Origin of the sequence: Xenococcus sp. PCC 7305 (assembly GCF_000332055.1) — a bacterium.
Classification (GTDB): Bacteria; Cyanobacteriota; Cyanobacteriia; order Cyanobacteriales; family Xenococcaceae; genus Xenococcus.
On sequence record NZ_ALVZ01000196.1, the window covers coordinates 1 to 50,032 of the forward strand.

45 protein-coding genes and 1 rRNA gene are annotated in these 50,032 nt (G+C 39.9%); 27 read left to right on the top strand and 19 right to left on the bottom strand.

Annotated features, from left to right (window positions below):
* Window positions 1-59 precede the first annotated feature (59 nt).
* Window positions 60-177: ribosomal RNA gene (gene rrf, locus XEN7305_RS16160) — 5S ribosomal RNA — on the top strand.
* A gap of 71 nt (window positions 178-248) precedes the next feature.
* On the opposite strand, the gene XEN7305_RS16165 is transcribed toward rrf, so the two are convergent.
* Window positions 249-1,313 (bottom strand): TrkA family potassium uptake protein, encoded by a 1,065-nt coding sequence (locus tag XEN7305_RS16165; RefSeq protein ID WP_006510541.1) that lies wholly within the window; start codon window positions 1,311-1,313, stop codon window positions 249-251.
* A gap of 170 nt (window positions 1,314-1,483) precedes the next feature.
* Here XEN7305_RS16165 and XEN7305_RS16170 point away from each other — a divergent pair, with 170 nt between their 5' ends.
* The 3 genes from XEN7305_RS16170 (at window position 1,484) to tsaE (ending at window position 4,611) form a co-directional block, all read left to right on the top strand.
* Window positions 1,484-2,764, top strand: a complete 1,281-nt coding sequence (locus XEN7305_RS16170) for an aspartate aminotransferase family protein (RefSeq protein WP_006510542.1) — start codon at window positions 1,484-1,486, stop codon at window positions 2,762-2,764.
* Between the two features lie 179 nt (window positions 2,765-2,943).
* Complete coding sequence (locus XEN7305_RS16175; RefSeq protein ID WP_006510543.1) at window positions 2,944-4,110, top strand: pyridoxal phosphate-dependent aminotransferase; 1,167 nt, start codon at window positions 2,944-2,946, stop codon at window positions 4,108-4,110.
* Between the two features lie 27 nt (window positions 4,111-4,137).
* A complete protein-coding gene (tsaE, locus tag XEN7305_RS16180; protein WP_040898273.1) occupies window positions 4,138-4,611 on the top strand; it encodes a tRNA (adenosine(37)-N6)-threonylcarbamoyltransferase complex ATPase subunit type 1 TsaE in 474 nt (157 codons plus the stop codon).
* On the opposite strand, the gene petG is transcribed toward tsaE, so the two are convergent.
* Window positions 4,600-4,713: a cytochrome b6-f complex subunit V gene (petG, locus tag XEN7305_RS16185; protein ID WP_006510545.1), complete on the bottom strand. Its 114-nt coding sequence runs from the start codon at window positions 4,711-4,713 to the stop codon at window positions 4,600-4,602. The two genes, tsaE and petG, sit on opposite strands and share 12 nt — an antisense overlap.
* 145 nt (window positions 4,714-4,858) lie before the next feature.
* Between petG and XEN7305_RS16190 the strand changes: the two genes are divergently transcribed.
* From XEN7305_RS16190 to XEN7305_RS16215, 6 genes are all read left to right on the top strand, one after another.
* Window positions 4,859-6,061 (top strand): argininosuccinate synthase, encoded by a 1,203-nt coding sequence (locus XEN7305_RS16190; protein ID WP_006510546.1) that lies wholly within the window; start codon window positions 4,859-4,861, stop codon window positions 6,059-6,061.
* 284 nt (window positions 6,062-6,345) lie between these two features.
* On the top strand, window positions 6,346-7,089 hold the full coding sequence (locus XEN7305_RS16195) for a phycobilisome rod-core linker polypeptide (protein ID WP_006510547.1): 744 nt from the start codon (window positions 6,346-6,348) through the stop codon (window positions 7,087-7,089).
* 365 nt (window positions 7,090-7,454) lie between these two features.
* Window positions 7,455-7,973 carry a phycocyanin subunit beta gene (locus tag XEN7305_RS16200; protein ID WP_006510549.1) on the top strand — a complete coding sequence of 173 codons (519 nt, stop codon included), beginning with the start codon at window positions 7,455-7,457 and terminating at the stop codon, window positions 7,971-7,973.
* Between the two features lie 79 nt (window positions 7,974-8,052).
* Window positions 8,053-8,541: a phycocyanin subunit alpha gene (cpcA, locus tag XEN7305_RS16205; RefSeq protein ID WP_006510550.1), complete on the top strand. Its 489-nt coding sequence runs from the start codon at window positions 8,053-8,055 to the stop codon at window positions 8,539-8,541.
* A 153-nt stretch (window positions 8,542-8,694) separates the two neighbouring features.
* Window positions 8,695-9,510, top strand: a complete 816-nt coding sequence (locus XEN7305_RS16210; protein WP_006510551.1) for a HEAT repeat domain-containing protein — start codon at window positions 8,695-8,697, stop codon at window positions 9,508-9,510.
* A 51-nt stretch (window positions 9,511-9,561) separates the two neighbouring features.
* A complete protein-coding gene (locus tag XEN7305_RS16215; protein ID WP_006510552.1) occupies window positions 9,562-10,182 on the top strand; it encodes a HEAT repeat domain-containing protein in 621 nt (206 codons plus the stop codon).
* Here the strand turns inward: XEN7305_RS16215 and XEN7305_RS16220 are convergent.
* Window positions 10,179-10,487, bottom strand: coding sequence for a hypothetical protein (locus tag XEN7305_RS16220; protein WP_006510553.1), 309 nt, complete (start codon window positions 10,485-10,487; stop codon window positions 10,179-10,181). The two genes, XEN7305_RS16215 and XEN7305_RS16220, sit on opposite strands and share 4 nt — an antisense overlap.
* A 44-nt stretch (window positions 10,488-10,531) precedes the next feature.
* Between XEN7305_RS16220 and XEN7305_RS16225 the strand changes: the two genes are divergently transcribed.
* Window positions 10,532-11,356, top strand: coding sequence for a class I SAM-dependent methyltransferase (locus XEN7305_RS16225; RefSeq protein ID WP_006510554.1), 825 nt, complete (start codon window positions 10,532-10,534; stop codon window positions 11,354-11,356).
* Here the strand turns inward: XEN7305_RS16225 and XEN7305_RS16230 are convergent.
* Both XEN7305_RS16230 and XEN7305_RS16235 read right to left on the bottom strand, forming a co-directional pair.
* Window positions 11,353-11,538: an NblA/ycf18 family protein gene (locus XEN7305_RS16230; protein WP_006510555.1), complete on the bottom strand. Its 186-nt coding sequence runs from the start codon at window positions 11,536-11,538 to the stop codon at window positions 11,353-11,355. The two genes, XEN7305_RS16225 and XEN7305_RS16230, sit on opposite strands and share 4 nt — an antisense overlap.
* A 490-nt stretch (window positions 11,539-12,028) precedes the next feature.
* Window positions 12,029-13,186, bottom strand: coding sequence for an FAD-dependent oxidoreductase (locus tag XEN7305_RS16235; RefSeq protein WP_006510556.1), 1,158 nt, complete (start codon window positions 13,184-13,186; stop codon window positions 12,029-12,031).
* Between the two features lie 164 nt (window positions 13,187-13,350).
* Between XEN7305_RS16235 and XEN7305_RS16240 the strand changes: the two genes are divergently transcribed.
* The 6 genes from XEN7305_RS16240 to XEN7305_RS16265 all read left to right on the top strand — a co-directional run bounded on the left by XEN7305_RS16240 (window position 13,351) and on the right by XEN7305_RS16265 (window position 18,845).
* Window positions 13,351-13,566: a hypothetical protein gene (locus tag XEN7305_RS16240; RefSeq protein WP_006510557.1), complete on the top strand. Its 216-nt coding sequence runs from the start codon at window positions 13,351-13,353 to the stop codon at window positions 13,564-13,566.
* Between the two features lie 325 nt (window positions 13,567-13,891).
* Window positions 13,892-14,734 carry a type I methionyl aminopeptidase gene (gene map / locus XEN7305_RS16245; protein ID WP_006510558.1) on the top strand — a complete coding sequence of 281 codons (843 nt, stop codon included), beginning with the start codon at window positions 13,892-13,894 and terminating at the stop codon, window positions 14,732-14,734.
* Window positions 14,735-14,776: 42 nt separating this feature from the next.
* On the top strand, window positions 14,777-15,769 hold the full coding sequence (moaA, locus tag XEN7305_RS16250) for a GTP 3',8-cyclase MoaA (protein ID WP_144053292.1): 993 nt from the start codon (window positions 14,777-14,779) through the stop codon (window positions 15,767-15,769).
* A gap of 180 nt (window positions 15,770-15,949) precedes the next feature.
* On the top strand, window positions 15,950-16,459 hold the full coding sequence (locus XEN7305_RS16255) for a hypothetical protein (RefSeq protein ID WP_006510560.1): 510 nt from the start codon (window positions 15,950-15,952) through the stop codon (window positions 16,457-16,459).
* Window positions 16,460-16,738: 279 nt separating this feature from the next.
* On the top strand, window positions 16,739-17,926 hold the full coding sequence (locus XEN7305_RS16260; RefSeq protein WP_006510561.1) for a site-2 protease family protein: 1,188 nt from the start codon (window positions 16,739-16,741) through the stop codon (window positions 17,924-17,926).
* A 28-nt stretch (window positions 17,927-17,954) separates the two neighbouring features.
* Window positions 17,955-18,845 (top strand): bestrophin family protein, encoded by an 891-nt coding sequence (locus XEN7305_RS16265; protein WP_006510562.1) that lies wholly within the window; start codon window positions 17,955-17,957, stop codon window positions 18,843-18,845.
* 61 nt (window positions 18,846-18,906) lie between these two features.
* On the opposite strand, the gene XEN7305_RS16270 is transcribed toward XEN7305_RS16265, so the two are convergent.
* The 4 genes from XEN7305_RS16270 to XEN7305_RS29350 form a co-directional block, all read right to left on the bottom strand.
* Window positions 18,907-19,839 (bottom strand): SUMF1/EgtB/PvdO family nonheme iron enzyme, encoded by a 933-nt coding sequence (locus XEN7305_RS16270; protein ID WP_006510564.1) that lies wholly within the window; start codon window positions 19,837-19,839, stop codon window positions 18,907-18,909.
* Window positions 19,827-20,594 (bottom strand): hypothetical protein, encoded by a 768-nt coding sequence (locus XEN7305_RS16275; protein ID WP_006510565.1) that lies wholly within the window; start codon window positions 20,592-20,594, stop codon window positions 19,827-19,829. Before XEN7305_RS16275 ends, XEN7305_RS16270 begins: the two co-directional genes overlap by 13 nt.
* A 119-nt stretch (window positions 20,595-20,713) precedes the next feature.
* Entirely contained in the window at window positions 20,714-20,905 is a 192-nt protein-coding gene (locus tag XEN7305_RS16280; RefSeq protein ID WP_006510566.1) for a hypothetical protein, read from the bottom strand.
* A gap of 83 nt (window positions 20,906-20,988) precedes the next feature.
* Entirely contained in the window at window positions 20,989-21,141 is a 153-nt protein-coding gene (locus XEN7305_RS29350; RefSeq protein WP_006510567.1) for a hypothetical protein, read from the bottom strand.
* Window positions 21,142-21,704: 563 nt separating this feature from the next.
* On the opposite strand from XEN7305_RS29350, the gene XEN7305_RS16285 reads away from it, so the two are divergent.
* On the top strand, window positions 21,705-21,872 hold the full coding sequence (locus XEN7305_RS16285; RefSeq protein WP_006510568.1) for an NblA/ycf18 family protein: 168 nt from the start codon (window positions 21,705-21,707) through the stop codon (window positions 21,870-21,872).
* A gap of 240 nt (window positions 21,873-22,112) precedes the next feature.
* The gene (locus XEN7305_RS16295; RefSeq protein WP_006510569.1) at window positions 22,113-23,738 is read left to right on the top strand and encodes an iron uptake porin; all 1,626 of its coding nucleotides are present in this window, start codon (window positions 22,113-22,115) and stop codon (window positions 23,736-23,738) included.
* A 163-nt stretch (window positions 23,739-23,901) separates the two neighbouring features.
* Here the strand turns inward: XEN7305_RS16295 and XEN7305_RS16300 are convergent, their stop codons facing one another.
* Window positions 23,902-25,113, bottom strand: coding sequence for a glycosyltransferase (locus XEN7305_RS16300; RefSeq protein WP_006510570.1), 1,212 nt, complete (start codon window positions 25,111-25,113; stop codon window positions 23,902-23,904).
* 178 nt (window positions 25,114-25,291) lie between these two features.
* Window positions 25,292-26,236, bottom strand: a complete 945-nt coding sequence (locus XEN7305_RS16305; RefSeq protein WP_006510571.1) for a carbohydrate kinase family protein — start codon at window positions 26,234-26,236, stop codon at window positions 25,292-25,294.
* A gap of 77 nt (window positions 26,237-26,313) precedes the next feature.
* On the opposite strand from XEN7305_RS16305, the gene XEN7305_RS16310 reads away from it, so the two are divergent.
* Entirely contained in the window at window positions 26,314-27,549 is a 1,236-nt protein-coding gene (locus tag XEN7305_RS16310) for a threonine ammonia-lyase (protein WP_006510572.1), read from the top strand.
* 11 nt (window positions 27,550-27,560) lie between these two features.
* Here the strand turns inward: XEN7305_RS16310 and pstA are convergent, their stop codons facing one another.
* Complete coding sequence (gene pstA / locus XEN7305_RS16315; protein ID WP_006510573.1) at window positions 27,561-28,445, bottom strand: phosphate ABC transporter permease PstA; 885 nt, start codon at window positions 28,443-28,445, stop codon at window positions 27,561-27,563.
* Window positions 28,446-28,577: 132 nt separating this feature from the next.
* Window positions 28,578-29,474, bottom strand: coding sequence for a phosphate ABC transporter permease subunit PstC (gene pstC, locus XEN7305_RS16320; protein WP_006510574.1), 897 nt, complete (start codon window positions 29,472-29,474; stop codon window positions 28,578-28,580).
* A 344-nt stretch (window positions 29,475-29,818) separates the two neighbouring features.
* Between pstC and ppsA the strand changes: the two genes are divergently transcribed.
* Entirely contained in the window at window positions 29,819-32,332 is a 2,514-nt protein-coding gene (ppsA, locus tag XEN7305_RS16325; protein ID WP_006510575.1) for a phosphoenolpyruvate synthase, read from the top strand.
* A gap of 38 nt (window positions 32,333-32,370) precedes the next feature.
* Here ppsA and XEN7305_RS16330 read toward each other — a convergent pair whose 3' ends face one another.
* A complete protein-coding gene (locus tag XEN7305_RS16330; protein ID WP_006510576.1) occupies window positions 32,371-32,757 on the bottom strand; it encodes a hypothetical protein in 387 nt (128 codons plus the stop codon).
* Between the two features lie 213 nt (window positions 32,758-32,970).
* Window positions 32,971-33,945, bottom strand: a complete 975-nt coding sequence (locus tag XEN7305_RS16335; protein ID WP_006510577.1) for a LysR family transcriptional regulator — start codon at window positions 33,943-33,945, stop codon at window positions 32,971-32,973.
* Window positions 33,946-34,243: 298 nt separating this feature from the next.
* On the opposite strand from XEN7305_RS16335, the gene XEN7305_RS16340 reads away from it, so the two are divergent.
* Window positions 34,244-35,044: a metallophosphoesterase gene (locus XEN7305_RS16340; protein ID WP_006510578.1), complete on the top strand. Its 801-nt coding sequence runs from the start codon at window positions 34,244-34,246 to the stop codon at window positions 35,042-35,044.
* A 1-nt stretch (window position 35,045) separates the two neighbouring features.
* Here XEN7305_RS16340 and carB read toward each other — a convergent pair whose 3' ends face one another.
* From carB to XEN7305_RS16355, 3 genes are all read right to left on the bottom strand, one after another.
* Window positions 35,046-38,282, bottom strand: a complete 3,237-nt coding sequence (gene carB, locus XEN7305_RS16345; protein ID WP_006510579.1) for a carbamoyl-phosphate synthase large subunit — start codon at window positions 38,280-38,282, stop codon at window positions 35,046-35,048.
* 134 nt (window positions 38,283-38,416) lie between these two features.
* A complete protein-coding gene (locus tag XEN7305_RS16350; protein ID WP_006510580.1) occupies window positions 38,417-38,971 on the bottom strand; it encodes a GspH/FimT family pseudopilin in 555 nt (184 codons plus the stop codon).
* Window positions 38,972-39,214: 243 nt separating this feature from the next.
* Entirely contained in the window at window positions 39,215-39,610 is a 396-nt protein-coding gene (locus tag XEN7305_RS16355; RefSeq protein WP_006510581.1) for a DUF2780 domain-containing protein, read from the bottom strand.
* Between the two features lie 218 nt (window positions 39,611-39,828).
* On the opposite strand from XEN7305_RS16355, the gene XEN7305_RS16360 reads away from it, so the two are divergent.
* Window positions 39,829-41,355, top strand: coding sequence for an anthranilate synthase component I family protein (locus tag XEN7305_RS16360; protein ID WP_006510582.1), 1,527 nt, complete (start codon window positions 39,829-39,831; stop codon window positions 41,353-41,355).
* Between the two features lie 224 nt (window positions 41,356-41,579).
* Here the strand turns inward: XEN7305_RS16360 and XEN7305_RS16365 are convergent, their stop codons facing one another.
* Window positions 41,580-42,092: a COP23 domain-containing protein gene (locus XEN7305_RS16365; RefSeq protein ID WP_071591364.1), complete on the bottom strand. Its 513-nt coding sequence runs from the start codon at window positions 42,090-42,092 to the stop codon at window positions 41,580-41,582.
* Window positions 42,093-42,415: 323 nt separating this feature from the next.
* Between XEN7305_RS16365 and XEN7305_RS16370 the strand changes: the two genes are divergently transcribed.
* The 4 genes from XEN7305_RS16370 (at window position 42,416) to XEN7305_RS16385 (ending at window position 49,905) form a co-directional block, all read left to right on the top strand.
* Window positions 42,416-46,813: a 3'-5' exonuclease gene (locus XEN7305_RS16370; protein WP_006510584.1), complete on the top strand. Its 4,398-nt coding sequence runs from the start codon at window positions 42,416-42,418 to the stop codon at window positions 46,811-46,813.
* 590 nt (window positions 46,814-47,403) lie between these two features.
* Complete coding sequence (locus XEN7305_RS16375) at window positions 47,404-47,769, top strand: Mo-dependent nitrogenase C-terminal domain-containing protein (protein ID WP_006510585.1); 366 nt, start codon at window positions 47,404-47,406, stop codon at window positions 47,767-47,769.
* A 56-nt stretch (window positions 47,770-47,825) separates the two neighbouring features.
* A complete protein-coding gene (locus XEN7305_RS16380; protein ID WP_006510586.1) occupies window positions 47,826-48,593 on the top strand; it encodes a hypothetical protein in 768 nt (255 codons plus the stop codon).
* Window positions 48,594-48,759: 166 nt separating this feature from the next.
* A complete protein-coding gene (locus tag XEN7305_RS16385; RefSeq protein ID WP_006510587.1) occupies window positions 48,760-49,905 on the top strand; it encodes an ABC transporter ATP-binding protein in 1,146 nt (381 codons plus the stop codon).
* Window positions 49,906-50,032: the final 127 nt, after the last annotated feature.

Genomic DNA, 50,032 nt, shown 5'->3' on the forward strand with positions numbered 1-50,032 from the left:
AGTATCGAGTATTTATGCAGTCTTGAGGGTTCAAGGTCAATAGGAGCCCAAAAAGCTTTCCTGGTGCTAGTAGCGCAATGGCCCCACTTCGACTCCATCCCGAACTCGAAAGTGAAACGTTGCAGCGGCGAAGATACTTGGGGGGTAGCCCCCCGGAAAAATAGCTCAGTGCCAGGTTTATCATTCCATCAAAAAAACAACAAGAAGCTCTCTTTTTTTATCAAAGAGGGCTTTTTGCTTTAGTTATGCTACTGATTCTTTGGTAGTCTTAAGGATTTAGAGCTAATGGGGCCTAGAATCCGATTGAGTTTTCGCAGCTGTTCTGCTGTTCCCATGCAGATCAAAGCATCCCCTTCCAGTATTCTGGTATCCCCTGTTGGCCCAGCGATTAAATTCCCGTCAAAACGACGAATAGCTAGGACTAGAGCTCCAGATTGGGTACGAAGTTTCGCTTCTCTAAGACTTTGTTCTACATAGGGACATACTCCAGCATCGATTAAGAATTCTTCTAGATAATAAGAACGATTTGCTCCAGTGATAATACCATCTACGAAATCCATAACTTGGGGTCTCAAGGCTGCTGCAGCAAGTCTTTTTCCCCCTGTAATGTAAGGAGATATCACAGCATCAGCACCTGCCCTTTGCAACTTTAGAACTGCTTCTTCATTACTGGCTCTGGCGATCGCTCTTATGTTGGGATTAAGAGTTTTGGCAGATAATATAGTGTAAAGATTTTCGGCATCAGAAGGTAAAGCCGTAACTAAACAGGTTGCCCGATCGATTTTAGCTTTGAGTAAGGTCTCATCGAGAGTGGCATCTCCTGAAATTACTGTATAGCCTAACATCTTAATTTCTGCTACTTCTTCTAGATCATCATCCAAAATTACAAAGGGAATCCCCTCAGCAGCAAATTCTCGCACGACATAACGACCGGTACGCCCGAAACCGCATACAATATAGTGTTCCTCCAGCGCATCAATGGCAAGTTGCTCTTGTCTCATTTTTAATCCTTCTTGAAAATATCCCTTGATTAACGCCTCGGCAAAACGATTTGCAATGTAAGCAATCGTAATTACCCCCATCAATATTAAACAAATCGTAAATAGCCTGCCTCGATCGCCTAATGTATTGATCTCAGAAAACCCTACTGTAGAAAGGGTAATAATTGTCATGTAGGCAGAATCTGAGAGGGACCATTTCTCTACTATGTGATACCAGAGAGTCCCAATCAAGACTAATCCCACTAAGGCAATCGCTCCTGCAACTAACTCTTGGCGTAAACGTTTATATTTTTCATCAAAACGATAGGGCATGAACGATTTTTGTCTTATGGATGCTTGTATTTATAGTCTAATTATTGTTAGCTTAGATTAATTAAGAATTAATTTGGGAATCAACTTTAGCCAGATAGCGATAGCATAAGTAAGATTACTAGTTTAATTACAGTTTCCCATAGCAAAGGAATTTTCACCAGGAGTTATTTGTGAGCCAATCAACTGTAGTAGATAATTTCTCTAACCAATCCGTTACTCAGCAATCTTTTGATCGTGGTGCTTTCGATGATAGTGTCATGAAAACCTATGGACGTTTTCCGATCGCTCTAGAGCGCGGCTCAGGTTGTCATGTTTGGGATAGTGACGGTCGAGAATATCTAGATTTTGTCGCTGGAATCGCTACTTGTACTCTGGGACATGCTCATCCTGCATTGATTGATAGCGTTACTCGACAAATCAAAAAACTCCATCATGTTTCCAATCTCTATTACATACCCGAACAAGGGGAATTGGCAACTTGGTTAGTTAACCATTCTTGTGCGGATAAGGTCTTTTTCTGTAATTCTGGGGCAGAGGCTAACGAAGCTGCGATTAAATTAATCAGGAAATATGCCCATACTGTCTTAGACTTTCTTGAGCAACCTGTGATTTTAACTGCGAAGGCTAGTTTCCACGGACGGACTTTAGCGACCATCACCGCTACAGGTCAAGCTAAGTATCAAAAAGATTTTGAACCTCTAGTAGATGGTTTTGCTTATGTTCCTTATAATGATATCGTAGCCATTGAAAATGCGATCGCAGATATAGACGAGGGAAATCGTCGCGTAGCAGCAATTATGCTCGAACCTTTACAGGGAGAAGGCGGAGTTCGGCCTGGAGATCGGGAATATTTTGCCAAGTTACGGCAAATTTGTGACGAAAATAATATTTTGCTAGTATTCGATGAAGTGCAGGTGGGTGTTGGTCGGACAGGAAAGCTTTGGGGTTATGAAAACCTGGGAGTTGAACCTGATATTTTCACTAGTGCTAAGGGTCTAGCAGGCGGAATCCCCATCGGAGCAATGCTCTGCAAAGATTTTTGTGCGGCTTTTGAACCGGGTAATCATGCTAGTACTTTTGGCGGTAATCCCTTTGCTTGTGCTGCTGCTTTGTCGGTGTTGCAAACCATTGAACAAGAGCAGTTGCTTGATAATGTTATTGCCCGGGGCAAACAGTTGCGGGACAGATTGAATGCGATGGCGAGCTCTTATCCCCAGATGTTCACGGAAGTTAGAGGTTGGGGACTAATTAATGGTCTGGAACTGCAAGCTGATATTGACTTAACTTCGATTGATTTGGTCAAATCGGCTATGGATGAAGGCTTGTTACTCGCTCCTGCTGGACCTAAGGTTTTGCGCTTTGTCCCGCCTCTGATTGTCTCTGCGGACGAAATCACTCGCGGTTGCGACATCTTAGAAAAAGTTTGTCAAACAGCTAGCTCTAAGCTCTAAGAGGCTTGGCGTCCCAAATCTAGTTTTTAACTATTTGTTTTCTGCTTGCTGCTTTTCTCGGTCTCATGGGAAAAAATGTAACAAAATTGTACGAGATCTAAAGTAATCACAAAATAGTTTGAGAAACTAGAGTTTAATGTTAAAAATCTATATTGAGAACTTTTCGGCATAACAATCGCATGAAACTAGCAGCAAGAGTAAATGAGGTGTCTCCTTCTCTAACCCTGGTGATCACCGCTAAGGCAAAAGCAATGAAGGCAAAAGGGATTGACGTATGTAGCTTTAGTGCAGGAGAGCCGGATTTTCCAACGCCGCAGCATATTTGTGAAGCTGCTCAAAGGGCAATAGATGATGGGAAGACTCGATACGGTGCTGTTACTGGCGAATTGAAATTACGAGAGGCGATCGCTAAAAGATTACAAACTAAGAATAAATTGTCTTATAGTCCTGACAATATAATTGTGACCAATGGAGGCAAACATTCTCTCTATGGTTTGATTCAAGCTTTAATCGAAGCTGGGGATGAGGTGATTATTCCTGCCCCCTATTGGGTTAGTTATCCCGAAATGGTTAAACTCGCTGGGGGTACGCCAATTTTGATTGAAACGAGCGCTGCGAACAATTATCGAATCACGACGGAGCAGCTAAGGGAAGCAATTACAGACAAAACTAAGTTATTGGTGCTCAATTCTCCTTCAAATCCTACTGGGACTGTTTATCCTCCAGCTGAAATACGCGCGATCGCGGACATTGTTGTGGAACAAGATATCTTGGTGGTTTCTGATGAGATTTACGAAAATATTCTTTATGACGATGCGGAGCATCTGAGCATTGGGGCGGTTAATCCCGAAATATTTGCTCGGACAATTACGAGTAATGGTTTTGCCAAGAGTTATTCGATGACAGGTTGGCGTGTCGGCTATGCAGCGGGGCCATTGGAAATTATTCAAGCTATGGCAAAAATTCAGGGTCATAGTACTTCTAATATCTGTAGTTTTGCTCAATATGGTGCGATCGCAGCTTTAGAAAATTCTCAAGATTGTGTTCAAGAAATGTTGAATGCTTTTGCTGAGAGACGAGAGTTTATTTACCAAGCAATCAATGGTATTCCTGCTTTGTCTTGCCCTAAACCTGATGGGGCATTTTATGTGTTTGTAGATATTAGTAAAACTGGGTTAAAGTCCTTAGAATTTTGTAATTCTTTATTGGATTCCTATCAAGTAGCGACAATTCCCGGAATTGCCTTTGGTGCGGATAATTGTATTCGTATTTCCTATGCAACAAGTCTAGATACGATTAAGCAAGGAATAGAAAGATTAAGTAATTTTGTTAATTCTTTGACTTAAATTTGATTACTAATGAGTGCTAATATTCTGCAAATACCACTCCCCAATCATCAAGCGACGGAGAATCTAGGTTATCTTCTAGGCAGACATTTACCTGCTTGCAGCACGATCTTATTAAAAGGGGATCTTGGTGCAGGGAAAACAACTTTAGTCCAAGGGATAGGAAGAGGGTTGGACATAACAGAATCGATTGTCAGTCCAACTTTTACTCTTGTGAGCGAATATCTAGAAGGTCGGATACCTTTATATCATTTGGATTTATATCGTTTGTCGACCGAGCAGGTGACAACTATTTATCCTGAAATTTATTGGGAAGGTATCGAAGTAGATCCTGGCATTACAGCTATTGAATGGTCGGAACGTTTGTCTTGCTATCCTCGCGATCGCATAGAAATAAGCTTAATTTATGACGAAAAAAAAGGCCGTCAAGCAACCCTGACATTATTCGGTAGTAACGACCTGAATTTAAGTTTTTTAAATGATTTAACTTTAAAGTCCTAATTGATTACCACGTTTGTATTGCATGTAAGCAGCGAAAAACAAACCAGCCAAAGTAATAGTAATTAGACCCAATACAATACCTAAAAGTAAAGGTTCGATCACAGAAATATCTCCTTATTTATAAATTTCTTATGTCTTAACATTCTACATTTTCCTGGATCACTTATCATTCTTCTTTACTGGTTCCTTGTTCCCTGACTATCCGTTACAATGACCTTCTGGTCTTTTTATCAACTAAATTACTAATATGGGACGTGCAAAAAAGGTTGTTTTGGCATATTCAGGTGGAGTCGACACTTCAGTATGTATTCCTTACTTAATGAACGAATGGGGAGTGGAAGAAGTTATTACTCTCGCGGCAGATTTGGGGCAAGGAGAAGAATTAAAACCGATTCAAGAGAAAGCTTTAAGATGTGGCGCAGTCGAATCTTTGGTCGAAGATGCTACCGAAACTTTCGTTAAAGATTATGCTTTTCGTGCTATCTGTGCCAATACTTTATACGAAAATCGCTATCCTCTTTCTACCGCTTTAGCACGCCCTCTCATCGCAAAATTATTAGTCGATGCTGCCGAAAAATATGGCGCGGATGCTGTGGCTCATGGCTGTACAGGCAAAGGTAATGACCAAGTCCGTTTTGATGTCGGAATTATGGCCTTAAACCCTAATCTCAAAGTTTTAGCTCCGGCTAGAGAATGGGGTATGAGCCGCGAAGAAGCTATTTCCTATGGAGAAAAATTTGGCATTGAGTCTCCTGTAAAAAAATCTTCTCCTTATAGTATTGATAAAAATTTGCTTGGTCGAAGTGTGGAAGCTGGTCCCCTCGAAGATCCGATGACGGAGCCCCCCGAAGAAGTCTACGAAATGACTAGAGCGATCTCGGATACGCCAGATGAACCAGAATATGTAGAAATTGGTTTTGAACAGGGTATCCCTGTTAGTCTCAATGGCGATCTCCTAGGCCCTGTAGATTTAATTTCCCAATTAAATGGACTTGTTGGCAAACATGGTATTGGGCGCATTGATATGATCGAAAATCGTGTCGTCGGTATTAAATCACGGGAAATCTACGAAACTCCTGCATTACTCGTGCTTATTCAAGCTCACCGCGATCTAGAAAGTTTGACCCTTACTGCCGATATCACCCAATACAAGCGGGGAATTGAGCAAACCTATGGTCAATTGATCTATCAAGGTTTATGGTACAGCCCCCTCAGACAAGCTCTAGATGCTTTTATTACTCAAACTCAAGAACGAGTAACCGGAATGATACGCATTAAATTGTTTAAAGGCAATGCTGTAATTGTTGGTCGTCGTTCTGACAATTCCATTTATACCCCTGACTTGGCAACTTATGGGGCAGATGATCAATTCGATCATAAAGCAGCCGAAGGCTTTATCTATATATGGGGTTTACCAACAAGAGTTTGGTCTAAATCAGTTAACAGTTAAGAGTCCCATTAGGCGAAATAATAATAACCAGTTATAAATTGTTTCGCCATTGTTTATTTTCCATGAATTCTATAAGTATAGTTACTTAGATTATTGATAAATGTTAAGAAAATATTTATATATATTACAGAATTGCACAATAGTCAGTATAACGATTCCTTAATCCTCTAATCTCAATGGGAGTAGAGTTTTGTTTTCTCAATCAAAACTAGACTGCTAGGGAATTTTATGGTTCTGCAAGGTTCCGACTTTGCTCCTAGCATCCAAAACAATGGAGGGTTAAAATGTCCATTCCTTTGCTCTCTTATCCTCTTTCGACACAAAATCAGCGTGTTGCTGGTTACGAAGTTCCTGGAGAAGAGCAACCCAAAATTTACTCAACGGAAAATATTCTTTCCGATTCGGAGCAGAATGATCTTGTTTGGTCAGCTTATCGGCAGATTTTTAACGAGCAGCAACTGCTTACGAGTAATCGTCAACTAGCTTTAGAATCTCAGCTCAAGGCTAACCAAATTACAGTCCGCGAGTTCGTTCGGGGATTAGTACTCTCTCCTAACTTTCGTGAACGCAATTATGAGCCTAACAATAACTATCGTTTTGCTCAAATGTGTGTGCAAAGGGTTTTAGGCAGAGATGTTTACGACGAGAAAGAAAAATTGGCTTGGTCAATTGTTCTGGCAACCAAAGGTATCGAAGGCTTTGTTGATGCGCTACTAAATAGTGACGAATATCTCAGTAATTTTGGTGATGATATTGTTCCCTATCAAAGAAGGCGGATTATAGCTCAGAGAACTGAAGGTGATTTGCCCTTTGCTAGAATGCCTCGCTATGGAGCGGATTACCGCGCTAAACTAGAAGAACTAGGATATTTTCAGGGTAAGGCTGGGGATTTATGGACTGGAATTCCTTACTATCCACCCCAAACTGCCCTATTGGTAGCTAGATTTTTGGCTATTTTTGGAGCTGTTTTTCTTGGCTTTTTGTTTTTGGCGAGCGCATTAGCTGCCTTCGGCTTGATTAGCTTATAGCTTTAAACCTATAGTTCTAATCGAAAAACTCAACAGGCTCTGTTAAAAATTAACAAGTTGTAACAAATAATGGTTCGGCGCCATTGTATAAAAGTTACCTGAGGGGTAAATGCCAGTCGGTAAAACCAAAAACGGTCTTTCAACTGTTCAAAGAACGTTTTTTCAGGTTGACTCGCTGAGTGTAAAGTTTTCTATAAAAGCTTAACAAATATTACTTTAAGCAAGGAAAATAATAAAAGCTCCCAAGAGGTTGGATATCCACCTCGGAAGAACCTTTCCACTCTAAGTAGTTGGTTACGGTTTTTGTCACAATTTCTTTTTGAATTTCAAATAAACTCATTTACATCGAGTAGGAGATAAATTAAATGTTCGACGCATTTACTAGAGTAGTATCCCAAGCAGATGCTCGTGGTGAATTCCTCTCCACTGCCCAAATCGACGCTCTAGGAGCCATGGTTGCTGAAAGCAACAAACGCATGGACGCTGTTAACCGTATTACTAGCAATGCTTCTGCAATTGTTACTAATGCAGCTCGCGCTTTATTTGCCGAGCAACCTCAACTCATTGCACCTGGTGGTAATGCTTACACTAGCCGTCGTAATGCAGCTTGCTTGCGTGATATGGAAATCATCTTGCGTTATATTAGCTATTCTATTTTCACTGGTGATGCTAGTGTATTGGAAGATCGTTGCCTTAATGGTTTGCGTGAAACTTATCTTGCTCTAGGTACTCCTGGCGTATCTGTTGCTAACGGTGTTCAGAAAATGAAGGATGCGGCACTTGCTATTGTGAACGACAGTAACGGTATCACTAATGGTGATTGTACTGCTTTAGCATCTGAAATTTCTGGATACTTTGACCGTGCGGCTGCCGCAGTTGCCTAAATTAAATAATTCAGTTTCAGATTTCTATTATTTAGAGTCAAACAAATAAAATTAGTAAAGTAAACGAGAACTCACAATCATGAAAACTCCTTTAACCGAAGCGGTATCTTCTGCTGACTCTCAGGGTCGTTTTTTGAGTAGTACTGAAATTCAAACTGCTTTTGGTCGTTTCCGCCAAGCAAGTGCGAGTTTGGAGGCTGCTAAAACCTTAACTTCTAATGCTTCTAGCTTAATTAACGGTGCTGCTAACGCTGTCTACTCAAAATTCCCCTACACCAATAGCACTCCTGGCCCCAGTTACGCTTCCACTCCAGAAGGTAAAGCAAAATGTTCTCGTGACATTGGCTACTATCTACGCATGGTTACTTATTGTCTGATTTCTGGTGGCACTGGTCCTATGGATGAGTATTTGATAGCTGGTTTAGATGAAATTAACCGTGCTTATGAGCTTTCTCCTAGCTGGTATATTGAGGCTCTTAAGTATATCAAAGCTAATCATGGTTTGACAGGTGATTCTGCTGTTGAAGCGAACAGCTATTTCGACTATGCAATTAATACTCTTAGCTAGTAGGTAATTCAGTTGCAATAAGTAACTTCTGATTAATAGCTTATCTTGGTTGCTAATTAGAGTGTCCAGAAGAGTATGCGAATACTGTGCGTCAGGCTAGTGTTTGTTTACTTTTCTGGGCATTGTTATGTTTGAAGTGATGAAGGATGAACGATGAGGGATGAGGAAGGAATTAGAGAAGCTGAGCAGTTGACGTTGGATCAGGCTCTGGAAAATCTCAGGCAAAAAGAAGATTTGGGTTTACGTTACTATGCTGCTTGGTGGTTGGGTAAATTTAGGGTTCAAGAACCAGAAGCTGTTGATCTTTTACTAGTGGCATTAGAGGATGAATCGGATCGCGCTCCTGATGGAGGATATCCTTTGCGACGTAATGCTGCTAGAGCTTTGGGTAAGTTGGGCAATAAAAAAGCGGTTCCTGCATTGATTCGATGTTTGGAATTTCCCGATTTTTATGTGCGGGAAGCTGCAGCTCAAGCTTTAGAGAATTTAGACGATCACCGTTGCGTTCCTTCTCTTGTTAAATTATTAGAAGGCGGCGTGGCTAAAGCAGAATTTGTGACCGGAAAACCCCATTTAGTGGAACCTTGTGAAGCGGTGATCGAAGCTTTGGGAACGTTAAACGCCACAGAAGCGATCACATTTATTAAACCTTTTCTGGGGCATTCGGTGGCGAAGGTTAAATATGCAGCAGCTAGGGCAATGTATCAGTTGACTCGGGAAAATCAATATGGAGAAATTTTGATTCAAGCTCTATCGGTTGATGATTTGCAATTACGCCGTTCTGCTCTTATGGATTTGGCTGCGGTGGGTTATTTGCCAGCAGGGGCTGCGATCGCAGATACTTTAGCAGAGAACAGCATGAAGTTAATTGCGCTTAAGGGCTTATTGGAAAAAAACCTCGATGCAAATTCTACCAAACTAACCCCAGAAAGTATCCAAATCATGGATTATATGGATTCTCTTTTATAACTATCAGGGAAATTTACCTGTTCCCTGTTCCCTATTCCCTATTGCCTTAAAATGATTAGTATTGAAAAACTTATTGAACATGTAAATAAAGCAGATTCTGCCGATGCCTTATTAGACGCGGTGGAAAATCTCGCCGATGCCAAATCAGAACTTGCCATTCCGACTTTAATTGAAGTTCTCGGTTTTAATAATCCAGGGGCTGCTGTCGCTGCGGTAGAAGGTTTAATTAAAATTGGCGAATCTGCTGTTCCTCAGTTATTAGAAAATCTTGATACCTACAACTATGGAGCCAGAGCCTGGATGATTAGAGCTTTTGCGGGGATTGGCGATCCTGCGGCTTTAGATTTATTGCTGAAAGCTGCGGTCACGGATTTCTCCCAAAGCGTTCGTCGAGCAGCGGCTAGAGGTTTAGGCATCATCAATTGGTCAAAAGTTGCCCCTGAAAAAGTTGCTATTGCACAAGAACAAGCTCTGCAAACTTTATTTTTGGCAACGGAGGATGGAGAATGGATTGTTCGTTATGCTGCGATCACAGGTTTGCATTCTTTAGGCAATGAAACTCCCGAAAAGTTTCTGACTGCGATCGCAAATAAACTGCGAGAAATATTGACCCAAGAGCCCGAAATAGTAGTCAAAGCAAGAATTCAATTGGCTCTAGAGCAATTAGGTTAATTGGGTTTTTCTGGGCTAGATGAGGTTGCAGCCAACTCCAATAATCCGGCAAATCCTACGAAAAAAGTATATAGGCCATAGCGTAACGGTGGTTTGTCTTGGCGCCGAGCCTGAAAAGCTGCGATCGCGCCTTCAATCAAATGAGCCAGCAAAGCAAGACTTCCTAACCATAATATGGGGTAAAGCTTATTGGGCAATAGACCATCTGTAAATCTCAAATACAGGTACCAAATTTCTAGACCCAAAGCAGAAGTGATTAAAATAGTAGATGCAATCTTAATTAGGTATAATAATTTCTGTCTCATTTTATAATACTTATTTGGAAATACTTTATTTATTGGAACATATTGTGACAATTTACGATAATCCGGTCATATCGTCTTTTTTAAGTTTAATTGTCGGTCTATTTATCGGAAAAGATAACCTCAGATTACATGATGTGCTTGATTGGGAACAAGCTGGCGATCGCTTTAAAGTTGGAGAACTTGAGTATCCTGAATATTATCTTCACCAAAATTTCCACGGAATCCCCCAAGGTTATCTCAATAAGATAGCCCCTGTAACCTATGATGCCGTAACCAGGTTCGCCGCACCACCCCATGAAATCAAGTTACGACAACAAGCCATTTCCAAGATTAAAGGTAAACCACAAAGAATTCTCGATCTAGGCTGTGGAACTGGAAGTTCAACTTTAATGTTAAAACAAGCTTTTCCCGAGGCTGAAGTTGTCGGCTTGGATTTATCACCACAGATGCTGTTGATGGCAGAACACAAAGGGAGTAAAAATAAGTTAGCAATTAAATGGCAACAGGGACTAGCCGAAGCGACAAGTTTCCCTGACGAGAATTTTGATCTGATATCCGTTGCTTTTTTGTTTCACGAAACTCCAGTACATATTTCCCAAGCAATCTTGCGAGAATGTTTGCGATTACTCACTTTAGGGGGACAAATAGTGATTCTGGATGGTAATCAGCAGAGACTGCGCCATACCAATTGGTTAATTAGACTTTTTCATGAGCCTTATTCCCAAGCTTATGCCGCGGAAAACATTGATAATTGGATGCAAAGTTTAGGATATAAAGAAGTCGAAACCAATTATATAGGTTGGATTTCCCAGCTGACTACTGGCTTTAAAATCCTGACAGAAAGTCGTATTTTGAATGAAAACTCTTAAAGATAACAGCTTTTGAATAAATCTCGGCACAAATTATCTTTAACCATCATTTGACGAAAAGCCTCAAATAAATATTCTTTAGCTTGTTCTAAGGACATGTTCTCTATATCCTTTCTTAATACTTCTAACTGGAACTGTTGCTCTAGAGAAAGTTGACCTATGTTCTTATCATTGTTATTCATGATGTGGCTCCTTTATTTATCGTAGATATTGTTGTAGCTGTAACATCAACGATTCTCAATTTTAGGAGCTGACAATAATTTCTGTGCTTAGAAAATCGTGATACCCATTAGAGAGAATCTAGACGTTAATAGCCATCTTTGGTTCCAAGTTTTCATGATGAACTATCTATTGTTTAAATCGAGTTGTTACTGGATAGTGATCGAGAAGTTCTATATTAGAAATCCGCTCTAATAGAAAACTTGCTTGTTTGATGTCATAATGCTTATTTAATTGTTGCCCAACAAACAAGAACGTTATTTTGATACCTAGTGATATTATAGCAATTTTTTGATTTTCGATAATTATTAGGTCTTCAATTTATTAATTAAAGGTGTGGCTATCCGCATTAATAAGCAATTTTTTGCACAAAAAACTACCTGAAGAGGGGAATAATGGAAGATGAAAAGATAAAAACAGAGATATTGATGTGGATTTCCAGTTTATTTCCTATTATTTATTTTGAAAAAGATTCATGAATTTACGGTCTATATAGTCTTTCCCAAGCCAGAGCCAAGAGGATTGCCAACCCCAAAATCCCCAAGATGCGATCGCTTTTTTATCTCCAGTTCCAATGAGAGCTAAATATCTTTTTTGGGGGGCATAAGAGATTAAAGCTTGTCCTGTAATCAGATTTTGCCAATTTTTAAAAAGTGGTGGGCCTTGTCGTACGGCAAACACTCCAGCTTTGGGACGAGTATGGTTTTGCATCGTCGCGATATCGCCCGTAGCAAATACATGGGGATGGGAAATAGAGCATAAACTATCTTTTACTAAGATAAAACCTTGGCTATCTGTGGCTAATTGAGATTGTTTGATCCATTGGGGAGCTGAGGCTTGAGTTACCCAAAAGAGGTAATCATAATCAATATTCTCATCATGATCACAAATAACATGAGATGAAGTAACTTCAGTAACTTGAGTTTTTAAATGTAATCTAACTTCTGCTTTGACCAAAATCTTTTGTAAATGTTGACTCACCCAAGGATTATGTCCAGATAATAATTTATCTCCTCGATGAATTAAAGATATTTGTAATTTATCGGCATAATTTTTCCCCATTTCCCCAAGCAAACGCGATCGCATATTTAAAGCTAGCTCAACCCCTCCTGCTCCACCTCCGACAATTATTAGCTTGATGGCAGATTGGGGCTTATCTTTGGCTTTTTCTAGTAAATTTTCCCAGGCATCTAGGAATTGCGGCACGGGTTTAGCAGGTATTGCATGGTCAGAGGCCCCAGGAACCGTCATTCTATTGGGAGTGCTACCAATATCAATAGATAGGTAGTCAAAACTTATGGGTTGATGATTTTGACAAATAACTTGATTATGAGCCAAATTTAGGGCGATCGCGCGATCGATGATTAGATCTGCCCCAACTCTTTGACAAAGGTTAAGCAAGTCAATATGAGTTTCTTCGTAGCTATAGAAGCCAGCAACATGACCAGGTAGCATTCCTGAATAGGGAGTTTGCTGCACATCACTAATTAGGGTTATTTTGACGTATGGTAGTGGTTTAGCGATCCAGAGATTGAGTGCGATCGCATGAGAATGACCTCCGCCTATTAGAACGAGATGGGGAAATTGGTGCGTAGAGTAGGATTGTTCCATTCTGGTGAAAAATAGATGGGGCTTTAGGGATTTAGGGAATTGAGGTGATTTATTAACTGGTGTTGCTGAATCCAGAAATGATTTGGCATAAATTGTATGATTGAGTTGTCTTAGCAAAAGCAAAAAAGCCTAGAAGTGCTGGTGATTATACAGGAAACAAAGAAATGAGTTCAGAAACAAAATCTTATGAAGCACAAATGCTGGGACAGCTCATTAAAAATGCAGAATCAATTGCTGTTGTGAAGGAAAAACTTAGTGTAGTCGAAGAAAAACTTACCAAGGTTGAAGCTACGGCAAATCGAGCTGAATGGTGGTTGAGGTTTATTGCTGGGGCGGTAGTTTTGTCTTTTTTTAAGGAACAATTGATAAGCTTTTTTTGAAGTTTGTGGCAACAGATGGCGAATATAAGATTTAAGTTCGCATAGTCATTGGGGTTTGTTAAGATGAAGGGTGAGATTAAAAATTTGATGTAGTGGGAGAGATTAAGGTGCGGGATGATATTCTACAAAAAATCAAAGAAGCAAAAGAAAACCAACTAGAAGAACTCGATTTAAGCAATTAAAGAATATTTCGAGCAATTGGAGGAGGGACAAGATTATATTTATGAAGCTAAATTGCTCATCGTTGGGGAAGGCGGAGCAGGCAAAACAACCCTCTTCCCCAGAATTGCTATATTAACTAAAAGCTATAACTTGCGTCTGCTACATGAATTTTCTGACTAATCTGCTATCACCCAAAACTAAATCCCCAGCCAAATCAACAGGACTTCCTCCCTTAAAAAGAGATCCTCGGGGAATACATATTAAGTCAGCTCCCGAAATTGAAAAGATGCGTCATTCAGGAAAGATTGTCGCCACCGTACTTAGGGAAATCGCATCATTCGCTAAACCTGGTATGACTACAGCTGAACTCGATGAATATGCCGAGGCCAGGATTCGGGAATTGGGAGCAACTCCTAGCTTTAAAGGTTATTATGGCTTTCCCGGCTCTATTTGCGCTTGTCTCAATCATGAAGTGGTTCATGGCATTCCTAGTGCGAAGAAAGTTATTCGCCAAGGAGATCTGCTAAAAGTAGATACAGGAGCCTATTGCGATGGGTTTCACGGTGATTCCTGTATCACGATCGCTGTGGGAAAAGTTTCCAAATCCGCAGCCAAGTTAACGAAAATTGCTGAAGAATGTTTATATAAAGGAATTGAACAGGTCAAAGCTGGTAACTATTTAATGGATATTGCTGGGGCGATCGAAGATCATGCTCAAGCCCATGGTTATACTATTGTAGAAAACTATACTGGTCACGGAGTAGGCAAAAATCTCCACGAACCGCCTTCGGTGTTCAACTTCCGCACTCGCGAACTAGAAAATGTCAAACTAAAAGCAGGCATGACCTTAGCGATCGAACCAATTGTTAATGCTGGCTCTAAGCATACTAAGACTTTGCGCGATCGCTGGATGGTCGTCACTGTTGATAATAATCTCTCGGCACAGTTTGAGCATACTGTGTTAGTAACTAATGATGGTTATGAAATTCTTACTGATCGTAATTAATGAGGGCAGAGGGCAGATGGCAGAGGGCAGATGGCAGATGGCATGATGAATAAGATTGATTATTTGCGCATTAGCTTAATCGATAAATGCAACTTTCGTTGTCAATACTGTATGCCAGAAGGTTCTGAGCTCGATTATCTTCTGCAACAGGAACTATTAACCAATCGAGAAATTATTACCCTAATTCAAGAATTATTTATTCCTTTAGGATTTACCAAATTTCGTTTGACTGGTGGTGAGCCTTTGCTGCGCCCCGGACTGGCTGAATTAGTCCGAGAAATTGCTAACTTGCCCCAAACAAGGGATTTGGCCATGACCACTAATGGTTTTTTGTTGGCCAAGATGGCGCGATCGCTTTACGATGCCGGTCTAAGAAGAATCAATATTAGTCTAGATTCTCTCAACCCCGAAACTTTTGATCGCATTATTGGCAATCGGGGACGTAGCCGCTGGCAGCAAACTTGGGAAGGCATTACCGCAGCCCATCAAGTAGGATTTGACCCTTTAAAACTCAATATAGTAATTATTCCTGGAGTCAATGACAGCGAAATCCTAGATTTAGCCGCTTTAACCATAGAGCGCAATTGGCATGTGCGGTTTATCGAATTTATGCCCATTGGGAATTCCGAACTATTTAGCGAACGAGCTTGGATTCCCTCGGAAGATCTGCGATCGCAGATTCGCGATCGCTGGGGTTTGTCAGAGTCTCAAGTAACAGGCAATGGCCCGGCTGATATCTTTCAAATTCCAGATGCGAAGGGCACTTTAGGTTTTATCTCTCAGATGTCCGAGTGTTTTTGCGACCGCTGTAATCGGGTTAGACTATCTGCTGATGGTTGGTTGCGTCCTTGTCTACTCAACGAAACAGGACAAATCGACCTTAAAACAGCTTTGCGTCAGGGAACAAGCCTAGACAAATTACAAGAACAAGTTCGACAACTAATTTTGCTCAAACCAGAAATCAATTTCAAGCAGAGAGAATCTGGTACAAACACGGGGACTTATACTCGCACAATGTCTCAAATTGGTGGTTAATGACTTAGAGAACATCAGCAATAAAACCTGAATCGGCTAAAAGACTCAGTACTTTACCAGAATTTGATGATTTAGAGCTCAAAGTTCATGGGAAATAAACATGAATTGAATTCGAGCAGGTAATAATTAATTAAGTGAATCAACCCAATAGTTATTTATAAAAAGAATTTTTTTATTATTATGTCTATTTCTAATTTTCTTAAAGTTTTCTCTGTTAGTTGTTTAGCTATTGCCAATTGCTCAGTCAGTTCCATTGCCCAAGCAGCTGATGCAAATGTGATCGAGCTTACTTATTCTGCGGCACAATTTCAATGTGGTGAAGGCAATGAACTAGTTGATATTCAAGTCAATGTCTATCGTAATAGTCAATTTGTCCAAACATTATCAGTAGAGGATAGTGTTTATTTACCAATTAATTCTTTTGATGATTTAACTTTTCAATATAATTTCATTGATGCCGAATGTGCTCCCATCGACAACCCAGAAGAAATGGTCTTAGCTCCTGAAGATCCGGTTCCTGATTTAGCAGGTGTCTATGAGCAAGATTCTCTCCAAGAGATACTAGACGGACTTAATGAGTACGAAGAACTTTTTATCGTGGAACTCGGTACTAGTGATTCTGAGAGTTCTGCTTATGATTTTCAAGATGTGGTGATGCTCATCAATAATAAACCGGCATTTTCCGATTAAATCACTGTCTTAAAAATACACAAAACCATATTTAGCGATCGCAGAGTTCTGGCTTAAAGGCGATCGCTAATTCTGTAGTGAGGAAACCACCACTTTAATTTTTGTTAAGTAAAAAACTAATAATAGAAATAGATTGAGAAGTAAGTTCTGCAACAATAGGGAAAAAGCTTAAAGCAAATCTAGGCTAATCAATTGCTAATATTCAGAGCTTAGAACTTATGGCCCACAGCTATTGCTCGCAAAGCGATTTTAATTCTGTCCACTAAGGAGGACAATCTTTTGAATAATAACAGTAATAATCTTCGTATCGGAAATTTATTTGGTATTCCCTTTTTTATCAATCCATCTTGGTTTTTTGTCTTAGGGCTAATCACTCTGCAATTAGGAACTGATTTTGCTCGTTATCCCCAGCTAACTGGCGTTTTACCCTGGCTGGTCGGCTTATTGGGAGCTTTGTTACTATTTGCTTCGGTTTTAGCCCATGAACTAGGTCATAGCTTCGCGGCTATCTCTCAAGGAATTCAAGTCAAGTCTATTACCCTGTTTATCTTTGGCGGATTAGCCACTTTAGAAAAAGAGTCGGAAACACCTCTTCAATCATTACTGGTTGCGATCGCAGGGCCTTTAGTAAGTGTTCTCTTATTCATCGTCTTTACAATTATTGGAGTCAATCTTCAGCTAGATGCTTCCTTAACAGCCTTAATCTATCTTTTGGCTCAAATCAATCTAGTCTTAGCATTGTTTAACATGATTCCTGGTTTACCTTTAGATGGTGGGAATGTCCTGAAGGCGATCGTTTGGAAAATTACTGGTAACCCTAACAAAGGAATTATTTTTGCAGGCAGAGTTGGTCAGTTTTTTGGTTGGGTTGCAGTAGGATTTGGGGTCCTCGGAGTTTTAGGCATTAGCCAAGTTGGTAGTTTTTGGACATTATTAATCGGTTGGTTTTTATTACAAAATGCTGGCATGGCAGCCCAATCTGCCACAGTTCAAGATAAGCTAGATCACTATACAGCAGAAGATGCAGTAATTACCGATAGTCCCATTATCTCAGGAAATCTAAGTTTACGAGAGTTTGTTAATAATTTTGTGATTGGCAAAAAACAATGGAAAAAATTTCTAGTTGTTAATGAAAATAACCAACTACAGGGTAATATTTCTCTAGACGATCTCAAACAGATTTCGACATCTCAGTGGAATGATGTGTTGGTCGGAGAATTAGTTAGACCAATAGAACAGACTATGACAATTGCCAATAACACCTCTTTACTCGAAGTAGTCAAGCTCATCGAAACACAACAGGTTAAGGAAGAAATTGTTGTCGTCAACGAAGAGCAAATGGTCATTGGCTTACTAGATAAGATTTCTATATTCAACCTTCTACAAAAAGAAGCTCTCGAAAAAGCCAATAAGGCCCAGAAAAATGAAGAAAATAAACCAGAACAAGTTGATTTCCTTCTAAAATAGAGCCAAGTTATTGCGGATTAATAATTTGATGTCAAAGTTCGATCAAAAGTTTCCCTGGTTAGGTATCATCTTTCACCTCCAAGAATCTGTAGTTCCTGTGATTTGGCACAGGGTCTTGGGGATCATGGTTTTTGCTATTATCATCACCTTGGCATATCACCAGGATCTGCCTGTTAGTTATAACTTTACCTATAATTTGATACCTAGTATTGTTTTAGGCTTATTATTGGTATTTCGAACTAATACTGCCTATGCTCGGTTTTGGGAGGGATGTCGAGCCTGGGGAACACTGAAAATATCAAGTCGAATTTTGGCTAGAAATATCAGCACGATGATCCTTGTTGATGACCCAGAATTGCAAAGGGAAAAAATCTATTTTATTAAATTGGTTCCTGTGCTGATGTCTAGTGTGAAAGCTCATTTGCGTAATGAATCTATTGAGCAACGAGGGCAACTTGTTTTAGGACTAGAACATGTAGAGGAGCTAGCAACAGTTCAACATCGGCCTTTGCGAATTATCAACTGGTTTTCTAGCTATTTTTACCGTAATTATCGAGAAGGCATAATTAGCGATAAATTATTTACTGAATTAAGCGGGTTACTGGATGCTATTGTGGGTGCATTGAGCAGCTGTGAAAGAATTTTAAATACTCCAATGCCCAAAGCCTACAGCATACATCTAAAACATTTATTACTGATTTATTGTGCCGGTCTGCCAATTCAATTTGTTGCTCAATTAGATTGGTGGGTTGTCTTGGTTACAGGAGTCACCAGTTTTGCCTTATTGGGAATCGAAGCAATTGGGCTAGAAATCGAAGATCCTTTTGGCTACGATCCTAATGATTTACCTTTAGATTTATATTGCCAGAAAATCTATGGAGAAGTAGATGAGTTATTACAATATGAAACCAACTTTTGAGGTTGACACGGTAACGCCGTGGCGCCAAGAGTTATTGAAACTGAAGTATATTGAGTTCGCCTTACTCAGTATCTTGAATGATTTTTACTAAACGAAAACCAAATAAAATGTGACGAGATTCAATGGGGCGGGTATGGCGATAAGCAGCACGACAAAACCCTGGCAAATCGTCCCAAGAACATCCTTTCATTACGGCAATGGAGTTTTGCTGTCTAAGGGTTGAAGTGTATTCAAAGACATTTCCCGCCATATCTTCTATACCATAGACACTGCGACTGAGGGTAAAGCTCCCAATATCGCTAGTATAATTTAATCCGCTACCTCCTGTATTAGTCGCTTCTTGGCGCCAATTATTGCCCCAAGGAAAATATCTGCCATCAACTCCTCTCGCTGCTTTTTCCCATTCTTTTGCCCTGGGCAAGCGATAGATTTGTCCTGTTTGTGCTGATTTCCAATTGGCATAGGCTATAGCATCTTCATAGGATACGAGAACTACTGGATGTTGAGCAGTGTCAGCCGGATAGGTTCTGTTTTTCCATAAAAAAGCTTGCACTGTTGAGTAGGGATGGAATAAGAAACCTTGTTTTTGATATTCTGTTTCATTAATTCCAGGAGATCGATAATTGCTGGCTTGAATAAACTCTTGATATTCTTGATTAGTCACTAGATTGCGACTGATGCAAAAGCTAGGCAGAAATGAAGTTTGACGGGGAGCTTCTCTCTCAAACCAAGCTTTTTGACGCAATCTTTGTTCCGCTTGCATAATGCCTTGAGTGGTAGAAGCAATTGCCTCGGCGGAAATCTTATAGGCAAAATCCCGTTCTTGGCGATCGCTACCAGAAATGAATTCTCCAGGAGGAATAAATACAAAGGCGCGATCGCGTTCACATTCTTCTTGAGACCTGGAAGTGAGCGAATCACTCAATAGGGAACCCTTGCCACCGAAAATGATGGTCAAGATTGTGATCAAAAATATGAATCTTACAATAACCATTCTAAATTTAGTCCCAGCCGTTGATCTTGTTCCTGAGGCAAGTTTTGTAATTCAAATTCTGTTGCTAAGCGAAGATTAGAAGTAATGCCATAACCAACAGAAACCGAAAAAATTCCCACTTCTTGGTCATTGCCAGGAGAAAAAAAACTTTGAGATAAAGATATGTCGGCTGCACCTGTGCGCGATAATGCCAGCATCAATCTTATTCCTAAATTAATGCCATCGTTATCATAATTGTCGTTTTCGAGATAACGATAACCTACCATCGGCGCAAAATTAATATAACTTCCCAGGGGCAGGAGAAAATAATGTAAATCTGCACCCAAAGAACTGCGATCGCTATTGAAATCCGTATAATAATCAGCACTGATTGTTAACCCAGTGCGATTGATAAATAAATCATCTAAGGCAATATTCATTCCGAACCCATCATCAGAGTCGGGAAAAAAAGAAAAGCCACCACGCAAACGAGTCGCAAAACTCGGATCATGGCGAATGTCTTCTAGTATATTGGGAGTCTGTTCTAACCATTTTTGTAATGTGGGGCTATTGTTGATTACTTCGGGGGGAATCTTGAGACATTCCTCAGGAATATTTGATGTTGAACTATTTTCTTCCTGATGATTGTCTTTAAGGCATTGATAATCAGTTTGAGGCGTTGTTTCTTGTGCGATCGCGGGTAGAGCAAAGAATATAGTGGAGGTAACAGCGATCGCAGTAGGCAAATCAGTAGCATACTTGATAATTTTTTCCATACATCCAACTTTTTTCAATATCAAGTATTTGCTCAAAACAAATACCCCTAAAAAAGTATATTCTCTTTAGAGGCATTTAATTGATAAATATTATTTTTGGTGCAATTAGGATTCATTCTCTATTGACCAAGGCTACTCCACATGGAAGCTTGATGGGGAGTAATAGATTCAACTGGTGCGCTTTGAGAAGTGGACTGAGTTAATAAGACACGAGAAGCAGTGTATCCAACAACAAACATAGAAAATGCTGCTAGGGAAATTCCTAAAACTCGGTCTAAGTTTGATGTTTGAGTGGAGTTGTGAAATTGCATAATGACACCTGAGGTTTCAGAATTCTTAACCCCATAATTATGTCAGACACAACGGTATCTAATAATACATTTTCAATAAAACTTTACTCGGATATTGAATTGTGTGAAGTCAAAGTAGGAAACACCTGTTCTGTCAGAGACAATGGCAGATCTAGATAATGAGAAGTAATTCCGTGTCCAATACCTGAGACGAGACCAATAACAGCAGGTAATAGTAGAGAAGCGAAATTATTCATAAATTGTTGTTTATTAAAACTATATTTTTCGTCCGTTACCGAAACATAGTCTCATTAGAAAAAAGTTGATTCTGTAACAATCATAACTTTTTCTTCATAAAATAAGACCTTTTTGTAAAATATTTTACAGTTTGCCAAAAACTAGATTTTGGCCTTTAGACGGGGCAAAACGATTTCAAGCTATCGCTTTTTGATTATTATCTAGTTTGTTCTTCCACGGAGATTATTGGCTATACACAACAAAAAACACATATTAACGTAAACTTATAAGTATTATTCATAATATGCATAATAATTTTTTAATAATTGCATATTTAGGCCCAGGTGAAACGATAAAAACCTCATTTCACAAGGATTTCCCGGGACCTTCTGTCCGATAAATGTTTCTGTTTGTAACGAAAATTTTTACTTTTTTTGTATAAAACTTGACAAGATTCTTTTTTTAGTATCTAAATACACTTTTGGACGAAAATAGTGTGTTAGATTTAGTGTAATTAGAGTCAAACTAACGTATTAAGTATCACGACTCAAATTGGTCTAACTAAAAACTAAGGAGTGAGCAGATGAACGGACAACCCCAACTCAGCATGGAGCAACAATTCAAGCTACAGGTGCTTAGTAAACAGGTTCAAAATCTCAGCCAAGAAGAAGCCCAAGAATATCTTTTAGAGATGTTTCGTCAAATGATGGTCAAGGACAACTTATTTAAGCACCTTCTCAAACATGCTTAATCAACGGTTTCGCTGAATAGATTGTTTCGGGAAAACACAATTCTTTTCTTTAATCGCATTGAAACGATTATTTTTTTGCATTGAAAAGTTGAAAAATGCAGTGATTGATACAAACTGGCTAGATGCTAGGATGATATTTTTTTCGAGATCATACCTTTTCAATAAATCAGAAGGTATACTTTGAAAATCAAGGAGTTGCTCCACAGCAACTTCTAAATTTAGGTGTGAGGAAACGTAAAAATGAAATCTCAATTAAAGGCTTCTCTGCTGGGTAGTTCAGCAGTGCTCAGCATGGCTTTGCTTGCTTCAGGTACAACTGTATTAGCACAAGATCTTGATAATTCGTCTTCTTTGGGAGATAGTTTAGAATATGTTGATCCTATCTATGGTGACAATATAGAAGTCAATAATGCAGATGCGATCGACGATTCGATGAGTCAGGTGACTAACGTCAATCAGTTAAGGGACGTTTCTCCTGCGGATTGGGCTTTTGAAGCGCTTCGCTCTTTGGTAGATCGTTACGGTTGTATTGTTGGTTATCCTGATCAAACCTATAGAGGAAATAACTCTTTATCTCGTTATGAGTTTGCTGCGGGCTTGAATAGTTGTTTGAATCAAATTGAGCGACTTATCGCTTCATCTGAGGCCGTCCTAAGGGAAGATATTGAAACTATAAATAGACTGATTCAAGAATTTGAAGCCGAACTTGCTACGATCGCAGGAAGAGTAGACTCCTTAGAAGGTCGAGTTGCTTTTCTCGAAGACAATCAATTCTCTACTACGACTAAACTAGTTGGGGAAGTTGCTTTTACGCTAGCTGATGCCTTTAGTGATGATTCTGATGCTCAGACTGTGTTTAATGATAAAGTTAGACTTCAATTTGTCAGCAGTTTTACTGGGAAAGACAAATTGTTTACTCGCTTAACTGCGGGGAATATTGCTAATTCTTTCCAGGATGAAATTGGTACCAGAGAAGGTCGTTTTGCCTATGATGGACCAGCAAATAACAATATTGTAATTGACCGCTTACATTATGTATTCAACCTGGGCGAAAACCTGAAGGTTACCACAATGGCATCCTTGGCGGCTCACCATTTCTATTCCGACACCTTCAATGCTGGTTTGGATGTTGGTGGTGGGGCAAATGGGCCTCTAGGACGCTTTTCGGAACGGAATCCCATCTACCGTCATTCGATAGCCCGTTCTTCAACTGGGATTGGTTTTAAATATAAGTTTGGCTCCAAGCTGGAAGCTAGTGCTGGTTACATTGCACCTAACGGTAGTGACCCCAGCGATGGCAATGGTCTATTTAATGGCACTTATTCAGCTTTGGGTCAGTTAGTGATTAAGCCTACTGACAGTTTCAAGTTTGGTGTTGCTTATCTTAGAGGTTATGAAGCTAATGGTGGTAGTACTCTCTGGGGTGGAACAGGAACTAACCTAGCTAGTGGTTCTGAGTTAAATGGTGAAGCTCTTTCCCACGATACTGTTGGTGGACAATTCCAATGGGATATCAGCTCTAAAATCAGTCTTCGTGGCTGGTTTGGCTATTCTGATGCCACAACTCGCGATACTGACACTGACCAAGAAACTATCACCTATGCTGGTGTCTTAGCTTTTCCTGATTTAGGAAAAGAAGGTAATTTGGGAGGACTTGTTGTCGGAGCGGAACCTTATGTTACCCAGGTTGATGGTGACGATCCTAGTAATGATGATGTGCCTCTTCATGTAGAAGCATTTTATCGATATCAGCTTAACGATAATATTTCCATTACTCCTGGTCTAATCTATTTAAATAACCCCAACCAAGATAGTGGCAATGATGATGTCTTTATTGGTGCTTTGAGAACTACTTTTAAATTCTAGTTTTTCTCTAATGTTTTAAACAGAATCACTCTAGCTTATTAAGTTGGGGTGATTTTTTTTGCAAAGTAGACGGCAAAAAATTCCTAAAATCTTTTCCCTTTCCTCAAGCAGCTGGGAAAAATATAGTTTTTAAACTAGGTGCGGTTCACCTAAAACCTAAAACCTAAAACCTTTTCTTTTGCGAGTCAACAACGTCGGTGATCGCAAAATCTAATTCTTTGAAAACTTCTTGCCAAGTATATTTAGAGCCAGCCAAGGAGCGAGAAGCATTTTTGAGCTGATTCCAATAATCATTATCTGTTAGTAGTCTTGATACGCGGCTGGTAAATTCTGCTGGCTCATTGCCGATCGCGATCTGCACTCCATCTTCTACTTCTAGTCCTTCAATGCCAATATCAGTTGTGACGGTGGGAATTCCTCGATACATAGCATTTAAAACTTTAACTTTCATGCCACTACCAAAACGCAGCGGAGCGATAAAAACCCGAGCTTGGGTTAGGTATTCTTCTGGATCTTTAATGAAACCAGGTATTGCGATCGCGGAATCCTTCTCCGCCCATTTTAATAATCTTTGGTCAGGAGATTTGCCTCCGATGACCAACTTAACATCTGGATGATGTTCTTTAATTGCTGACCAGCAATTTTCTAAAAACCAGAGTAACCCATCAATATTTGGCTCCCAAGTTAATGTTCCAATAAACAATATCATGGGTACAGTTTTATTGGGATCCAACTCCTGTAGTTGAAGTTGACTTTCATCTCCCAGGTGATAAGTTAAGCCAAAATTATCGCCCTTAATTCCTACTTGTTCCAGGGCAATACGATCATTAGGGGATGCTAAAACTCGTTTGACTTTATTGCAATAAATTTTTTCTTTCTGGGCAATTCTTGATGATTCAAGGGCAAGAACCACTTTTCTTGCCCAGGATTGATCATCCAATTCAGAAAATCTTTTCCAGATCAAATGTTCGGCATTATGGGTATGCAAGATAACCTTAGAATAATACTTAGTTGGAATATACTGCATCATCTCATAGTGATCTGCAATGATGCAGTCTGCAATTTCCATCTGAGGACTCAATTTACTATAGAAACTATTAGACCAATGACGATATTCGTTAAGAGTTTTATTCTGAAGATAACTAATAATTAGATTAATGACTGTTCGGGGGCAGTCAATTGACTCGGCAATAAACTCTTTTGTTTGAAACTCATCTTGAAATTGCTTAACCCACTTGACATCATCTCCATAGAGAGTAGTTGCAATAGCCAGTTCATAATTAGAATTTAAATACTTTAACATATGGTAACTCTTAACTTTTCCCCCACTATTGGGAGGAAAGGGTAGAGTTGTGGAGATAAATAATAGCTTCATAAAAATTAGCGATTTTAGACATATCCTTCAAATAATATACCTTAAGTTTTGAAGTAACAAGCTGTTAACTATCTTCGGATTTTGAGAAAGATTTGGGGAAAGTTTCTCAGAATTTACCATAACAAATTATGAAATTGCTGTTTCTCCCAGAGAATTAAAATCATTTGATTGTAATTGCTCAAGGATCTTGATTGGAGGAAACCATAAAATCTAAAATCTCTGGCATTGTGGATAAGATACCCCTGCCACCGATACATTGGGCATTGATCGCAGCTGCGGCAGTTGCTCTTTGGGCAGATTCTCTTAATCCCAGACCAGCAAGAAGTGAAAACAAAAAAACTCCATGATAGATATCTCCACAGCCTGTGGTATCAACAACTTTATCTAGCTCAAAAGCAGGTTGCCAAAAGTTTTCTCCTTGCTGGGGAAAAATATGACTGCCATGCTCGCCATCAGTAATCACAACCAGTTCACATCCTTGAGCCAAAAAGCATTCTGCTGCATTTTCGAGATTGGTTGTTTTGGCATACTTCTGGGCAAAATCTCTGGCGACAATACAAATGTCAAGTAATGGAATTAAAGAATCTAATTCAGAACGATAACGACCTCCTCCTCCATCAAAGGAGATCTTGACCCCATGTTCTTGGGCGACGCTACAGGCATTCAAGGAAAATTGTAGATGTCGGCCGTTAAGATGCAAAATTTTGGCTTTTTTGATGATCTCTAGGTCAAGAGCATTACCCATTAGTTCTGGTGCGTTACCGGGACGATATGCGATCGCACGCTTACCATCTGCTTCTTTGATCCAAACAGAAGCAATTGACGATGTTTTGCCTGGGGTAATTTGCACATGTTTTGTGATCACGTCATGACTTTTAAACTCTTCGAGGATCGCTTGTCCCACAAAGTCATCTCCCAGCGAATCTATGATCGCGACTTTAGCTCCCAGTTTGGCTGCTGCAACTAAAGCGGTAGCGACGGGCCCACCACCTTGAAATTTCGCCTCAATTGCCTGTTGCACAGTTTCTTCTGAGGGGAACTCTTTAACAATGGTCAAGATATCTAAGGTGGCAACCCCAATTCCCACTATGTCGTAGTCTTTTGCCGATGGAGAAAATTTCACTAGCTTCCTAAATAATTCATATTAATCATCTTAAAAAATTATTATCAGTAATGATGACTAGATAGATAATTATAAGTATGAATTATCCCAATTTAGCAACCATTCGCCAAGCAGCGCACACTCTTGGTGGTCAGATATTGGCAACGCCCTGTCGTTATTCGCGTCAATTATCAGAATTGGTGGGGGCAACGGCGATCTTTAAATATGAAAACCTTCAATATACTGGCTCTTTTAAAGAGCGAGGTGCTCTAGTCAAACTACTGTCTTTGACCGAAACCCAACGGGCACAAGGGATTATTGCCATGTCTGCTGGCAATCACGCTCAAGCTGTTGCTCATCAGGCCAAGCGTTTAGAGATCCCTGCTGTGATTGTCATGCCTTGTTTTACTCCCTATGTCAAAGTGGAGAGAACTCGCTCCTTTGGTGCAGAGGTGATTTTACATGGGGAGACTTTAGATGATTCGATTATTTTGGGTAAACAACTGGCTCAAGAACGCAACCTGAATATTGTTCATCCCTATGATGATGCTAAAATCATCGCGGGACAGGGCACTGTTGCCTTAGAGATTCTCCAAGAGGAGCCAGATTTAGAAGTTTTGATGGTTCCTGTGGGCGGAGGTGGTTTAATTTCCGGAAATGCGATCGCGGCTAAAAGTCTTAATCCTCAAATTCAGATTCTGGGTGTGCAAACCCGACGTTTCCCGGCGGTTTCCCAAGCCATCAAAGGTGAACCCGTTATCTGTAGTAATGCCACTATTGCCGAAGGAATTGCTGTCAAAACTCCAGGGCATCTGACCTTACCGATTATTCGTGAATTAGTAGACGAAGTTTTATTAGTCGATGAAGATGAAATTGAAGAAGCAGTCAGGTTACTATTGCAATTAGAGAAGACAGTAGTCGAAGGTGCGGGAGCCGCTGGGTTAGCGGCCTTGATTAAGTATCGCGATCGCTTTGCTGGTCGCAAAGTAGGAATCATACTTAGTGGTGGCAATATCGATTTGCCAATTCTCTCCGCGATCGTGCAACGCAGCTTGGTGCGCTCTTCCCGATTGGTGCGCCTAGAAGTTGAGATTAGAGATATTCCTGGTGCTTTAGCCGAGGTTTCAGGATTGATCAGTAGTACAGGAGCTAATATCGTCGATGTGCGTCACCATCGAGCTTTTACTTCTTTACCTCTAGAATCGGCAAAATTAGAGTTTGTCATCATGACTAGAGGGGTTGCTCATTTACACCAAATTATTGACTTGCTAACTAATGCTGGCTACAAGAGCGATCTAGATTTAATTCCTGAAACTAGTTCGGACTTAATCTAAGCACAAGGACATCAATAGGTTCTTTTTGCTGTCGCCAATCGAGAAATAATACTGGTGACTAGAACTAACAACACCAAAATAAAAGCTGCCGCCCAAGCTAATTCTTGTTGGTTCTTAAAAGGGACGATCGCGAAATTATAAACCAGCACGGCCAGAGATGCTGTGGGTTCGGCAAACCCGTTATTCAAATTAGGCCAATACTGTGTAAACAAGGCGGTGAATAGTAATGGTGCGGTTTCCCCCGCCGCTCTAGCAATAGATAAGGTTATTCCTGTGATAATAGCTGGCAAGGCAGCAGGCAAAACTACTTGTAAAACCGTCTGATAGTCGTTTGCTCCTACACCAATAGATGCTTGGCGTATTTCTTGAGGAACAAGTTTTAAGGCCTCATCGGTAGTTCTCACAATAATCGGTAACATGAGAATTGATAAAGCAAATCCCCCAGCCCAAGCCGAATATTGCTTCGTGGTCAAGACAATGACACTATAGGCAAAAACCCCAATAATAATTGAAGGGACACCACTGAGGACATTTGTCGCAAAGCGAATCCAGTCAGCTAATTTCCCACCACTGAATTCTGATAAATAAATTGCCGCCATAATTCCAATAGGAATACTAATCAAGGCTCCAATGCCGACCATGATGATTGTTCCGAGAATGGCGTTACCAAAACCGCCTCCTTCAACCAGCGGAGGAGGAGGCAGTTCGGTAAATACTTGCAGACTAAGAGAGCTAATCCCCTTGGTTAACAAGTAACCAAGAATAATAAATAGAGGCACAATTGCCATTATGGTAAATAAGCTCGCAATCCCTGTCATAAATAATCCGAATAAATTACGAGGAGAGGTGGGATTTTTTTTGAGAGTTTTAATATCAAAATTTTGGTCTAAATTCATTATTTAATGTTCAATGCTCAATGTTTAATGTTCAAACTCGCGCGTTCCCTTGCTCGGTCGGCGTTCCCTTGCGGATTAAAAATTCCGCGGGTTCCGACCGCTTTAGGCGGCGCGGGGTCGCTTGTTAATGTTCTAGATTTTTTGTAGTCTGACCACCAGTAGTTGAGCGAGAATATTAACTACTAAAGTAATTGCAAACAAAATCAAAGCGGCATACATCAAGGCTGACACTTGTAGGCCACTGGCTTCGGCAAATTGATTGGCAAGCAAAGAGGAAATTGTATTCGAAGGCTCTATCAGTGAAGCGGAAATTCTATTGGAGTTGCCAATTAACATCGTGACCGCCATGGTTTCTCCTAAGGCTCGTCCTAAAGCTAGCATAATACCGCCGATAATGCCTGAAGAAGCAGCGGGTAAAATGATCTGGATAATGGCTTCCCAACGAGTGGCCCCCAATCCGACAGCAGCTTGTCGCAAACCATCAGGAACATTGGTGATGGCATCACGGGAAATTGCCGCAATAGTTGGTAAGATCATCACTGACAAAATTAGCGCAGCCGGCAACATTCCTGGACCTTTAAGGCTAGTAATGGTTTTTAGGAAAGGGATCAGGACGAAAATACCCCAAAGCCCATAAACTACACTAGGGATGGCCGCAAGCAACTCCACGAGAAATACAGTTATTCTTCGAAGCGAAGGTGGCATGTAATTCTCACTTAAAAAAATTGCCACTCCTATGCCAATGGGAACTGAGATCATAAGAGCGATTAAAGAGCTGACAATCGTTCCGTAAACGGCAGGAAACACCCCATATTCACTTTTGACGGGGTTCCAACTACTAGTAAATATAAAACCGAGCCCAAATTCACTCAGAGCAGGAATCGCTTGTATTGCCACTTGAATTGTGATCCAAATTAGCACTCCGGCGATCGCTAAAGCAAAAATCTTGGCTGATAAATAAAAACCCCGGTCGAGATTTCTTTCAATAGCAGGACGAGATTCAATAGTTTTTTTGTGATTATTACTCATATAAATAACTGAATAAAAGAGGAAATTCCTTTGGTAACACTTTATCAAGTAATTCTCAAAAAATATATAGGAATTTGGTATTATCTGCTATTAATCTAATCTTAAAAAACTTAACCAGCTTTTAATATTATTGAAGAATTATTATTAATTTAAATTGGCAGAAGGTCTTTGTTTAATTAGTGAGATACATAAGGTTCTGCTTTAGGGAACAGGGGATAGGGAATAGGGAACAGCAAACTGTATCTTATTAAGATAATAAACGCCATAAATCTTAAAGATTTAATTGCAAGAGGATGAACATCTCCAGTAATATGAGGCTGAAGATGAGTTAGGAGTTTAACTCAATGGAACGAAAAGCTGATAGTAAATCTCCACATCCTACCAAAGAAGAAGCTTTAGTCCTCTGGTTTGATGAGGTTGGCATTACTGATATTCCTTTGGTGGGTGGTAAAAATGCTTCGTTAGGGGAAATGATTCAAAAACTAACACCTTTAGGTGTTAATGTTCCTACTGGTTTTGCCACTACTGCTTATGCTTATCGCTACTTTATTGAGCAAGCTGGTTTGCAACAAAAACTTCGTCAATTATTCTCTGATTTGGATGTTGAGGATCTCGGAAACCTAAGACAGCATGGTCAACAGGCTCGTGCCTTAATTCTTAATACCCCATTTCCCCCAGAACTAGAACTGGTGATTACCCGCTCCTACCTCAAGTTATGCGATCGCTATAATAGTAGCCCCGACATTTGTAACTACCTGCCCGAGACAGAACAGGAGGAGTTTAAACGTTGCACCAGCTACACCGATGTGGCAGTGCGTTCTTCCGCAACTGCCGAAGATTTGCCCGATGCTAGCTTTGCAGGACAGCAGGAAACCTATCTTAATGTTAATGGCGTAACAGAAGTCTTAAACTCTTGCCATAAATGTTTTGCCTCCCTCTTTACCGATCGCGCTATTTCTTACCGCACACTTCGGGGTTTCGATCATTTTGAGGTAGCTCTTTCGGTGGGTGTTCAAAAGATGGTGCGCTCTGATTTAGCCTCTTCGGGAGTCATGTTTTCTATCGATACCGAAACGGGTTTTAAGAATGCAGCTTTAGTGACTGCGGCCTATGGCCTGGGCGAAAATGTTGTGCAGGGTGCTGTCAATCCAGACGAGTATTTTGTCTTTAAACCAACTCTAGAACAGGGCTACAAGCCGATCCTGGCAAAACGTCTTGGGAGTAAAGAAATCAAAATGATTTACGATGTCAGCGGTGGCAAGTTGACCAAGAATGTCCCGGTATCGGAGTCCGAGCGGCAAAAATATGCGATCGCAGATGACGAAATTCTCGCTCTAACTAAATGGGCAATTATTATCGAAAATCACTATTCCGAAGTTCGTGGGGTTGATACCCCGATGGATATCGAATGGGCGAAAGATGGGCTGACAGGAGAGTTATTTATTGTGCAAGCTCGGCCCGAAACAGTGCAATCGCAAAAATCGGGCACTATTTTGCGCAACTATAAACTTCAAGGCACCAGTGATGTTCTAATCGAAGGCCGTGCCGTGGGAGAAATGATTGGTCAAGGACAAGCCAGGGTGATTTTAAATGTTCATCAAATTCAGGAATTCCAAGCTGGAGAAGTCTTAGTTACCAATAAAACCGATCCTGATTGGGAACCGATTATGAAGCAAGCTAGTGCAATCATCACCAATCAAGGCGGACGCACCTGTCATGCAGCAATTATTGCCCGAGAAATGGGCATTCCCGCGATCGTTGGTTGTGGAAAGGCTACAGGAGTTTTAGCAACAGGCCAACAAGTGACGGTTTCCTGTGCTGAGGGGGAAGCAGGACGAGTGTATTCGGGGTTAGTGCCTTTTGAGATTCAAGAAACCGAACTGGAAAATCTGCCTCGTACTCGCACCCAAATTATGATGAATGTAGGTAACCCTGAAGAAGCCTTTAGTTTAGCTGCAATTCCCTGTGATGGAGTGGGCTTGGCAAGGCTTGAATTTATCATTGCCAACGGGATTAAAACCCATCCTTTGGCATTACTTCATTTTGAAGAGTTGCAAGATGAAGTGGTTAAGCATGAAATTGCCGAATTGACAGCTCTCTATGATTATAAGCCTGATTTCTTTGTGGATAAGCTAGCCCAAGGTGTCGGCACGATCGCCGCAGCTTTTTATCCCAAACCTGTGGTGGTGCGCATGTCTGATTTCAAGAGCAACGAATATGCCAATCTTCTCGGTGGTGAGCAGTTTGAGCCCAAAGAGGAAAATCCCATGATTGGCTGGCGGGGTGCTTCTCGCTACTATGACGAAAAATACCGTGAAGCTTACGGTTTAGAATGTCAAGCTCTCAAACGAGTGCGCGATGCCATGGGTCTGACTAACGTTATTCCCATGATTCCTTTCTGCCGGACTCCAGCCGAAGGTCGTAAAGTATTGGCCGAAATGGCCAAACATGGCTTGAAGCGAGGAGAAAATGACTTGCAGGTTTACGTTATGTGTGAGATTCCCAACAATGTAATCTTGGCGGATCAGTATAGTGAAATATTTGATGGGTTTTCTATTGGTTCGAATGATCTGACCCAATTAACCTTAGGACTGGATCGCGACTCGGCTTTGGTTGCCCATCTGTTCGATGAACGTAATGAGGGGGTCAAGGAAATGGTACAGCAAGTAATAACCAAGGCGAAAGCGAAAGGTCGCAAGGTCGGCATCTGCGGTCAAGCACCTAGCGACTATCCTGAATTTGCTCGCTTTTTAGTGGAATTGGGAATTGACTCTCTCAGTTTGAACCCCGACTCTTTACTCAAAACTTTGCTATTAGTTGCTAAGACCGAAAGTGTCGGGGCTGATACCTCCTCATAAGCGCACAATATCCATGCTTAATATCTCAAGATCCAGAGCTAAATCATGCCTGGCCCTTTATGTCGCCAATCATGCTTCATGGTCAATTTCCCTTCTTCATCTTCTGCTAATTCTTGTAGTTCTTGAAGACGTTTGGTTCTGAGTTGTTTTTGTTGTTTTTTCAAGTCTCCCGGTTCTTTGACATAGATTTCCGGTTCTACGGCATAGTTATTAATCAATCCTTCCTCATCAACGGTATAACCATCTCGGTTGTGAAGATGTTCGGTATCTCCAGGAATATCATGTTCAACATGAGCGAAATTTTCGCCCTCTCTAGCTGCTCGCGCTTTGATTTCTGGGGGCACAAGATGAGGGTCATAATGATAATGACCAAGGTTCGGAGTAGAATTACTGACGTTTTTCGGCGATTCTTGTTGATTTTTCATCATTGACTCCTTTAATACTTACTTGAATCAAAAATCCTAAAGCAAGCTGGAACGCATTAATTTAGCTTTCCTCAAAGGTAGTAGGTCAAACTTGAATCAAAAACTCAAGGTCAGCTAGAATGCACAAATCAGCTCCTCTTACAAAGATATAGGTCAAAATTGTGAAGAACTTATGAAGCTCGCTCGAATGTTACATAAGTTTATGAAGACAATTTATTCCGATTTCAAAATATTGGGATATAGGGAGTCAAGATTTTTAAACTCTGACTTGGTAGCGAATTCAGGCAAGATTTCCCGACTAAAAGCTTCCGCAGCCTTAGAACAATAACGATTGGGGTTAATGATTACAGACAAAGTTCGTTTGACAATTACCGCGTTGATTTTAGCTTGATGTAACACTCCCATTTCTAGCTCTTTTGCGATCGCAGTTGTGGAGACAAAAGCCGCTCCCAAACCTGACTGCACAGCATTTTTAATGGCTTCAATAGAATTGAGTTCCATCTCTATTTTGAGTCTTTTGGGATCGATTTCATAGAGAGTCAAAACTTTATCAATTACTTTGCGAATTGTCGATTGAGAATCTAGAGTAATAAACTGCAATTTGTAGAGATCTTCTTTCTCAATGGTTTCAATTTGAGCTAAGGGATGGAACGGCGGTAAAATCAAGGCCAATTCGTCTTCAGCATAGGGAATAATTTTTAACGTTTCTTGTAATTCTCCAGGGACTTCTCCACCAATAATTGCTAGATCAACTTGTCCATTTGCCACAGCCCAAGATGTCCGACGAGTGGAATGAACTTGCAACTGAACTGCAACATCAGGGTATTTTTGACGAAATAAACCGATAGTACGGGGAATTAAATAAGTTCCTGTTGTTTGCGAGGCCCCGACAATGAGGGTCCCACCTTGAAGATTTTGTAAGTCATCAATGGCTCGACAAGTTTCTTGACAAAGCGCAATAATTTTTTCGCCATAGTTCAACAATAAATGACCTGCCTCGGTGAGCTTAGCTCGGCGTCCTCCACGGTCAAACAAGGGAACATTGAGCTGTTTTTCTAGGTTTTGAACCTGGAGACTAACTGCTGGTTGGGATACATAAAGACTGTCCGCAGCTCTTTTAAAACTACCTTCATGGGAAATTGCTCTTAGGATACGTAACTGATCTAGAGTAAAAGGAATATCGGTCATAAGATTATGTCAAAAAATTTTAAATAAAAGTAGATATTATTGCTGATGACAGAATTTATTTTGAACTGAAAAGCCCCATATTTCAGAGAATTTTTTAAATCTTAACTTTAATATGAACAAAAAAAAGACATTTAATTGAGATTTCTCTAATTTATGGCAACTTTCCCCAGACTTAAAATTATGGGAATTTTGCTTTTGCCCCTTCTTTTCATTAGTTGTTTCTGTGAAGATTTTACCTAAAATAATTAGTTTGAGACCTGGAAGAATTTTGTTCTCTAAAATTTCATTTTGCGCGATTGTGCTCGCAGTTTTTACTTTGGTTTACACAATTCAAATCGAGCCTTATTGGTTTGAAATAGTCTCTGTAAACATCACTATTCCCCAACTAGCCCCAGCTTTTAAGAACTTTAAGATCGTGCAAATTAGCGACCTTCATGTTGACACCTCAATGAATCGTCGCAAGTTAGACAAAATAGTCCAAATCATTAATCAGCAACAGCCAGATATCGTGGCTATAACTGGTGACTTTTTTACCTACAAACCTGATTTCGTAAGTACTAACTTATTAACCAATGCATTACAAAAATTAACCCCCAAGGAAAAAACTATAGCCGTATTAGGCAACCATGATTATTATTCTGATCCCTCAATAATTCGTAAAATTCTGGCTCAAAGTAATGTTCTTGAACTGGAAAATAATGTTTACACCATCAAAAGAGGGCTAGAAAAACTTCAAATTGCTGGGCTAGATGATTATTTGATGGGCAAATCTCGTTTGGATTTAGTGTTGGCTCAATTAGTCACGGATGATGTCACGATTCTCTTGGTTCATGAACCGGATTTCGCTGATATTAGTGCTCCCACGGGAAAATTCGACCTAGAAATCTCAGGTCATTCCCATGGTGGTCAAGTCAGATTTCCTTTTCGGCAGCCTGATGTTTTGCCTCCCTATGGCAGAAAATATCCTTTGGGGCGCTATCAAATCGGCAATATGATCCAATATACCAATCGCGGGGTCGGAATGATTCCCCCCGCGATACGCTTCAACTCTCGTCCTGAGATTACTGTTTTTATCTTAAACGAAGAAAAAAATTCTTGATTTAACTCAGGTAATCCTGTAAAGCCTTGACTTCCAAAGGTTCCGATCGCAAAGAACGAATTGCTGCGATCGTTGCCTTGGCTCCTGCAATAGTTGTAATTACAGGTAATTTATAATCTAGAGCCATACGTCGAATTAATCGCGCATCAGTCTGGGATTCTTCCCCAGTAGGAGTATTAATGATCAGTTGAATTTGGTTGTTTTTAATCCAATCTATGACATGGGGACGACCTTCATGGACTTTCAACACTAAATCGATATCTTGAATTCCATGATCTTGTAATACTTTTCTGGTTCCTGAGGTCGCAACGATTTTGAACCCTAGCTCAATAAATTCCTGCACTACCGGAATCGCTAATTTTTTATCCCGTTGGTTCATCGAAACAAAGACCGTTCCTTCAAGAGCTAAATCCACTCCTGCCGCAATTTCTGCCTTGGCAAAAGCTTTGCCAAAATCGGTATCAATTCCCATGACTTCCCCAGTGGAGCGCATTTCTGGCCCTAATAAGGTGTCGCTGCCAGGAAACTTATTGAAAGGCAAGACTGCTTCTTTTACCGCGATATGTTTGGGAACAACTTCCTGGGTAATACCTAACGATTCGAGGGTTCGACCTGACATAATCAAAGATGCCATTTTCGCCAGGGGAACTCCTGTTGCCTTAGAAACATAGGGAACTGTGCGGGATGCCCGAGGATTCGCTTCGAGAATATAAACCTGTTCTCCTTGGACTGCATATTGAATATTCATCAACCCGACTACATTTAGAGCTTGAGCCAGTTTATCTGTCCAAACACGAATTGTTTTGATGGCATTAGGGGAAAGCGACTGGAAAGGAACAGAACAGGCCGAGTCTCCTGAGTGAATGCCTGCCTGCTCGATATGTTCCATAATGCCGCCGATGACTACGCCTCCCGTGGCGTCGCATAGGGCATCCACATCAACTTCGATCGCATTCTCCAAAAATTTATCAATCAAAATCGGATGATCCGGTTCTACCTGTACCGCATAGGTCATATAGCGTTTGAGATCATCATCGGAATAGACAATTTCCATTGCTCTGCCCCCCAACACATAGGAAGGCCGAACTACTACAGGATAGCCAATTTGTTGAGTAATGCTAAGAGATTCTTCATAACTACGAGCCAGGCCGTTAGGTGGCTGGAGAATGTCTAATTCTCTGAGAATTTTCTCGAATCTTTCGCGATCTTCGGCTGTATCAATCGAGTCAGGAGAAGTTCCCCAAATTTTAGTATGGGAAGAATTTGCTAAATATTTTTGCAAGGGAAGAGCTAGTTTTAAAGGTGTTTGCCCTCCGAACTGGACAATAATGCCAACTGGTTTTTCGGCTTCAATGATATTTAAGACGTCTTCTTTGGTCAGCGGTTCAAAGTAAAGGCGATCGCTCGTATCGTAATCAGTGGACACAGTTTCGGGATTGGAGTTGACCATAATGGTCTCATAGCCCGCATCCGAGAGGGAAAACGCCGCGTGGCAGCAACAATAATCAAATTCAATCCCTTGTCCAATGCGATTTGGCCCGCCACCGAGAATCATGACTTTCTTCTTGTCTGAAGGGGCGATTTCTGATTCACCCTCTTCATAGGTGGAGTAATAATAGGGAGTCGAAGATTCAAATTCGGCCGCGCAGGTATCCACCAATTTATAAACTGGGATGATGTTTAAGGATTTACGATAGGCTCTAACTTCATCTTCGGTGGTTTTCGTGGCATGGGCAATTTGGCGATCGCTAAAGCCCTTTTGCTTGGCATCCCGCATCTTGGCAGCAGAAATTTCTGTCAAAGAAGTTCGTTGTAAAGCCTTTTCCGTTTCGAGAATGTCTTGTAACTTATCTAAGAACCAGATATCGATCGCAGTTAAATCATGGATCTCTTCTGGACTCATCCCCAATTTTAAACCCTGATAAATACTAAAAATGCGTTCAGGATTGGGCGTTCTTAAACTAGAGCGGACCTGGGAAATTGTTGGTAAGGGCCCTTTGCGATCGCTACCAAACCCATAACGCCCCGTTTCTAGCGATCGCAACGCTTTTTGAAAAGATTCACAGAAAGTGCGCCCAATAGACATAGCCTCCCCGACGGATTTCATTTGTGTGGTTAAAATCGCTTCTGAGCCGGGGAATTTCTCAAAGGCAAAACGGGGAATTTTAGTGACTACATAATCAATTGTTGGTTCAAAAGATGCGGGAGTTTTCTTTGTAATATCATTGGGAATTTCATCTAAGGTGTAACCTACGGCTAACTTAGCCGCAAATTTGGCGATCGGGAATCCTGTCGCCTTAGAAGCCAAAGCCGAAGAACGAGAAACCCGAGGATTCATTTCAATGACAATCACATCTCCATTAAGCGGGTTGGTGGCAAACTGAATATTAGAGCCGCCTGTCTCCACCCCAATTTCGCGAATAATCGCCAAAGAATAATCCCGCAAACGCTGATACTCTTTATCTGTCAAGGTTTGAGCTGGGGCAACGGTAATCGAATCTCCCGTATGAATTCCCATCGGATCAATATTTTCAATCGAACAGATAATCACCACATTATCCGCCAAATCCCGCATGACCTCTAGTTCATACTCTTTCCAGCCCAGTAAAGATTTTTCCACTAAAATTTGGTTTACAGGAGAGCACTCAATCCCAAACTGAGCCATCTTTTCATATTCTTCTTGGTTATAGGCAATTCCGCCCCCAGTCCCACCTAGAGTAAAAGCAGGACGAATAATCAAAGGATAACTCCCAATTTCCGCCGCGATTTCATGGGCTTCGGTCATATTTTCGGCAATTCCTGAAGGGCAAACTGGAACGCCTATTTTCGCCATGGCTTCTTTGAATAATAATCGATCTTCTGCCTTTTCAATGGCGGGCAATTTCGCCCCAATCAATTCCACATTATATTGCTCTAAGACGCCATTTTTTGCCAGGGACACAGCTATGTTGAGAGCTGTTTGTCCCCCCATCGTCGGTAAAAGGGCATCTGGTTTTTCCTTGGCGATCACCTTAGCAACTATTTCTGGAGTCAGCGGTTCGATATAGGTCCGATTCGCCATTTCAGGATCGGTCATAATCGAGGCTGGATTAGAATTGATCAACACTACTTCATAACCTTCTTCTCGTAATGCTTTACAAGCCTGGGTTCCCGAATAGTCGAACTCACAAGCTTGTCCAATTACGATGGGGCCAGAACCAAGAAGGAGAATTTTTTGGATATCGTTACGACGAGGCATAGGTGTAGATCTTTGGGCTAACAAAATATATAACTAGCCAGAACATTGTATAACCTCGCGTACCTCTGTTAGTAGTCAACCATAGATTTTATCTGGGTTTATTGACAAGCAAGAGCCATATTAAATTACGTCTATTAGTTAGAATCACATTGCGGAGCATTGACAGGATCAGCATTTGGACCTGTATAATTCCCAGTTCTAGTTATGCCCAATCCGTTAGCGATCACAAAACATCTTTGAGTATCGCTTGAATCAGAAAAAACAGCTATTGTCCCACCTGAAGTAGTATTTCCTTTAGCTGAAAATGTAATTTCATTTGCGGTTGGCACTAGATTAACTCTTACTGTTATGTCATCATTTGCGATATCGACATCATCATCAATTAGTCTTACCTCTGGCAAACAGCTAGCAGGAACTGCGGCTATTGTCCTCTCTCCAGGATCGTTATCTCCAGGATTAATTGTTACTGTACAGCTTATTCCCTGACGTATCGCTTGTCTTTGAGCTTCTTTAACTGCTCCATTTATGATGCTCAAAGCATTGTTAACTCGATGATGGCTAAATAATGCCATTAAATTAGGGGCTGCGATCGCACCTATGATCCCAAGGATAATTACTGTCGCTAGCATTTCGATTAAAGTAAAACCATTATTATTTGCTCTGTAATAATTGTTATGATAGATTTTCATTTAAAACAGTACCTTTAAATGTTCTACTAATGATACTTAAGACAATTTTGTTTAGTAAAAAAGATTAAATAAGCAATTCACCACACAGGCTAACAGCGTTGAGCGGAAACGGCAAATAGAAATTTGAGAACAATATCAATAAAACTATAAGGGATAAAAAATAACCCGCAAGAACGGGTCAAAAATCAGATGAATTGCACTCTATGTTAGTGTCTATTTATTATTAGAGTGGAAAGGGAAAACTCATTTCAAAATTCCTGCCAAAATATTCTTAACCTCATCACCACCTTGACTCTGCACAAAGGAAAGAATTATCGGGGCAAATTTGCTTATCATGTCAGGCTTTAACCCCAATTGACCAAAACCGCCAGCCAAGGATGCTAATCCAGCCAACTTGCCGACACTGCCCCCTCCACCACCAAGGGCACCAACTAAACCTCCAATAGCCCCGACAACGTTCCTCCCTTCTTGGGGGGCCGCACCTAACAAATCATTTAAGCCAGGAACCACATTTGCCACTTTGGAAAATTCGCCATCTCCTAGTTGTTGTTTTGCCAGTTGAAAAATTAGTCCTGCTCCGCCTTTAGCCTGTTTCTGGTTTACATCCAGACTTTGAGTTAATAGCTCAATCAGTTCCATGGTTATAATTGTAAAATTTACTACTTTTTTCCAGAGTGCCAAATCCTCAGGAAAAATTAAAGAAAGAAAATCTTAAAATTGCTTCTCAATAAGCTATAAGCTATAAGCTATAAGCTATAAGCTTTTTTCCTCGAAAGCATAGAAGCTGAACCTTCAAAAATAGGCTCTACTTCTGGTGTCTTCTCTGCCTCCCTAAACTGAAAATCTTCAACAAAAATATGATATTCCCCAGTTTTGAGCAATTTTCTGAACTAGCTAATCAAGGTAATTTTATTCCTGTATATCAAGAATTAGCGGCTGATCTCGAAACTCCAGTTTCTGCTTGGTATAAAGTATGTGCAGGACAACCCTACAACTTTTTACTGGAGTCAGTCGAAGGGGGAGAAAACATTGCTCGTTATAGTTTTCTTGGTTGTGACCCGGTATGGGTACTAGAAGCTAGAGGCGCTCAAACTATTCAAACTCATCGAGATAATAGTGCTACGACTTTTACAGGTAATCCCTTTGACATTTTAGAGCAATGTTTAGGTTCGATTAATCCTGTGAAATTAGACAACCTACCTCCTGGTATCGGCGGGTTGTTCGGGGTTTGGGGTTATGAGTTAATCAATTGGATTGAACCTAGAGTTCCTATCAATTCTAATACCGAAACTGATCTTCCTGATGGCGTCTGGATGCAGGTAGATAATTTAATGATTTTTGATCGTGTGAAGTGTAAAATATGGGCGATCGCCTATGCCGATTTACGAGATCCCCAAGCAAACTTAGAGGAGGCCTATAAGATAGCCTGCGATCGCGTTTCTAAGTTAATTCTGAAACTAAAATTACCCTTGCCAGTAGAAGCAACTGCCCTCGAATGGAAAAGCACCACAGAGGATAAACGAAATTTTGAATATTCTAGTAATACAGAAAAAAAAGCTTTTTGTGCAAATGTTAAAAAAGCGCAAGAATATATTAGCGAGGGAGATATTTTTCAGGTAGTCTTATCCCAAAGACTTGCTACTAGTTATCAAGGTCATCCTTTTAACCTTTATCGTTCTCTGCGATTAATTAATCCCTCGCCATATATGGGTTATTACCAATTTGGGGATTGGCAGCTCATCGGCTCTTCCCCCGAGGTAATGGTCAAAGCCGAAAAAGAAACTAACGGCTCTTTCAAGGCAACAGTGCGTCCCATTGCTGGAACTAGACCTAGAGGCCAAAATTGGCAAGAAGATGCTGCCTTTGCCAAGAGTTTACTTGAAGATCCCAAAGAAAGAGCTGAACATGTGATGCTGGTCGATCTAGGTCGCAATGATTTGGGTCGAGTTTGTGTCAAGGGAAGTGTAAACGTCAACGAACTAATGATCATTGAGCGTTATTCCCATGTCATGCATATTGTGAGTAATGTGGTTGGAACATTAGATCCCGAGAAAAATGCTTGGGATCTACTACAAGCTTGTTTCCCCGCAGGCACAGTCAGTGGCGCGCCAAAAATCCGTGCCATGGAGATTATTAATGAACTAGAACCAGAACGCCGAGGCCCTTATTCTGGGGTATATGGCTATTACGATTTCGAAGGGCAGCTTAATAGTGCCATTACCATTAGAACCATGATTGTGCGCCCTGGAGAAAATGACAATCATCACATTGTATTTGTGCAAGCTGGTGCTGGTTTAGTGGCTGATTCTGTTCCTGAAAATGAATATCAAGAAACTCTCAATAAAGCCAGGGGATTATTAGAAGCAATTCGGAGTATTAACTAGACGTTAATTTACATGACTTGTCAATTTATGGTCTAGTCATAACTAGCGTTGGGTTTTAGGTAGTAGGTTTTAGGTTAAAAAAGCTATATTTTGATTTGAATTCGAGAATATTTTAGATATGAAGCATTTTACTGCTTTAGGGCGTCTATTACTCATAAAATAACCGTTTTGAGATCTCCCTAGCACCTAAAACCTAACACCCAATACCTAAAAACTCTTAATCTCTAAAATCCCAACAAGCTCCAAAAATTAACCTTATAGCCATAGAATTGGACTCCTCTTTCAATAGAAATTATTTCTTCCCCCTTCAACTTATCATCTAAAATTTGCCCAAGTATCATATTGCTATCTCCTTGGTTGTTAGTAGCATTCAGAGTGAACAGAACTAAGCTACAATCCCCCGTATTTTCCTCTGCACAAATCAGAGGAACACCATCAAGATCGTGGGTTTTAAAGGAGGATAATTGGTGTCCGCTTGCAGCATAATCTTGCAACTTCTGAGACACCTCTGCACAGAGCTCCTGAGCATTTAAATATTCTGGTAGAACTTCATCTTTCCAATGGAAAATAGTAAGAGCCTCTCCATCGGCTCTTTTTGCTATGGTAGCCGGGACTGCTCCACTAGTTTGGCAGGATATGGCTTGATTAGAGCTACTAGTTGACGCCATTAGGACTGGAGTTGTCGTCAACGAGAATGCGATGCTTGCTAACACAGGACTAAGACATTTGATTTTCACGGCAAGATACCCCTAACGTAATGATTTTTCTGAATGCTTTTAGGCATCCCAAATAATAGTTAGATTCTGAGGAGGCAATTAATGCCAACTCTTTCAAAATTTCAGTTGCTTTTCGTTTGAGATGGAGAGTTATTTTGTTCTGACCGATTCTTACACTGACCCCAAGCTGACACCTGGAATTATAAAGTACAAATTTTACATTAGATAGTTAGAAAATTGAATAAATTTAAAGATAAATAAAGTTTTTTGGCTAAAAGTTAAAATATTGCACAATAGTAATAGATTCAAATTTTTATTGAAAATAAAGGAAGTGAGGAGCATGAATGTACGTCTATCGCACTTCTGTTTTCGAGCAGCGAATCACGAAACATGAACAGTTGGACTCTAAAATAGAACGTCTCTGTAAAGAATTTGAGACCATGGATTTCGATGGAATACATACTAAATTTAAAGTATTACATTCCTATTTGAAAAGAAAAGAAGGAAACTTCAGGATAATTGCTAAAGTTATTAAAATCAACCAAGAAGATATTCTTTGTTTGCTAAAAATATTTAGCAGAGGAGAACCAGCCTATAAACGTTTCTTAGAGGCTTCCAAATATGATCCTCAATTATTTCAGAAGACAGAGTTAAAAAGGGATTTAGTCAGCTGGTTAAACAAAAAGAAACGCAAATTGCCTATGGCAAACTTGCCGTTAGAAACCCTGCCGGAAGAGTTACGTTTTTGCTTAGAAAGACCTGACTGGAAGAATGATTATAATGATGTTGTGATTCACGAAAGTGAAACCTGGTGTCATAAGTTTGTTCAGCAAGAAATTCGTGAGCAGGCGACGATTTTTCGGCAACTAATTGAAGATATTGTTAATGATTTTGACTCTATTGGAACTAGAACTAATTATCCACAAGTGAAGATTTATGGAGATGGTAATTATCATCTTCTTTTTAGTACTTTGGTTACCAAGGATGAGATTCCTCAACAGGTATTATTATTGATTGCTCCTTTGGCCAGCTATCCTCATTCAGCGGTAATTGAGGAGATAATTGAAATAGTTAAAATTCAAGAAAATCAGTTTAGATGGTGGGCAGATCAAGAGCATCTTACTCTGGAAAACTTAATTACTTATACGAAACGCTCTTATCCTGCTTATATTTTATTAGAAGAAGATTTCTGGCTGAGAATCCAAAACGGCGATCGCGTCAATCTAGCTTTATCTCAAGAAGAAAAAGAACTTCTACATACAGTATCAACCAAAAAATCCTTACCCTTGTTTCTCAATGGTCGAGCAGGTAGTGGCAAGTCAACGATGCTGTTTTATTTATTTGCCTATTATTGCTATCGTCATTTGGAATTATGTCAAGAAAAAAAGCAAGATTTTTTACATCCACCTCATCCTTTGTTCTTAACTTATAGTAAAAATCTTTCCGAATATGCCCGAGAAAGAGTTCACTCTCTTTTACGATATCATCATCATTTTGTCGAAGAAACCAGTAGATTAGATAGAATCCCTGGGCTTGGTTCTTTTTTTCAATCTTTTCGTGCTTTTTTATTGAAATTACTGCCAGATTTAGAAAGACAAAAATTTTCTGAAGATAAGTATGTGTCTTTTCACCTCTTTCGGCAAGAATGTCGACGAAAAACCCCAAAATTATCCCCTGAAAAATGCTGGCTAGTTATTCAAAATTTCATCAAAGGCTATTGTCTAGAGAGGGAAGATCGTTATTTAGAATCAGAATTAGAATACTCTAAAATACCGAAAAAAGAGCAAAAAGTATCGGTAGCAGAATTCATTGAAATTCGCGATCGCGTTTGGAGTTGGTATCATCAATATACCCAAGATAATAATCTTTGGGATGATCGAGATTTAATCAGGCTTATCCTCAGTAGAAAATATTATAAATCTCACTATACAGTGATTTTTTGCGATGAAGCTCAGGATTTTACTCGGCTAGAATTAAAATTAATTATGCAGCTGTCTGTGTTTTCGCGTTACAACTTAGCGCAGGAACCAATTCTGAGTTTGCCATTCGCTTTTGCTGGGGATCCTCTCCAAACTTTGAATCCTACTGGATTTCGCTGGTCAGGATTTAAGGCTGCTTTTCATGAAGAAATTTTATCGGCTTTAATCCTCGCCCGCACTCCTTATTTGCGAATCGAGTTAAAACAATTAATTTATAACTATCGTTCAGTGATCCCGATTGTTAAAGTTAATAATTTAATTCAACTTTGGCGCAAATTATTATGTGATTTTAGTGATATAGAACCTCAAGAAGCGAGAAAAGATCAAGGGCTTGCTCCTCAAAAATTTATCATTGATCAAGATAGTGAAGCTCATTCTGATGTCAATGTTCAGTCTCTATTGAAAATTATTAAAGATACTATTATTTTGATTCCCTGTGATGAAGGAGAAGAACAAGATTTTATTCAACAAGATGAGCTATTGCATCATTTTTTAGATGATCAAGTTGAGTCGGGAATTCCTTGGCACATCTTAAGTGCTATTACCGCTAAAGGATTAGAATTTAAACAGGTTATACTCTATAAATTTGGCCAACGATGTCCGGAAACTCTTTGGGATGAACAATTAGAATCAACAGAAGAAGTTAAATATTTTTTAAACAAATTATATGTTGCGGCATCTCGTCCCACAGAGAGACTCTTTATTATTGATTGTCCTAAGGGAGAAGATAAACTTTGGCAGCATTTAAATGATCAGGAGTTGTTGAGCGAAAAAATCTCTCAAATCAAAGATCTAGAACAGCGAGAAAAATGGCAATCCAATATTCAATTTATTAGTGATGGTGAATCTTTAGAATATATTAAAAACGATGATCTAGAAGCTAATGCTTTAAGCTTTGAAACAGTAGGAATTAATACGGAAAATCCTGAATTTCTCAAGCGAGCGATCGCCGCTTATCGCAAATGTAATAATCTTTATAAAGTTGATTTTTGCTCAGCCTGGGAACTTCGTTTAGATCGAAATTTTGTAGTTGCGGGCACTCTATTTTCCCAATTGAATCATTATCTAGAAGCAGCAGAATGTTTCTGGCAAGATTCAAGTTGGATTAAATTAAGGCAATTAATCTTAAATTATGGCTCCGATCAGAGATTTGATTCCCAACTTGAGCGATTTACCCTGTTATTCCCCTTCATCGATTTTATGGCTACGATTAGCGAAGCGAGTAATAGTTTAAAAATCAAGGCAATAACTAAACAGATTATAAATCTTCGAGACTTTCTACTGAGCGAATATAGAGAAAAAATATTTACAGAAGAATATCACACTCGATCTTGGCAAACAGGGCTAATTTTCTATCAACAAGCAATTTCACAAATTTCCTATAAATCAGATGTTTTTTCTCCAGGAGAATGGTTGAAAATTATCCACACCTTAGAAAATTGGTTTGAGCGAGAAAATAGGGAAATTAATCTCCTAATCGCCAAATGCTGGTATCTAGGACAAGATTATCACCAAGCGCTTGAATGTTGGGAAAATTTAGGAGAGCCAGCAAAAGCGATCCCCCATCAGGATCTTACTTACTATTATTTAGCAAAAGCAAAGGTTGCAACTCTGCCTGCTGGTTTAGAATATTTAGCGATCGCAAATCAATATCACATTATCATTAATCAATGGATTAAAAATGGCAAAAGTTTAGCATCCTCTTGGTTAAAATATGTGGCTATAGCATTTGCTGAAACTAATAAGCTTGAACAAGCTTTGATAATTTCTTGTTATCTAGACGATTTGTCTCAAGTTCAAAGATATTGGCGTAAGCTGCTCCAAATCTCTAGGTCATTTCCGATTAAATGTCTCCATCGCATTGTTCAATATTATCTGGAAAAAGGGCATTGGCAAGAAGCAATTAGTTTAGCAGAAAATAATCTTAATATTCGAGATTTTAAGTATTATTTTGTCTATCGTATTGCTCTTTCAGCCTTAGTCCCTTCCTTTCTTGATGCACCAGGAAGGCAACGGTATAAGTATTTTATGAAAAATAATATTCTTAACGATTTGCAATGGCAAAAATACTTTTCGCTTCCCCATTTGGGAGTAGTATTAGAAAAAATTGGCTCTTGGAATGACACTTTAGCTTTTTATGAGCAATATACTAATTCCCATAATAAAAAATTACGCGACTTTTCTCGGGAGCGCTGGTTAGCCACCAAAAAGCGTCAATTAGACTATTTACAAGACTCTAATGATTTAACCAAAGTCCAGCAAATATTAACAGATTTAACCCTCAAGGCAGATACCTGGAATCTCACCACTAAATCAATCTCGATGACCATACCAGAGATTACGAGAAAGAGCAGCAAATCATTGCTCAAAGATGTTCAACCCAGTTTTCTGACCAAAAAACACCTTGCTCAGGTCAATCCAAGGTTTAAGATTAAAGGATTACAAGAAAATATTTTAGTCGAGGCTGTTGCCTACGGAGTACAACAATTTCAATTGCATCATCTAATAGTTAGAATCATGCCATCTACTACACAAATTACAATTATTGATGTGCTCAGCAATCACGTAACTTATTTGGATGGTAAATATGGTACGCTCAAAACTGATATAACGACTATCTTTGCCTCGGAGAATCAACCCTTATCATTTCAAGTCTCTCAGGGGAATTATTCAGGACTATTCTGGTGTCATCCTATTACTCGCTTGGAATTGAATTTAGAGACTTACCCAGAAAAAATTTCTGTTGAATTTGAAAGTTTGTAGTGCTTGCTACCAAATCCCCTTCCAAGTTTTTGACGAGAGCGCTATACTATTTTTTGGAATGTAAAATTGTTGATTAGCTTCTTTCAAGATTGCCCATCAGACATTATTTTTGCCGCCTACAATCTAGATTGTTGATCTGCAAATTATGTTTGCTAAAGTTAATAATATTTTTATTGTCGACTTTGGGTATTTTGTAAAAAGATATACAGAAAACGTTCTTGTTTTTATTATTTATGCAAGTTTATCCATGATTTTTAATAATAAAAGAAGACTTTATGTAATCATTAAGAAGTCTACGAAACATTGGCTAAATCTTCAGAAAAACTTCACGACCTTTAAGTATTTTTGCTCATGCAATTGCACCAAATATCGGACAGAATTTTAAGTAGGAGCACAAAATCTCTGACTAATCCTTTAGATGAGCGATCTTGTTTAATGAAATTACTTAATAATAGCTAATAACTACTTGATATGGTATACTTTTTCCTGTTCCTAAAAAGCATAAACAACCAAAATCAAACGTAAAGAAAACTATAGGGTTACTTTCCTAGAGCAACCCTAAGAATAAAACTAAGTTGAGCCTATTAATCATGAGTGTTAAGAATTATACCGCATCCACTATTGTTTCGAGCAGTTGGGTTAACAATATTCAACACAAGTCAAGTAAAACGGGTTTTTCATTGCCCAATTTTGGGGCCATTGATTTGTTGAAGCCGCTTCGCAGCTTATTAAATGACATGGTAGTGCAAGATCCTACTATTGCTCACCGCATTTGCGCTGTTATCCCCACTCAATGCCCTTTTGCCAGAGATGTCAAACTTTTCGGGCGTACTATTTTGCGAATTCCGCCTCTTTGTAAGTTGAATCCCCTTTATGATGAGCTTGTGGGTCTACGTTTTCGAGCTATTTGCTACTTGGCTGATGAATGCGGTGAGGATGTAAGCTCTTATTGCTAAAATACATATTCACTATATTTCACTGCTGACAAAGGATAACTTTGGCGGTCTATTCCATGGCTATTATTGCCTTAAGGGCTTGGTATCTAGAGCAGTACGAACCGATTAGACAAATTATCACAAAGCCTCCGCACTTACGTTTGAGTCGCAATAGTTTGCTAAAAACAGGCATGCGCGCCGACTTTTTGGACGAGCGATCACAAGTTCAATCTGCCGATTGGTTTGGTTGTTACCTTGAGGGGAAAACTGTCGAGTTTTATATTGAGGGAAGTGGTTTTTATCTAATTTCCAATATTGATTTAGTTTCCCAAGAAATTTATTTTACTAAGCAAGAATCTTTAACTGGGCTCGATCCCATCGTTTATTTTAGTCCTCAGGTAGAATGCTCCCCCGCAAAAGAGATTATTCTTCCAGTGTTAGAGGATTCGGTTGCCAAATTGTCGCAGCGATCGCGTGTTCCTTTGCAATTGGAAATAGCAGCTCGTCCTGACGATTCTCCTTTACGTTTGAGTAGTAACCAATTTAAAAGTATTCGAAAAAGCTTAATCTACATCGCCGACATCACTGCGATCGCAGAAATTCCCGCAGCTCGTTTCAATTTACTGCCGAGTCCTAATGTTTGTGTTGAGATGGGTTATGCCCTAGAGAGTAAAGATCAAGGTCAAATTTTATTGCTTTACCAAGAACGAGACGATCTTCAGGGGACTTATCCTTTTGATGTTCCAGGATATAAAGAGCTGAGATTTCGCAATAAGCAAGATTTGCAAAGTAACCTGCCGCAATTATTAGAACTGCTCCTAGAAAAATTCACTTTATTTCGTTAGATTCAGCAATAATTTATTACTTTATTCAGAAGGATTCTTAATTGGAACTTTGCAGATAATGGTATATTGGTTGTTATCTGTTGAGAACAATTCTTAAAAAGTAAACCCACTTTTGCTCACTAGTTATTCAATTATCAAGAATTCTTTGACAAAATAATTTAACCCTATGGAATCATCTCCCATACTGCAACTTAGAAACCTTAGTAAAGCATTCCCATCTAATAATCGCCCTGCTGTTGATAACGTTAGCCTAGAACTGCAACAAGGGGAATTGTTGGGATTACTCGGCCCCTCTGGTTGCGGGAAAACAACTCTGTTGAGAATAGTGGCAGGTTTTGAGAAAGTCTCTCAAGGACAAGTAGAATTGGCAGGTAAAGTTGTCAGCGATCACGATAAGAATATTCCTCCTGAAAAACGCAATACGGGAATGGTCTTTCAAGACTATGCATTGTTCCCCCATCTGACCGTGGCCGAAAACATCGCTTTTGGCCTCAAAGGCAAGAAGAATCTGGCTAATGGCGGTGTTTTCCATCGTGGACGCCTCAAAAATCCCGAGATACAACAAAGAATCAGTAATGTTCTCGATTTAGTTGGGCTTTCTCTGCTGGAAAAACGTTATCCCCATGAATTGTCTGGGGGGCAGCAACAAAGAGTTGCCCTAGCAAGAGCGATCGCACCTCAACCAGCTCTGATTCTACTAGATGAACCCCTCAGCAACCTTGATGTTCAAGTACGTCATAGATTGAGAGCAGAGATCAGAGCTATTCTCAAAGCAGCGGGCACAACGGCTATTTTTGTCACTCATGATCGCGAGGAAGCTTTAGCCATTTCCGATAAGATTGCTGTAATGCGAGATGGGAAATTAGAACAAGTAGGTACTCCTGAAGAAATATATACGCAACCAAGTTCTCGTTTTGTAGCCGAATTTGTTACCCAGGCCAATTTTTTGACAGCAAGAAGAGAAGGGCCTGATTGGACCACGGAAATCGGCAAGGTAAAACTACCGAATGCTCTTTCTGCAACAGAATGCGATCGGGCAGAATTGATGTTGCGTCAAGAAGATATTATTTTGACCCCCGATCCCCAGAATGTTTCTGATGTGACAGTTACGGAAAGGCAATTTCTGGGAAGAGAATACCGCTACTGTTTAGAGACCGCCTCGGGAAAAAGACTTCATGCTAGAACAACAATTAACAATCCAGTCCCCGTGGGGAGCAAGGTTAATTTATCTGTTGTCAATAATAGCCCTTTATTCTTTCCCTTTACCTCTGTTGGCCAAGAAAATTTTAAATCGACTCCCATCCCAGCTTAAAATCATGGGAATGGTCAGAACAATTTGAAAATTTGGCGTTGCTGATTTAAAACATGAAAGAATTTTGGACTAATCTTCTTTGCTTCTTTCTTTGCGTCTTTGCGCCTTTGCGCGAAACGAATTCATA

Bases quoted from the DNA above. Each gene is read 5' to 3' on its own strand.
- XEN7305_RS16165 (WP_006510541.1), bottom strand. From the start codon at position 1,313: ATGCCCTATCGTTTTGATGAAAAATATAAACGTTTACGCCAAGAGTTA.
- XEN7305_RS16175 (WP_006510543.1), top strand. From the start codon at position 2,944: ATGAAACTAGCAGCAAGAGTAAATGAGGTGTCTCCTTCTCTAACCCTG.
- XEN7305_RS16190 (WP_006510546.1), top strand. From the start codon at position 4,859: ATGGGACGTGCAAAAAAGGTTGTTTTGGCATATTCAGGTGGAGTCGAC.
- XEN7305_RS16195 (WP_006510547.1), top strand. From the start codon at position 6,346: ATGTCCATTCCTTTGCTCTCTTATCCTCTTTCGACACAAAATCAGCGT.
- XEN7305_RS16200 (WP_006510549.1), top strand. From the start codon at position 7,455: ATGTTCGACGCATTTACTAGAGTAGTATCCCAAGCAGATGCTCGTGGT.
- cpcA (WP_006510550.1), top strand. From the start codon at position 8,053: ATGAAAACTCCTTTAACCGAAGCGGTATCTTCTGCTGACTCTCAGGGT.
- XEN7305_RS16210 (WP_006510551.1), top strand. From the start codon at position 8,695: ATGAGGGATGAGGAAGGAATTAGAGAAGCTGAGCAGTTGACGTTGGAT.
- XEN7305_RS16215 (WP_006510552.1), top strand. From the start codon at position 9,562: ATGATTAGTATTGAAAAACTTATTGAACATGTAAATAAAGCAGATTCT.
- XEN7305_RS16220 (WP_006510553.1), bottom strand. From the start codon at position 10,487: ATGAGACAGAAATTATTATACCTAATTAAGATTGCATCTACTATTTTA.
- XEN7305_RS16230 (WP_006510555.1), bottom strand. From the start codon at position 11,538: ATGAATAACAATGATAAGAACATAGGTCAACTTTCTCTAGAGCAACAG.
- XEN7305_RS16235 (WP_006510556.1), bottom strand. From the start codon at position 13,186: ATGGAACAATCCTACTCTACGCACCAATTTCCCCATCTCGTTCTAATA.
- XEN7305_RS16240 (WP_006510557.1), top strand. From the start codon at position 13,351: ATGAGTTCAGAAACAAAATCTTATGAAGCACAAATGCTGGGACAGCTC.
- map (WP_006510558.1), top strand. From the start codon at position 13,892: ATGAATTTTCTGACTAATCTGCTATCACCCAAAACTAAATCCCCAGCC.
- moaA (WP_144053292.1), top strand. From the start codon at position 14,777: ATGATGAATAAGATTGATTATTTGCGCATTAGCTTAATCGATAAATGC.
- XEN7305_RS16255 (WP_006510560.1), top strand. From the start codon at position 15,950: ATGTCTATTTCTAATTTTCTTAAAGTTTTCTCTGTTAGTTGTTTAGCT.
- XEN7305_RS16265 (WP_006510562.1), top strand. From the start codon at position 17,955: ATGTCAAAGTTCGATCAAAAGTTTCCCTGGTTAGGTATCATCTTTCAC.
- XEN7305_RS16270 (WP_006510564.1), bottom strand. From the start codon at position 19,839: ATGGTTATTGTAAGATTCATATTTTTGATCACAATCTTGACCATCATT.
- XEN7305_RS16275 (WP_006510565.1), bottom strand. From the start codon at position 20,594: ATGGAAAAAATTATCAAGTATGCTACTGATTTGCCTACTGCGATCGCT.
- XEN7305_RS16280 (WP_006510566.1), bottom strand. From the start codon at position 20,905: ATGCAATTTCACAACTCCACTCAAACATCAAACTTAGACCGAGTTTTA.
- XEN7305_RS29350 (WP_006510567.1), bottom strand. From the start codon at position 21,141: ATGAATAATTTCGCTTCTCTACTATTACCTGCTGTTATTGGTCTCGTC.
- XEN7305_RS16285 (WP_006510568.1), top strand. From the start codon at position 21,705: ATGAACGGACAACCCCAACTCAGCATGGAGCAACAATTCAAGCTACAG.
- XEN7305_RS16295 (WP_006510569.1), top strand. From the start codon at position 22,113: ATGAAATCTCAATTAAAGGCTTCTCTGCTGGGTAGTTCAGCAGTGCTC.
- XEN7305_RS16300 (WP_006510570.1), bottom strand. From the start codon at position 25,113: ATGAAGCTATTATTTATCTCCACAACTCTACCCTTTCCTCCCAATAGT.
- XEN7305_RS16310 (WP_006510572.1), top strand. From the start codon at position 26,314: ATGAATTATCCCAATTTAGCAACCATTCGCCAAGCAGCGCACACTCTT.
- pstA (WP_006510573.1), bottom strand. From the start codon at position 28,445: ATGAATTTAGACCAAAATTTTGATATTAAAACTCTCAAAAAAAATCCC.
- pstC (WP_006510574.1), bottom strand. From the start codon at position 29,474: ATGAGTAATAATCACAAAAAAACTATTGAATCTCGTCCTGCTATTGAA.
- ppsA (WP_006510575.1), top strand. From the start codon at position 29,819: ATGGAACGAAAAGCTGATAGTAAATCTCCACATCCTACCAAAGAAGAA.
- XEN7305_RS16330 (WP_006510576.1), bottom strand. From the start codon at position 32,757: ATGAAAAATCAACAAGAATCGCCGAAAAACGTCAGTAATTCTACTCCG.
- XEN7305_RS16335 (WP_006510577.1), bottom strand. From the start codon at position 33,945: ATGACCGATATTCCTTTTACTCTAGATCAGTTACGTATCCTAAGAGCA.
- carB (WP_006510579.1), bottom strand. From the start codon at position 38,282: ATGCCTCGTCGTAACGATATCCAAAAAATTCTCCTTCTTGGTTCTGGC.
- XEN7305_RS16350 (WP_006510580.1), bottom strand. From the start codon at position 38,971: ATGAAAATCTATCATAACAATTATTACAGAGCAAATAATAATGGTTTT.
- XEN7305_RS16355 (WP_006510581.1), bottom strand. From the start codon at position 39,610: ATGGAACTGATTGAGCTATTAACTCAAAGTCTGGATGTAAACCAGAAA.
- XEN7305_RS16360 (WP_006510582.1), top strand. From the start codon at position 39,829: ATGATATTCCCCAGTTTTGAGCAATTTTCTGAACTAGCTAATCAAGGT.
- XEN7305_RS16370 (WP_006510584.1), top strand. From the start codon at position 42,416: ATGTACGTCTATCGCACTTCTGTTTTCGAGCAGCGAATCACGAAACAT.
- XEN7305_RS16375 (WP_006510585.1), top strand. From the start codon at position 47,404: ATGAGTGTTAAGAATTATACCGCATCCACTATTGTTTCGAGCAGTTGG.
- XEN7305_RS16380 (WP_006510586.1), top strand. From the start codon at position 47,826: ATGGCTATTATTGCCTTAAGGGCTTGGTATCTAGAGCAGTACGAACCG.
- XEN7305_RS16385 (WP_006510587.1), top strand. From the start codon at position 48,760: ATGGAATCATCTCCCATACTGCAACTTAGAAACCTTAGTAAAGCATTC.